Annotated in this window: 53 protein-coding genes, 1 tRNA gene and 1 riboswitch (1 of these 55 cut by a window edge); of the genes, 41 read left to right on the top strand and 13 right to left on the bottom strand. The window is 74.1% G+C overall.

What is annotated here, in order from left to right; genetic code table 11:
• Positions 1–64: 64 nt before the first annotated feature.
• From VM636_RS02870 to VM636_RS02860, 3 genes are all read right to left on the bottom strand, one after another.
• Positions 65–2437, bottom strand: a complete 2373-nt coding sequence (locus VM636_RS02870; RefSeq protein WP_338483118.1) for a Tex family protein — start codon at positions 2435–2437, stop codon at positions 65–67.
• Between the two features lie 236 nt (positions 2438–2673).
• Positions 2674–3543 (bottom strand): hypothetical protein, encoded by an 870-nt coding sequence (locus tag VM636_RS02865; RefSeq protein WP_053912880.1) that lies wholly within the window; start codon positions 3541–3543, stop codon positions 2674–2676.
• Between the two features lie 69 nt (positions 3544–3612).
• Positions 3613–4368 (bottom strand): enoyl-CoA hydratase/isomerase family protein, encoded by a 756-nt coding sequence (locus VM636_RS02860; RefSeq protein ID WP_338483117.1) that lies wholly within the window; start codon positions 4366–4368, stop codon positions 3613–3615.
• A gap of 278 nt (positions 4369–4646) precedes the next feature.
• On the opposite strand from VM636_RS02860, the gene VM636_RS02855 reads away from it, so the two are divergent.
• The gene (locus tag VM636_RS02855) at positions 4647–5171 is read left to right on the top strand and encodes an ATP-binding protein (RefSeq protein ID WP_037859763.1); all 525 of its coding nucleotides are present in this window, start codon (positions 4647–4649) and stop codon (positions 5169–5171) included.
• A gap of 80 nt (positions 5172–5251) precedes the next feature.
• Here the strand turns inward: VM636_RS02855 and idi are convergent, their stop codons facing one another.
• The gene (idi, locus tag VM636_RS02850; protein ID WP_030422963.1) at positions 5252–5845 is read right to left on the bottom strand and encodes an isopentenyl-diphosphate Delta-isomerase; all 594 of its coding nucleotides are present in this window, start codon (positions 5843–5845) and stop codon (positions 5252–5254) included.
• Positions 5846–6213: 368 nt separating this feature from the next.
• A complete protein-coding gene (locus VM636_RS02845) occupies positions 6214–7146 on the bottom strand; it encodes a cation diffusion facilitator family transporter (RefSeq protein WP_030422964.1) in 933 nt (310 codons plus the stop codon).
• Positions 7147–7596: 450 nt separating this feature from the next.
• Between VM636_RS02845 and VM636_RS02840 the strand changes: the two genes are divergently transcribed.
• From VM636_RS02840 to VM636_RS02750, 19 genes are all read left to right on the top strand, one after another.
• A complete protein-coding gene (locus VM636_RS02840) occupies positions 7597–9492 on the top strand; it encodes a DUF5941 domain-containing protein (protein WP_053912878.1) in 1896 nt (631 codons plus the stop codon).
• Positions 9489–10241 (top strand): phosphocholine cytidylyltransferase family protein, encoded by a 753-nt coding sequence (locus tag VM636_RS02835; RefSeq protein WP_030422966.1) that lies wholly within the window; start codon positions 9489–9491, stop codon positions 10239–10241. Before VM636_RS02840 ends, VM636_RS02835 begins: the two co-directional genes overlap by 4 nt.
• Complete coding sequence (locus VM636_RS02830) at positions 10229–11290, top strand: iron-containing alcohol dehydrogenase family protein (protein ID WP_053912877.1); 1062 nt, start codon at positions 10229–10231, stop codon at positions 11288–11290. Before VM636_RS02835 ends, VM636_RS02830 begins: the two co-directional genes overlap by 13 nt.
• Positions 11268–12047, top strand: coding sequence for a CDP-alcohol phosphatidyltransferase family protein (locus tag VM636_RS02825; RefSeq protein WP_107091295.1), 780 nt, complete (start codon positions 11268–11270; stop codon positions 12045–12047). The genes VM636_RS02830 and VM636_RS02825 overlap by 23 nt, the downstream gene beginning before the upstream one ends.
• A gap of 17 nt (positions 12048–12064) precedes the next feature.
• On the top strand, positions 12065–12937 hold the full coding sequence (locus VM636_RS02820) for a glycosyltransferase (RefSeq protein ID WP_030422968.1): 873 nt from the start codon (positions 12065–12067) through the stop codon (positions 12935–12937).
• A 96-nt stretch (positions 12938–13033) separates the two neighbouring features.
• A complete protein-coding gene (locus VM636_RS02815) occupies positions 13034–13963 on the top strand; it encodes an ABC transporter permease (protein ID WP_030422969.1) in 930 nt (309 codons plus the stop codon).
• Entirely contained in the window at positions 13956–14735 is a 780-nt protein-coding gene (locus VM636_RS02810) for an ABC transporter ATP-binding protein (RefSeq protein WP_030422970.1), read from the top strand. The genes VM636_RS02815 and VM636_RS02810 overlap by 8 nt, the downstream gene beginning before the upstream one ends.
• Positions 14736–15094: 359 nt before the next feature.
• A complete protein-coding gene (gene hpnC / locus VM636_RS02805; protein ID WP_030422971.1) occupies positions 15095–15997 on the top strand; it encodes a squalene synthase HpnC in 903 nt (300 codons plus the stop codon).
• On the top strand, positions 15994–16947 hold the full coding sequence (hpnD, locus tag VM636_RS02800) for a presqualene diphosphate synthase HpnD (RefSeq protein ID WP_338483114.1): 954 nt from the start codon (positions 15994–15996) through the stop codon (positions 16945–16947). Before hpnC ends, hpnD begins: the two co-directional genes overlap by 4 nt.
• A gap of 133 nt (positions 16948–17080) precedes the next feature.
• Positions 17081–18517, top strand: a complete 1437-nt coding sequence (gene hpnE, locus VM636_RS02795; RefSeq protein ID WP_030422973.1) for a hydroxysqualene dehydroxylase HpnE — start codon at positions 17081–17083, stop codon at positions 18515–18517.
• A 59-nt stretch (positions 18518–18576) separates the two neighbouring features.
• On the top strand, positions 18577–19644 hold the full coding sequence (locus VM636_RS02790) for a polyprenyl synthetase family protein (RefSeq protein ID WP_037859765.1): 1068 nt from the start codon (positions 18577–18579) through the stop codon (positions 19642–19644).
• Between the two features lie 125 nt (positions 19645–19769).
• Positions 19770–21857, top strand: coding sequence for a squalene--hopene cyclase (shc, locus tag VM636_RS02785; RefSeq protein WP_037859767.1), 2088 nt, complete (start codon positions 19770–19772; stop codon positions 21855–21857).
• Positions 21857–22501, top strand: coding sequence for a hypothetical protein (locus VM636_RS02780; protein ID WP_030422976.1), 645 nt, complete (start codon positions 21857–21859; stop codon positions 22499–22501). Before shc ends, VM636_RS02780 begins: the two co-directional genes overlap by 1 nt.
• Before the next feature lie 6 nt (positions 22502–22507).
• Complete coding sequence (hpnH, locus tag VM636_RS02775) at positions 22508–23530, top strand: adenosyl-hopene transferase HpnH (RefSeq protein ID WP_030422977.1); 1023 nt, start codon at positions 22508–22510, stop codon at positions 23528–23530.
• Between the two features lie 4 nt (positions 23531–23534).
• The gene (ispG, locus tag VM636_RS02770) at positions 23535–24689 is read left to right on the top strand and encodes a flavodoxin-dependent (E)-4-hydroxy-3-methylbut-2-enyl-diphosphate synthase (protein ID WP_338483113.1); all 1155 of its coding nucleotides are present in this window, start codon (positions 23535–23537) and stop codon (positions 24687–24689) included.
• 27 nt (positions 24690–24716) lie between these two features.
• Positions 24717–26633 carry a 1-deoxy-D-xylulose-5-phosphate synthase gene (gene dxs / locus VM636_RS02765; RefSeq protein ID WP_030423140.1) on the top strand — a complete coding sequence of 639 codons (1917 nt, stop codon included), beginning with the start codon at positions 24717–24719 and terminating at the stop codon, positions 26631–26633.
• A complete protein-coding gene (locus tag VM636_RS02760; RefSeq protein ID WP_030423139.1) occupies positions 26634–28019 on the top strand; it encodes an aspartate aminotransferase family protein in 1386 nt (461 codons plus the stop codon).
• Positions 28020–28107: 88 nt separating this feature from the next.
• Positions 28108–28755 carry an XRE family transcriptional regulator gene (locus tag VM636_RS02755; protein ID WP_051821588.1) on the top strand — a complete coding sequence of 216 codons (648 nt, stop codon included), beginning with the start codon at positions 28108–28110 and terminating at the stop codon, positions 28753–28755.
• Positions 28752–28868: a DUF6126 family protein gene (locus VM636_RS02750; protein WP_078856281.1), complete on the top strand. Its 117-nt coding sequence runs from the start codon at positions 28752–28754 to the stop codon at positions 28866–28868. The genes VM636_RS02755 and VM636_RS02750 overlap by 4 nt, the downstream gene beginning before the upstream one ends.
• Positions 28869–28890: 22 nt before the next feature.
• Here VM636_RS02750 and VM636_RS02745 read toward each other — a convergent pair whose 3' ends face one another.
• Complete coding sequence (locus VM636_RS02745) at positions 28891–29688, bottom strand: tyrosine-protein phosphatase (RefSeq protein ID WP_030423137.1); 798 nt, start codon at positions 29686–29688, stop codon at positions 28891–28893.
• Positions 29689–30240: 552 nt separating this feature from the next.
• Positions 30241–30398, top strand: a riboswitch (cyclic di-AMP (ydaO/yuaA leader).
• Positions 30399–30402: 4 nt separating this feature from the next.
• On the opposite strand from VM636_RS02745, the gene VM636_RS02740 reads away from it, so the two are divergent.
• A complete protein-coding gene (locus tag VM636_RS02740; RefSeq protein WP_053912874.1) occupies positions 30403–31356 on the top strand; it encodes a LysM peptidoglycan-binding domain-containing M23 family metallopeptidase in 954 nt (317 codons plus the stop codon).
• A gap of 244 nt (positions 31357–31600) precedes the next feature.
• Positions 31601–32386 carry an SGNH/GDSL hydrolase family protein gene (locus tag VM636_RS02735; protein ID WP_030423135.1) on the top strand — a complete coding sequence of 262 codons (786 nt, stop codon included), beginning with the start codon at positions 31601–31603 and terminating at the stop codon, positions 32384–32386.
• A gap of 111 nt (positions 32387–32497) precedes the next feature.
• On the opposite strand, the gene VM636_RS02730 is transcribed toward VM636_RS02735, so the two are convergent.
• Positions 32498–33076 carry a carboxymuconolactone decarboxylase family protein gene (locus VM636_RS02730; protein WP_053912873.1) on the bottom strand — a complete coding sequence of 193 codons (579 nt, stop codon included), beginning with the start codon at positions 33074–33076 and terminating at the stop codon, positions 32498–32500.
• A 200-nt stretch (positions 33077–33276) separates the two neighbouring features.
• On the opposite strand from VM636_RS02730, the gene VM636_RS02725 reads away from it, so the two are divergent.
• Positions 33277–34464 (top strand): MBL fold metallo-hydrolase, encoded by a 1188-nt coding sequence (locus tag VM636_RS02725; RefSeq protein WP_338483108.1) that lies wholly within the window; start codon positions 33277–33279, stop codon positions 34462–34464.
• 18 nt (positions 34465–34482) lie between these two features.
• Here the strand turns inward: VM636_RS02725 and VM636_RS02720 are convergent, their stop codons facing one another.
• A complete protein-coding gene (locus tag VM636_RS02720) occupies positions 34483–35574 on the bottom strand; it encodes a M20 family metallopeptidase (RefSeq protein WP_030423132.1) in 1092 nt (363 codons plus the stop codon).
• A 15-nt stretch (positions 35575–35589) separates the two neighbouring features.
• A complete protein-coding gene (locus VM636_RS02715) occupies positions 35590–36600 on the bottom strand; it encodes a LacI family DNA-binding transcriptional regulator (protein ID WP_030423131.1) in 1011 nt (336 codons plus the stop codon).
• Positions 36601–36745: 145 nt separating this feature from the next.
• Between VM636_RS02715 and VM636_RS02710 the strand changes: the two genes are divergently transcribed.
• The 13 genes from VM636_RS02710 (at position 36746) to VM636_RS02650 (ending at position 50147) form a co-directional block, all read left to right on the top strand.
• On the top strand, positions 36746–37498 hold the full coding sequence (locus VM636_RS02710) for a glutamine amidotransferase (RefSeq protein WP_338483106.1): 753 nt from the start codon (positions 36746–36748) through the stop codon (positions 37496–37498).
• Between the two features lie 380 nt (positions 37499–37878).
• The gene (locus VM636_RS02705) at positions 37879–38895 is read left to right on the top strand and encodes a DMT family transporter (protein WP_078856279.1); all 1017 of its coding nucleotides are present in this window, start codon (positions 37879–37881) and stop codon (positions 38893–38895) included.
• Positions 38892–39953 (top strand): phosphotriesterase, encoded by a 1062-nt coding sequence (locus tag VM636_RS02700; RefSeq protein ID WP_030423128.1) that lies wholly within the window; start codon positions 38892–38894, stop codon positions 39951–39953. Before VM636_RS02705 ends, VM636_RS02700 begins: the two co-directional genes overlap by 4 nt.
• A gap of 457 nt (positions 39954–40410) precedes the next feature.
• Positions 40411–42435: an ATP-binding protein gene (locus tag VM636_RS02695; protein ID WP_338483104.1), complete on the top strand. Its 2025-nt coding sequence runs from the start codon at positions 40411–40413 to the stop codon at positions 42433–42435.
• A 101-nt stretch (positions 42436–42536) separates the two neighbouring features.
• Positions 42537–42971: a roadblock/LC7 domain-containing protein gene (locus tag VM636_RS02690; RefSeq protein WP_030421111.1), complete on the top strand. Its 435-nt coding sequence runs from the start codon at positions 42537–42539 to the stop codon at positions 42969–42971.
• Positions 42968–43348, top strand: a complete 381-nt coding sequence (locus VM636_RS02685) for a DUF742 domain-containing protein (protein ID WP_030421112.1) — start codon at positions 42968–42970, stop codon at positions 43346–43348. Before VM636_RS02690 ends, VM636_RS02685 begins: the two co-directional genes overlap by 4 nt.
• Positions 43326–43943: an ATP/GTP-binding protein gene (locus tag VM636_RS02680; RefSeq protein ID WP_030421113.1), complete on the top strand. Its 618-nt coding sequence runs from the start codon at positions 43326–43328 to the stop codon at positions 43941–43943. The genes VM636_RS02685 and VM636_RS02680 overlap by 23 nt, the downstream gene beginning before the upstream one ends.
• Before the next feature lie 58 nt (positions 43944–44001).
• Positions 44002–44565 carry a GAF domain-containing protein gene (locus VM636_RS02675; protein ID WP_030421114.1) on the top strand — a complete coding sequence of 188 codons (564 nt, stop codon included), beginning with the start codon at positions 44002–44004 and terminating at the stop codon, positions 44563–44565.
• 294 nt (positions 44566–44859) lie between these two features.
• Complete coding sequence (gene tdh, locus VM636_RS02670) at positions 44860–45888, top strand: L-threonine 3-dehydrogenase (RefSeq protein ID WP_030421115.1); 1029 nt, start codon at positions 44860–44862, stop codon at positions 45886–45888.
• Positions 45889–45941: 53 nt separating this feature from the next.
• A complete protein-coding gene (locus VM636_RS02665; protein WP_030421116.1) occupies positions 45942–47153 on the top strand; it encodes a glycine C-acetyltransferase in 1212 nt (403 codons plus the stop codon).
• Positions 47154–47220: 67 nt separating this feature from the next.
• A complete protein-coding gene (locus VM636_RS02660; RefSeq protein ID WP_030421117.1) occupies positions 47221–48123 on the top strand; it encodes a LysR family transcriptional regulator in 903 nt (300 codons plus the stop codon).
• A 238-nt stretch (positions 48124–48361) separates the two neighbouring features.
• Positions 48362–48721, top strand: a complete 360-nt coding sequence (locus VM636_RS02655; RefSeq protein WP_030421118.1) for an MmcQ/YjbR family DNA-binding protein — start codon at positions 48362–48364, stop codon at positions 48719–48721.
• A 109-nt stretch (positions 48722–48830) separates the two neighbouring features.
• The gene (locus VM636_RS02650) at positions 48831–50147 is read left to right on the top strand and encodes an MFS transporter (RefSeq protein ID WP_053912870.1); all 1317 of its coding nucleotides are present in this window, start codon (positions 48831–48833) and stop codon (positions 50145–50147) included.
• A 10-nt stretch (positions 50148–50157) separates the two neighbouring features.
• Here VM636_RS02650 and VM636_RS02645 read toward each other — a convergent pair whose 3' ends face one another.
• Together VM636_RS02645 and VM636_RS02640 are read right to left on the bottom strand one after the other, a co-directional pair.
• Positions 50158–51063: a transketolase gene (locus VM636_RS02645; RefSeq protein ID WP_338483103.1), complete on the bottom strand. Its 906-nt coding sequence runs from the start codon at positions 51061–51063 to the stop codon at positions 50158–50160.
• 40 nt (positions 51064–51103) lie between these two features.
• The gene (locus VM636_RS02640) at positions 51104–51811 is read right to left on the bottom strand and encodes a transketolase (protein ID WP_030421121.1); all 708 of its coding nucleotides are present in this window, start codon (positions 51809–51811) and stop codon (positions 51104–51106) included.
• Between the two features lie 135 nt (positions 51812–51946).
• Between VM636_RS02640 and VM636_RS02635 the strand changes: the two genes are divergently transcribed.
• A tRNA-Pro gene (locus VM636_RS02635) sits at positions 51947–52020 on the top strand.
• 65 nt (positions 52021–52085) lie between these two features.
• Here VM636_RS02635 and VM636_RS02630 read toward each other — a convergent pair.
• Complete coding sequence (locus tag VM636_RS02630; RefSeq protein WP_338483102.1) at positions 52086–52559, bottom strand: GNAT family N-acetyltransferase; 474 nt, start codon at positions 52557–52559, stop codon at positions 52086–52088.
• Between the two features lie 89 nt (positions 52560–52648).
• Complete coding sequence (locus VM636_RS02625; protein ID WP_030421123.1) at positions 52649–53626, bottom strand: LysR family transcriptional regulator; 978 nt, start codon at positions 53624–53626, stop codon at positions 52649–52651.
• A gap of 416 nt (positions 53627–54042) precedes the next feature.
• Between VM636_RS02625 and VM636_RS02620 the strand changes: the two genes are divergently transcribed.
• The 4 genes from VM636_RS02620 to VM636_RS02605 form a co-directional block, all read left to right on the top strand.
• Positions 54043–54573 carry an ATP-binding protein gene (locus VM636_RS02620; protein ID WP_030421124.1) on the top strand — a complete coding sequence of 177 codons (531 nt, stop codon included), beginning with the start codon at positions 54043–54045 and terminating at the stop codon, positions 54571–54573.
• A 153-nt stretch (positions 54574–54726) separates the two neighbouring features.
• Positions 54727–56157: an aminopeptidase P family protein gene (locus tag VM636_RS02615; RefSeq protein WP_030421125.1), complete on the top strand. Its 1431-nt coding sequence runs from the start codon at positions 54727–54729 to the stop codon at positions 56155–56157.
• A 146-nt stretch (positions 56158–56303) separates the two neighbouring features.
• Positions 56304–56999, top strand: a complete 696-nt coding sequence (locus VM636_RS02610) for a GntR family transcriptional regulator (RefSeq protein WP_030421126.1) — start codon at positions 56304–56306, stop codon at positions 56997–56999.
• 446 nt (positions 57000–57445) lie between these two features.
• A protein-coding gene (locus tag VM636_RS02605) for a collagenase (protein WP_037858535.1) crosses the window boundary here: on the top strand, positions 57446–57671 show its 5' end (the start). The gene runs 2360 nt beyond the window's last position; the window shows 226 of its 2586 coding nt (coding positions 1–226); its start codon is at positions 57446–57448; the stop codon falls past the right edge of the window.

The raw sequence follows: 57671 nt of genomic DNA, 5'->3' as shown, positions 1-57671 counted from the left end.
GATCAGACCGGATCCGGGACCGGTGCCGGACTCCGCGAGCCCGGCGTGATCCGAACGAGAGGCCCTAGGCGAGCCCGGCCCGGCGCAGCGCGTCGGCCATCGCCCCGTTCGCGGGCGGGGCGGACGGGCGCCCGCCCTTGCCGCCGCCGGAGCCGCCCTGCTGCCGGCGCTGGCGCGGCGGCCGGCCGTCCCGCTGCGGCCGGCCCTGGCCCTGCCGCCGGCCCTGCTGCTGGTCCTGCTGCTGGTCCGGCGCGACCGCCTCGTCGTCCAGGCGGAGCGTCAGCGAGATCCGCTTGCGCGGGATGTCGACGTCGAGGACCTTCACCTTCACGATGTCGCCGGGCTTGACCACGTCCCGGGGGTCCTTCACGAAGCTCTTCGACATCGCGGACACGTGCACCAGACCGTCCTGGTGCACCCCGACGTCCACGAACGCGCCGAAGGCCGCCACGTTGGTGACGACGCCCTCCAGCACCATCCCGGACTCCAGGTCGGAGATCTTCTCCACGCCCTCCTTGAAGACGGCCGTCCGGAAGGCGGGCCGCGGGTCGCGCCCCGGCTTCTCCAGTTCCCGCAGGATGTCGGTGACGGTCGGCAGGCCGAAGGTCTCGTCGACGAAGTCGGCGGGCCGCAGCGACCGCAGCGCCGCCGTGTCGCCGATCAGCGCGGCCACCTCCCGCCCGGCGGTCTTCACCATCCGGCGCACCACCGGGTACGCCTCGGGGTGCACGCTGGAGGCGTCCAGCGGATCGCTGCCGCCCCGGATGCGCAGGAAGCCCGCGCACTGCTCGTACGCCTTCGGGCCGAGCCGCGAGACCTTCTTCAGCTCGGTGCGCGAGGTGAACGGCCCGTGGGTGTCGCGGTGGGCGACGATGTTCTCGGCCAGCCCGGAGGAGATGCCGGACACCCGGGCGAGCAGCGGCGCCGACGCGGTGTTGACGTCCACGCCCACGCCGTTCACACAGTCCTCCACCACCGCGTCCAGCGAACGCGACAGCTTCACCTCGGACAGGTCGTGCTGGTACTGGCCGACGCCGATCGACTTCGGGTCGATCTTCACCAGCTCGGCCAGCGGGTCCTGGAGCCGGCGCGCGATGGACACCGCGCCGCGCAGCGACACGTCCAGACCGGGCAGTTCCTGGGAGGCGAAGGCGGAGGCCGAGTACACGGAGGCCCCCGCCTCGGACACCATCACCTTGGTCAGCTTCAGCTCCGGGTGCCGGGCGACGAGGTCCCCGGCGAGCCGGTCGGTCTCGCGGGAGGCGGTGCCGTTGCCGATCGCCACCAGGTCGACGGCGTGCTCCTTCGCCAGCCGGGCCAGCTTGGCGACCGACTCGTCCCAGCGGTTGGCGGGCACGTGCGGGTGGATCACGTCCGTGGCGACGACCTTGCCGGTCGCGTCGACGACGGCGACCTTCACACCGGTACGGAAACCGGGGTCCAGGCCCAGCGTGGCCCGGGTGCCCGCCGGGGCGGCCAGCAGCAGGTCGCGCAGGTTGGCGGCGAAGACGTTCACCGCCTCGTCCTCGGCGGCGGTGCGCAGCCGCAGCCGCAGGTCGATGCCGAGGTGGACCAGGATGCGGGTGCGCCAGGCCCAGCGGACCGTGTCCGTCAGCCACGTGTCGCCCGGCCGGCCCCGGTCGGCGATGCCGAAGCGGCTCGCCACGATCCCCTCGTAGGAGGACGGGCCGTCGGTGGGCTCCTCCGGTTCCAGGACGAGGTCGAGGACGTCCTCCTTCTCGCCGCGCAGCATGGCGAGGACCCGGTGCGAGGGCAGGGCGGTGAACGGCTCGGAGAAGTCGAAGTAGTCGGCGAACTTGGCGCCGGCCTCCTCCTTGCCCTCCTTCACCCTGGCCGTGAGCCGGCCGCGCGTCCACATCCGCTCGCGCAGCTCGCCGATGAGGTCGGCGTCCTCCGAGAACTTCTCGGTGAGGATCGACCGGGCGCCGTCCAGCGCCGCCTGCGCGTCGGCCACGCCCTTGTCCGCGTCGACGAAGGCCGCCGCCGCGGCGAGCGGGTCGGTGCCCGGGGCGCCGAGCAGCCCCTCGGCCAGCGGCGCGAGACCGGCCTCGCGGGCGATCTGCGCCTTGGTACGCCGCTTGGGCTTGAAGGGCAGGTAGATGTCCTCCAGGCGGGCCTTGGTCTCGGCCGCGCGGATACGGCCCTCCAGCTCCTCGGTGAGCTTGCCCTGCTCACGCACCGAGTCGAGGATCGCCGCCCGCCGGTCCTCCAGTTCCCGCAGATAGCGCAACCGCTCCTCGAGGACGCGCAACTGCGCGTCGTCGAGCATCTCGGTCGCCTCCTTGCGGTAGCGGGCGATGAAGGGCACCGTCGAGCCGCCGTCCAGCAGCTCCACGGCGGCCGTCACCTGCCGCTCCCGTACGCCGAGTTCCTCGGCGATCCTGCCTTCGATGGACCCGGGGAGGGGTGTCGTCACGATCCCGTACCGCCTTCTCACTGAGGTTGCGCGGCAATTGTGGCAGGTGGACGGGGCCCTCGCGGACCAGGGCACGGGGCGTGCCGCCCCGGGAGCCCGCCCCGCCGGGCCCCGGGCATCAGGCCGGGGCCCGGCGGACCGGCGGTGTCACCGGGGCGTTCCGGGGCGGCGGGCGCCGGCGGGGCGGTCTCCGGCACGGGCGTGGCGGGCCCCCGTGCCGGAGCCCGCGGCCGGGGTCAGCCCTTGCCGAACAGGTCCGCCGGGTAGGCGCCCGCGGCGACGGCCGCCCGCGCGAAGCCGGTCCCCAGCTCCGTCAGCCGGGCCACGCCCTCGGCGCCGAGGCGCGCGTAGGGGCCCGCGTCCAGCCGGTCGGTCTCCGCCTCGATCTCCGCGCGCAGCGCGGTGCCCCGCTCGGTCAGCTCCCCGGTGTCGTCGAGCAGCCCGCGCTCGCGCAGCCGCAGCGCCGCCGCGTCCCAGTGCTCCCGGGTCCAGCCCCGGGTGGTCAGGAGCCAGTCCGGGTTCATGCCCCGGCCGGTGGCGGTGTGCGTCACCAGCGCCTCGGGCCCGTCCAGCTCCGCCGCGAGCAGCACGGCCACGTGCCCGTCGCCGCGGTGCTCTCGCAGCAGGGTCGTCGCGTGCCAGTACGCCAGGTGCGGGGCGTCGGGCACGGGCAGGTCGGCGTGTGCGGCGTACAGCGGGCGGGCGCCGCGCGAGCAGCCCTCGGTGGCCCGCAGCGCGAGTTCGGCGGCTTCCGCCATCTCGGGCGACGCCAGCGTCTCCTCGCCCAGCTGGCGGCGCAGGGTCGCGTCGACGGCGCGCAGCCGGGCGGCGAGCGCCTGCGCCGGGGAGACGGTCTCCCACAGGGCGGGCAGGTGCCGGGCGACCAGCTCGTGCCGGTAGTTGTAGAAGGCCGCCGTCACCGGACCGGCACCGACCGCTCCGAGCGCGGCGGCACGGGCCGCGAAGTTCACGGCGCGGGGATCGCGCACGCCGAGCGCGGCCATCTCCCGGTCCAGGTCGGGGGAGAAGAAGTGCGTCGAGTGCAGCGTGTTCAGCGCGTTGTGGCAACGGCGCGCGGCACGCGCCTCCGGGGCGGCAGACGTCATGGCGGCGACGTTACCAACCGCTCAGTACGTCCTCCAGGGGTACGGGGTGTTCCCGGCCGCCGGCCCGGGTCACTCGGGGGCGGGCGCGCTCCAGCCGAAGCGCGGGGTCCGGCGCTCCAGGAAGGCGGCGACGCCCTCGGCGGTCTCGCCGCTGTCGCGGGCCTGCCGCGCCCAGTACGCCTCCCGGTCGTCCCGGCCCGCCGCGAACTCCTTCGCCGCGGCCTGAGTGAGCCGCGAGCGGGACACCAGCGTGCGGGCGAACGCGTCCACCCGCGCGGCGAGTTCGCCCGCGGGCAGCACCTCGTCGATCAGGCCGGTGCGCAGCGCCCGCCCGGCGTCGATCAACTCACCCGAGAACAGGAGGTACTTGGCGGTGGCGGGACCCACCAGGGCGACCAGCCGCCGGGTCGCGGACGCCGGGTAGACCACGCCCAGCTTCGCCGGGGTCACGCCGAACAGCGCGCCCTCCTCGGCGAAGCGCAGGTCGCAGGCGGCGGCGAGTTGCGCGCCACCCCCCACGCAGTGCCCCCGGATCGCGGCCAGCGTCGGCCCGGGGAAGGCGGCGAGGGCCTCCTCGGCGCGCACCGCGAGGGCCTGCGCCTCCTCGGCGCCGTCGCGCAGGGTCGTGATGTCGGCCCCGGCGCAGAACGTGGCGCCCTCGCCGGTGAGCACCAGGGCGCGGACGCCGGGGTCCGCCGCCAGCGCGTCGAGCAGGCCGGGCAGCTCCCGCCACATCCGTGTCGTCATGGCGTTGCGCCGGGCCGGATGACTGACGACGACGGTGGCGACCGAGTCGTCGACCCGGTGCCTCAACTGGGGCTCCATGTCCGGGATGGTAGCGAGCGGCGCCGCGGCGGCCCGGCGGAGGGCGGCCACGCGGAGCGGGTGGGCGGGAGGACGGGCCTGCCGAACCCGTACCACCCGGCATGTTCGCCGAGTCCGCGCACTCACGACAGGAACAGTCCTGAAACCGACCGTGTCCTACGACAACGATCAGAATCGCTCGATAAGCGCTGACTTCTGTTCAGTTCTTCGGTCGGGAGGGGCGCGTTGCCAACACTCGGGGTGTGGCGACAATCGAGCGCGAGGGTGGCGACCGGACGATGGACGACGAGGGGCGCGGGACCGGCCCGTGCCCGCACGGCCCCCGGGCCCCGCTCCCCGACCCCGGGCCCGCCCGGCCCCTGCCGTACGAGGGCGTCTGGCGCTTCACCGCCCCGGCCGTCGACGCCTCGGTCCCGCAGGCCCGGCACGCCGTGCGGGACCTGCTGCTGCGCCAGGGCGTGCCGGTCGCCGACGAGGTGGTGCAGGGGCTGCTCCTGATCGTCTCGGAGCTGGTCACCAACGCCGTCCGGCACGCGGCGGTGCTCTCCCCGACGCTCGCGGTGGAGGTCGCCGTCGGCGCCGAGTGGGTCCGCGTCTGCGTCGAGGACAGCCACCCCTACCGGCCGACGGCCCTGGAGACCGACCACGGCCGCACCGGCGGACGCGGGCTGCTCCTGGTGCGGGAGATCACGACGGAGGCGGGCGGGGCGTGCGACGTGGCGCACACGGCGGGCGGCGGCAAGGTGATCTGGGCCGCCCTGCCGCTCACACCGCTCCTGCCCCCGCCCGCCCCCTCACGCTGAGCCGGGACGCTCCGCGTCCGGCCCCCGCGTCCCGGACCGGGCCGTGGGAGCCGGGCGCCCGTCCCGGACCGGGGCGCGTCTCACCAGCCGGCGGACGCTCCCGTCAACTCGCGGATCGCGGGCCGGGCCGCGTCCAGCACGGTCCCGAACCACACCGAGAAGGTGTCCTTCTCCCGCCGCTCGGCCAGCTCGGCCGGGGTGGCGAAGGCGGTCGCGGCCACCTCCTCCGGATCGGGCCGCGGCTCGGCCTGCACCAGGCCGACGAAGAGGTGGTTGTACTCCTGCTCGACCAGCCCGGAGGCGGGGTCCGGGTGGTTGTAGCGCACGGTGCCCGCCTCGGCGATCAGCGTCGGCGAGACCCGCAGCTCCTCGTGGGTGCGCCGGGCCGCCGCGGCGAGGGGGCCCTCGCCCGGGTAGGGGTGGCCGCAGCAGGTGTTGGACCACACACCGGGGGAGTGGTACTTGCCCAGCGCCCGCTGCTGGAGCAGCAGCCGGCCCCGCTCGTCGAAGAGGAACACGGAGAAGGCGCGGTGCAGCCGTCCGGGCGGCTGGTGCGCGGAGAGCTTCTCCGCGCTACCGATCGTCACACCGTTCTCGTCGACCAGTTCCAGCAAAATCGCGTCTGCGGTGCCGTTCGACGAACTGTGCGTCGCGGTGGCAGGAGTGATCGGCATACCCATCCTTCGCTTCGGTCCTCGCGCCCCAAGTGTGCCGCACGCAACCGGCACTCTCGGCACTTCCCGGCGTACCCGCATGTCCCACGCGGTGGCGCGGGTCACGTCCGTCACCGGTCGGGTGCCGAGGAGGGGCTTGAAGGAAGATCGTGCCCGTCGCGCGCCGCCGGGAACCGTCCGGGTCCGACCGGCGGTATCCGGACGCGGCCGGAGGGCGGACGGCGGCGCCGACCGGCGCGTTCCACACCGCGCGCCCCCCGGCGGCGCCTGCACTCCCACCGCCCCGCCCACCCTGGTCCCGGCCCGCCCGTCGCGCCCCGGTCCCGGCCTGCCGGTCCCGCCGCAGGCTCCGCCCGGCCGGGTGCCGCTCAGTGGCAGAGCCGGGCCTCGTGCTGCGCGTGGCCGCTCGGCTCCAGCTGGAAGGTGCAGTGCTCCACGTCGAAGTGGTCGCCCAGGCAGCCCTGCAACTCGTGCAGCATCTTCTCGTGGCCGATCGCGTTCAGGACGTCGCCGCTCACCACCACGTGCGCGGAGAGGACCGGCATCCCCGAGGTGATCGTCCAGGCGTGCAGGTCGTGCACGTCCTCCACGCCGTCCAGCGCCAGGATGTGCGCCCGCACCTCGGCCATGTCCACGCCCTTCGGCGCCGACTCCAGCAGGACGTCCAGCGTCTCGCGCAGCAGTCGCAGCGTGCGCGGCACGATCATCAGGCCGATGACCAGCGAGGCGATCGGGTCGGCCGGCTGCCAGCCGGTGGCGAGGATCACCAGCGCCGAGACGATCACGGCGACGGAGCCCAGCGCGTCGGCGGCGACCTCCAGGAACGCCCCGCGCACGTTGAGGCTCTCCTTCTGCCCCTTCATCAGCAGGGACAGCGAGATCATGTTGGCCACCAGGCCCACCGCGCCGAAGATCACGGTCAGCTCACCCGCGGTCTCGGCGGGCGTGATGAACCGGTCGATCGCCTCGTACAGCACGTACCCGCCGACCCCGAGCAGCAGCAGGCAGTTGGCCAGCGCCGCCAGGATCTCCGCGCGGGCGTAGCCGAAGGTGCGCCGGTCGCTCGGCGGGCGGGCGGCGAAGTGGATGGCGAGCAGCGCCATCCCCAGCCCCAGGGCGTCGGTCGCCATGTGCGCCGCGTCGGCGACCAGCGCCAGCGAGTCCGCGACCATCCCGCCGACGATCTCGACGACCATGACGCTCAGCGTGATGCCCAGCGCCACGCGCAGCCGGCCCCGGTGCGCGGCGGTCACCGTGCCGCCGGCCCCGTGAGTGTGTCCGTGATCGTGCCCAGCCCCCATGAAAGCAGCCTCCCTGTGTGGGTCCGGACCACAGTCAACTACGGGTGGGGGGTATAGGGCAAAACGGGACTGAACACCGTTGTCATTCCCCTGACCTGCGAAAACGTCCTCGCAGCTCAACCGCGTCGTGGCCGACGGCCGGGGCGCGGCCCGCAGGCGTCCGCGGGTGACGCCGTTCCGGCGTGCCTGACACTCCGTGAGGGAGTGGCGACCCCGTGCGATGTCCTCGATGCCCGATCTGCGCGGGCGGTTTGTGGGCCGGGCCCCCGATCCCCGATGATGATCGCGGCGAAGGCGGGCGCACACCGTGTCGACCAGCCGTCGAACGGGTGGTGAACACGCTGTTCCGAGCATCCGATAGCCTCTGCCGACATGTCGCCCGGGTGCCCCCGGCACGGGCGCCCGCCATGCACAGGCCCGGCCCCGCCGGTACCCAGGGAGTGAGTTCGGTTGCCGACCGCCATCCTCACCGGTCAGCCGGTGCCCGGTTCGTCGATCGAGAGCGAACTGCGGTCCCTCGGTTTCGACGTGCGCTCCGCCACCGGCACCGCCGACGCCGAGACCCTGCTCGCCCGGGTGCCCGCCGGTGACCGCGTCGCCGTGGTCGACGCCCGCTTCGTCGGCCACCCGCACGCCCTGCGCCTCGGCCTGACCGACCCCCGCTTCCCGCTCGCCGCGATCCCCGGCGCGGTCACCGCGCGTCCCGAGGCCCGCCAGGACCTCACCCGCGCCATGGCCCGCGAGAACTCGGCCTGCGGCGCGGCCCCGGCCGCCCCCGCCACCCCCGTCACCCCGGCGGCCCCGCCCGCCCCCGCCCCGGCCGGCCACGCCGCCGACGGAGCCGGAACCGGCGCCGAAGGGCTCGCCGACCGCATCGCCACCGCCCTGGACGCCGACGGCGCCGAGGTGTACCGGCCCGACCTCGGCAGCCTCGTCGCCGCTGTCCCCGCCGACCCGCAGGCCCGCAACGAGGCCCGGCAGGCGGTGGCCGGCGTCGACGAAGAGGCCGTCCGCCTCAAGTCGGCGGTGAAGGCCCGCGACGGCTTCTTCACCACCTTCTTCATCAGCCCGTACTCCCGCTACCTCGCCCGCTGGTGCGCCCGCCGGGGGCTGACCCCCAACCAGGTCACCACCGCCTCGCTCGTCACCGCGCTGATAGCGGCGGGCTGCGCGGCCACCGGGACCCGGGGCGGCTTCGCCGCCGCCGGCGTCCTGCTGATCGCCTCCTTCGTCCTCGACTGCACCGACGGGCAGCTCGCCCGCTACTCCCTCCAGTACTCCACCCTCGGCGCCTGGCTGGACGCCACCTTCGACCGCGCCAAGGAGTACGCCTACTACGCGGGCCTCGCCCTCGGCGCGGCCCGCGGCGGCGACGACGTCTGGGCCCTCGCCCTCGGCGCGATGGTCCTGCAGACCTGTCGGCACGTCGTGGACTTCTCCTTCAACGAGGCCAACCACGACGCCACCGGCAACACCAGTCCCACCGCCGCCCTCTCCGGCCGGCTCGACGGCCTCGGCTGGACGGTCTGGGTCCGCCGCATGATCGTCCTGCCCATCGGCGAACGCTGGGCCATGATCGCCGTCCTCACCGCGGTCACCACCCCCCGGACCACCTTCGTCGTGCTGCTTGTCGGCTGCGCCTTCGCGGCCACGTACACCACCGCCGGCCGCGTGCTGCGCTCGCTCACCCGCAAGGCCACCCGCACCGACCGCGCCGCGACCGCGCTGGCCGACCTCGCCGACTCCGGCCCGCTCGCCCAGGCCGTCGCCCGGCCGCTGCGCGAGCGCGCCCGCCGGCTGCCCGGCTTCACCGCCCCCGCCGTCGCGCTGCTCGGCGCCGCCGCCGTGGTCGCCGCCGCCGCGCTCACCGGCTTCGGCGGCCCCTGGCCGCTGCTCGCCGCCCTCGCGTACACGGCGGCCTCCGGACTCGCCGTCGCCCGCCCCCTCAAGGGCTCCCTCGACTGGCTCGTCCCCCCCTTCTTCCGCGCCGCCGAGTACGGCACGGTCCTCGCCCTGGCCGCCCGCGCGGACGTGCCCGGAGCGCTGCCGGCGGCATTCGGGCTGGTCGCGGCGGTCGCCTACCATCACTACGACACGGTCTACCGCATCCGCGGCAACGCGGGTGCGCCCCCGCACTGGCTGGTGCGGGCGATCGGGGGGCACGAGGGCCGCACGCTGCTGATCACCGCGCTCGCCGCGCTGCTCACCGCCTCCCAGTTCACGGACGCGCTCACGGCCCTCGCCGTGGCCGTCGCCCTCGTGGTGCTCGTCGAGAGCATCCGCTTCTGGGTCGCCGCCCACCGCGGCGGCGCACCCGCCGTACACGACGAAGGAGAACCCGCATGATCGGCCTTGTGCTGGCGGCCGGCGCCGGCCGGCGTCTGCGCCCCTACACCGACACCCTGCCCAAGGCACTGGTGCCGGTCGGCCCGGCGGGCGACGAGGAGAGCATCACCGTCCTCGACCTGACCCTGGGCAACTTCGCCGAGGTCGGGCTCACCGAGGCCGGGATCATCGTCGGCTACCGCAAGGAGGCCGTCTACGAGCGCAAGGAGGCCCTGGAGCGCAAGTACGGCCTCAAGCTCACGCTGATCGACAACGACAAGGCCGAGGAGTGGAACAACGCCTACTCCCTGTGGTGCGGCCGTGACGCCCTCAAGGACGGCGTGATCCTCGCCAACGGCGACACCGTGCACCCGGTCTCCGTCGAGAAGACGCTGCTGGCCGCCCGCGGCGACGGCAAGCGGATCATCCTCGCGCTGGACACCGTGAAGTCCCTGGCCGACGAGGAGATGAAGGTCGTCGCCGAGCCCGGCAAGGGCGTCCGCCGGATCACCAAGCTGATGGACCCGGCCGAGGCGACCGGCGAGTACATCGGCGTCACCCTCATCGAGGGCGAGGCCGCCGCCGACCTGGCCGACGCGCTGAAGACCACCTTCGAGCGCGACCCGCAGCTCTACTACGAGGACGGCTACCAGGAGCTGGTCGACCGCGGCTTCACCATCGACGTGGCCCCCATCGGCGACGTCAAGTGGGTCGAGATCGACAACCACGACGACCTCGCCAAGGGCAGGGAGATCGCGTGCCTGTACTGACCCGGCTCATCCCCTCGCCGGTCGTCGTCGACATCCGCGCGGGTGCCATCGACGACCTCGGCTGCGTCCTCGCCGACGAGCGGATCTCCCACTCGGGCAAGCTCGCGGTCGCCGTCAGCGGCGGTTCCGGGGCCCGGCTGCGCGAGCGGGTCGCCCCGTCCCTGCCCGGCGCCGACTGGTTCGAGGTCGGCGGCGGCACCCTGGACGACGCGATCCGGCTGGCCGGCGACATGAAGCGCGGTCACTACGACGCGGTCGTCGGCCTCGGCGGCGGCAAGATCATCGACTGCGCCAAGTTCGCCGCCGCCCGGGTCGGGCTGCCGCTGGTCGCCGTGCCGACCAACCTGGCGCACGACGGGCTCTGCTCGCCGGTCGCCACCCTGGACAACGACGCCGGCCGCGGCTCCTACGGCGTGCCCAACCCGATCGCGGTCGTCATCGACCTGGACGTCATCCGCCAGGCCCCGGTGCGCTACGTCCGGGCCGGTATCGGCGACGCCGTCTCCAACATCTCCGCCATCGCGGACTGGGAGCTGGCCAACCGGGTCAAGGGCGAGCGCATCGACGGCCTCGCCGCCGCGATGGCCCGCCAGGCCGGCGAGGCGGTGCTCCGCCACCCCGGCGGCGTCGAGGACAACGACTTCCTCCAGGTGCTCGCCGAGGGCCTCGTGCTCACCGGCATCGCCATGTCGGTCTCCGGCGACTCCCGGCCCGCCTCCGGCGCCTGCCACGAGATCAACCACGCCTTCGACCTGCTCTTCCCGCAGCGCGCGGCGGCCCACGGCGAACAGTGCGGACTGGGCGCGGCCTTCGCGATGTACCTGCGCGGGGCCCACGAGGAGTCGGCGGCGATGGCCTCCGTGCTGCGCCGCCACGGGCTCCCGGTACTGCCGCAGGACATCGGCTTCAGCACGGAGGAGTTCGTCCGGGCCGTCGAGTTCGCCCCGCAGACCCGGCCGGGCCGCTACACGATCCTCGAACACCTCGACCTCAAGACCGACCAGATCAAGGACCTGTACGCGGACTATGTCAAGGCCATCGGTAGCTGAACTACGCCCGGTCGTCCACCCCCCGGGGATCAAGGACCGGCGCAGCGGTGAGCACTGGGCGGGACGCCTCTACATGCGCGAGGTCTCGCTGCGGATCGACCGCTACCTCGTGAACACCCGGGTCACGCCCAACCAGCTCACGTACCTGATGACCGTCTGCGGCGTGCTGGCGTGCCCGGCGCTGCTGGTGCCGGGCATCCCGGGCGCCGTGCTCGGCGTCGTCGCCGTCCAGCTCTACCTGCTGCTGGACTGCGTCGACGGCGAGGTCGCGCGCTGGAAGAAGCAGTACTCGCTCGGCGGTGTCTACCTGGACCGGGTCGGTGCCTACCTGACCGACGCCGCAGTCCTGGTCGGCCTCGGCCTGCGCGCCGCCGACCTCTGGGGCGGCGGACGGATCGACTGGCTGTGGGCCTTCCTCGGGACCCTGGCGGCGCTCGGCGCGATCCTGATCAAGGCGGAGACGGACCTGGTCGGCGTCGCCCGGCACCAGGCGGGGCTCGCCCCGGTGCAGGAGGCCGCCTCCGTGCCGCGGTCCTCCGGGATGGCGCTGGCCCGCAAGGCCGCCGCCGCGCTCCGCTTCCACCGGCTGATCCTCGGCATCGAGGCGTCCCTGCTGATCCTGCTCCTGGCGATCGTGGACGCCGGCCGCGGCGACCTGTTCTTCACCCGCCTCGGCACCGCCGTCCTCGCCGGCATCGCCCTGGTGCAGACCCTGCTCCACCTGGTGTCCGTGCTGGCGTCGAGCAGGCTGCGGTGACCGGCGTGGCGGAGTCGCTGACGGTCGGCGCGGTGATCATCACCATGGGCAACCGCCCCGAGGAGCTGCGCGCCCTGCTCGACTCGGTCGCCCGGCAGGACGGCGGCGCCGTCGAGGTCGTCGTGGTCGGCAACGGCTCGCCCGTCCCGGAGGTGCCGGACGGCGTGCGCACCGTCGAGCTGCCCGAGAACCTGGGCATCCCCGGCGGGCGCAACGTCGGCATCGAGGCGTTCGGTCCCGGCGGCACCGACGTCGACATCCTGCTCTTCCTCGACGACGACGGCCTGCTCGCCCGCACCGACACGGCCGAGCTGTGCCGCCGGGCGTTCGCCGAGGACCCCGCGCTCGGGATCATCAGCTTCCGCATCGCCGACCCGGACACCGGCGAGACCCAGCGACGGCACGTGCCGCGGCTGCGCGCCTCCGACCCGATGCGCTCCTCGCGGGTGACCACGTTCCTCGGCGGCGCCAACGCGGTGCGCACCCGGGTCCTCGCGGAGGTCGGCGGCCTGCCGGAGGCCTTCTTCTACGCGCACGAGGAGACCGACCTGGCCTGGCGGGCCCTCGACGCCGGCTGGATGATCGACTACCGGTCGGACATGGTGCTGTACCACCCGACGACGGCGCCCTCGCGGCACGCGGTGTACCACCGCATGGTGGCCCGCAACCGGGTGTGGCTGGCCCGCCGCAACCTGCCCCTGCCGCTGATCCCGGTCTACCTCGGGGTGTGGCTGCTGCTGACGCTGGTGCGGCGTCCCTCCCGCCCCGCCCTCAAGGCGTGGTTCGGCGGCTTCCGTGAGGGCTGGACGGCTCCCTGCGGTCCCCGCCGGCCGATGAGGTGGCGTACGGTGTGGCGCCTGACCCGGCTGGGCCGGCCCCCCGTGATCTGACAAGCTCGTATCCGAGGGCATCCGGGCCCGTGCCGGGCCCCCGGCTCCCGCCGTGCCCCTCACGGCCCGCATCGACGAAGACGAGAGTTTCCACTAGTGAGTGAGACAACACACGACGGCACGGTCGCGGTGACCACGCCCGTGTCGCCCGACGAGGGCCTCACGGCGGCACGGCTCGCCGCCACGTACGGACTGTCCGTGAGCGGAGCCAGGCCGTCCCTCGTCGGGTACGTCCGTCAGCTCTGGGGCCGGCGGCACTTCATCCTCGCCTTCAGCCAGGCGAAGCTGACCGCGCAGTACAGCCAGGCCAAGCTGGGCCAGCTCTGGCAGGTGGCCACCCCGCTGCTGAACGCGCTCGTCTACTACCTCATCTTCGGCCTGATCCTCAAGGCGGACCGGGGCATGGGCCGGAGCGTCTACATCCCGTTCCTGGTGACCGGCATCTTCGTCTTCACCTTCACCCAGTCCTCCGCCATGGCGGGCGTGCGGGCCATCTCCGGCAACCTCGGGCTGGTGCGCGCCCTGCACTTCCCGCGCGCCTCGCTGCCGATCTCCTTCTCCCTCCAGCAGCTCCAGCAACTGCTGTTCTCGATGATCGTGCTGTTCGCGGTGGCCCTCGCCTTCGGCAGCTACCCCTCGCCGTCCTGGCTGCTGATCATCCCGGTCCTGGCGCTGCAGTTCCTCTTCAACACCGGCCTCGCGCTGATCGTGGCGCGGATGGGCGCGAAGACGCCGGACCTGGCGCAGCTCATGCCGTTCATCATGCGGACCTGGATGTACGCGTCCGGCGTGATGTTCTCCATCCCGATCATGCTGGAGGACCGGCCGGGCTGGATCTCCGACGTGCTCCAGTGGAACCCGGCGGCGGTCTACATGGACCTGATGCGCTTCGCGCTGATCGACGGCTACGGCGCCGCCAACCTGCCGCCGCACGTCTGGGCGCTGGCGCTCGGCTGGGCCGTGCTCGTCGCCGTGGGCGGCTTCGTGTACTTCTGGAAGGCTGAGGAGAGGTACGGCCGTGGCTGAGCAGCAGCAGGGGGAGCGGGTGCCGACGGTCATCGCGGACGACGTGCACATCGTCTACCGCGTCAACGGCGCCAAGACCGGCAAGGGCAGCGCGACCGCCGCGCTCAGCCGCATCCTGCGGCGGGGCGAGGAGCGGGGCGTGCGCAAGGTGCACGCCGTGCGGGGTGTGTCCTTCGTCGCCTACCGGGGCGAGGCGATCGGCCTGATCGGCTCCAACGGGTCCGGCAAGTCGACGCTGCTGCGGGCCATCGCCGGCCTGTTGCCGGCCGAGAAGGGCAGGGTCTACACCGACGGCCAGCCCTCGCTGCTCGGCGTCAACGCGGCGCTGATGAACGACCTCACCGGCGAGCGCAACGTCATCCTCGGCGGACTCGCCATGGGCATGTCCCGCGAGCAGATCAAGGAGCGCTACCAGGGCATCGTCGACTTCTCGGGCATCAACGAGAAGGGCGACTTCATCACGCTGCCGATGCGCACCTACTCCTCCGGCATGGCGGCCCGGCTGCGCTTCTCCATCGCCGCGGCCAAGGACCACGACGTCCTCATGATCGACGAGGCGCTGGCCACCGGCGACCGCAAGTTCCAGACGCGCTCGGAGCGGCGCATCCGCGAACTGCGCGAGGAAGCGGGCACGGTCTTCCTGGTCAGCCACAACAACAAGTCCATCCGCGACACCTGCAACCGCGTCCTGTGGCTGGAGCGCGGTGAACTGCGCATGGACGGCCCCACGGACGAGGTGCTCAAGGAGTACGAGAAGTTCACCGGCAAGTAGCGTGCCGGCCCCAGGGCCCCGCCGGCCAGGCGCCGGCGGGGCCGCGCGTCTGCAAAGGAAGCGTCAACTCCTCGCGTACCGGGGAATCTTGGGGCCGAACGGTGTGTTGTGGTGGGGTGCGACGCACCCCGGCGGCCCGCCACGGGCCGCACACCGTAAGCTGGACCGGTCCCCAAACGCGGCACATGGGGCGATAACGCCCGTACCCCCGACCGGGCCCGCTGTGCGGGCAATCGGGCGGCGTGTCCGAAATAGTGTGTATTGGGTAGGCAGTGTAGAACGGGAGATGTGACGGCAATGGCTACGGAAACTCCCCACCTCCGCGAAGCGTGCGCCGTCCCCGCCCCGGGCAGTCGGCGATGACGGCGACCAGGGCGGCACGGGCCGTCGATCCGGAGCGTGGCACCCTCGACAAGGCCGCGGGAGAGAACTTCCCCGTGGCCCCCTTCTTCCTGCCCCGCGACTGGCGCACCGACCTGATGGCCGTCTACGGCTTCGCCCGCCTCGTCGACGACATCGGCGACGGCGACCTCGCCCCCGGCGGCGCCGACGCCCGCCTCCTGGGTGTCGCCCCCGACCGCGCCGACGACCGCCTCGCCCTGCTCGACGCCTTCGAGGCCGATCTGCGCCGCGTGTTCGACGCCACCCCGCACCACCCCCTGCTGCGCCGTCTCCAGCCCACCGTGCGCCGCCGCGCGCTCACCCCCGAACCCTTCCTCGGCCTGATCGCCGCCAACCGCCAGGACCAGCTCGTCAAGCGCTACGAGACCTACGACGACCTGCTCGCCTACTGCGAGCTGTCCGCCAACCCGGTCGGCCGCCTGGTCCTCGCCGTCACCGGCACCTCGAGCCCCGAACGGGTCCGCCGCTCCGACGCCGTCTGCACCGCCCTGCAGATCGTCGAACACCTCCAGGACGTCGCCGAGGACCTGGGGCGCGACCGCGTCTACCTCCCCGCGGAGGACATGAAGCGCTTCCACGTCCAGGAGGACGACCTCGCCGCCCCCACCGCCAACGCCTCGGTGCGCGCCCTGATCGCCTTCGAGGCCCGGCGTGCGAGCGACCTGCTGGACGAGGGCACCGCCCTGGTGGCCGGCGTCCGGGGCCGGCTGCGCCTGCTGCTGGCCGGCTTCGTGGCCGGCGGGCGCGCGGCCGTCCGGGCGATCACCGCCGCCGACCACGACGTGCTTCCCGGCCCGCCCAAGCCCGGCAAGGTCCAGTTGCTGCGCGAGGCGGGCGTGATCCTGCGAGGAGAGGGGTGATCCGGACCGTGGAGTCGTCAGCACCCGCCACCGCGCCGGTACTCGCCGCCTACGGCTACTGCGAGACCGTCACCGGCCAGCAGGCCAGGAACTTCGCCTACGGCATCAGACTGCTGCCGACGCCGAAGCGCCGGGCCATGTCGGCCCTGTACGCGTTCTCGCGACGCGTCGACGACATCGGCGACGGCACCCTCGCCGACCACGTCAAGGTCGCCCGGCTGGAGGACACCCGGACGCTGCTCGCCCGCGTCCGCGAGGGCCACGTCGAGGAGGACGACACCGATCCGGTGGCCGTCGCCCTCGCCGACGCCGCCCGGCGGTTCCCCATCCCGCTCGGCGGCCTCGACGAACTCATCGACGGCGTGCAGATGGACGTCCGCGGCGAGACCTACGAGACCTGGGACGACCTCAAGGCGTACTGCCGCTGCGTGGCCGGCGCCATCGGCCGCCTCTCCCTCGGCGTGTTCGGCACCGCCCCCGGCGCCCCCGGAGCCGAACGCGCCCCCGAGTACGCCGACACGCTGGGGCTCGCCCTCCAGCTCACCAACATCCTGCGCGACGTGCGCGAGGACGCCGAGGGCGGACGCACCTACCTGCCCTCCGACGACCTCGCCAAGTTCGGCTGCTCGGCCGGTTTCGGCGGCGGCCCCACACCACCGGCCGGCTCCGACTTCGCGGGCCTCGTGCACTTCGAAGTGCGTCGGGCCCGCGCTCTTTTCGCCGAGGGCTACCGGCTGCTGCCCCTGCTCGACCGGCGCAGCGGCGCCTGCGTCGCCGCCATGGCCGGCATCTACCGGCGCCTGCTGGACCGCATCGATCGCGACCCGTACGCCGTGCTGCGCGGCCGGGTCTCCCTGCCCGGCCGGGAGAAGGCGTACGTCGCGGTGCGCGGACTGTCCGGACTCGACACCCGCCACGTCGCCCGCCGCACCGTCAGGAGGCGGCCTTGACACCCCCCGTGCCCCGCACCACCACCCGGGTGCCACGGCGGGCAACCCCCGGGTGGCGGACCGCGTCCCAGACTGAGACGGTCGTCCGTACTGCGTTCAAGGACCACGGCCACGGCACACGGGAGGGTGCACGATGACCCACGGCAACGGCACGCAGGACGACGGCCCGCGCACGGACACCGCCGGCGTCCGCCCCGGCCGGCGCGCCGTCGTGGTCGGCGGGGGGCTCGCCGGCGTCACCGCCGCGCTCGCGCTCGCCGACGCGGGGGTGCGCGTCACGCTGCTGGAGAGCCGCCCCCGCCTGGGCGGCCTCGCCTGCTCCTTCCGGCGCGGCGACCTCACCGTCGACAACGGCCAGCACGTCTACCTGCGCTGCTGCACCGCCTACCGCTGGTTCCTCGACCGGATCGGCGGCGCCCACCTCGCCCCCGTGCAGGACCGGCTCGACGTGCCCGTCGTCGACCTGGACCGCCCCGAGGGACGCCGGCTCGGCCGGCTGCGGCGCGACGCCCTGCCCGTCCCGCTCCACCTCGGCCGCAGCCTCGCCACCTACCCGCACCTCTCGCTCGCCGAGCGTGCCGCCGTCGGCCGGGCCGCGCTCGCCCTCCAGCGGCTCGACCTCGCCGATCCGGCCCTGGACACCCAGGACTTCGCCACCTGGTTGACCGCGCACGGTCAGTCCGCGCGCACCGTCGAGGCCCTCTGGGACCTGGTCGGCGTCGCCACCCTCAACGCCGTGGCCGCCGACGCCTCCCTGGCGCTCGCCGCGATGGTCTTCAAGACCGGGCTGCTCTCCGACGCCGGCGCCGCCGACATCGGCTGGGCCCGTGTCCCGCTGGGCGAACTCCACGACCGGCTCGCCCGCCAGGCGCTCACCGCGGCCGGCGTGCGCACCGAGGTCCGCGCCCGCGTCGGCTCCGTCCGCGCCGAACCCGGCGGCGGCTGGAGCGTCCACGTCCCCGGCGAGGTCCTGGCCGCGGACGCCGTCGTCCTCGCCGTACCCCAGCGCGAGGCGCACGCACTGCTGCCCGACGGCGCCCTCGACCGGCCCGAGAGGCTGCTGGAGATCGGCACCGCCCCCATCCTCAACGTCCACGTGATCTACGACCGGGCCGTGCTCGACGCCCCCTTCCTCACCGCCCTCGGCACCCCCCTGCAATGGGTGTTCGACCGCACCCAGGCCGCCGGGGTCAAGGAAGGCCAGTACCTCGCCGTCTCGCAGTCGACGGCGCAGGACGAGATCGACACGCCCGTGGCCGCCCTGCGCGAGCGCTACCTGCCCGAGCTGGAGCGGCTGCTGCCCCGTGCCCGGGGCGCCGGGGTGCTGGACTTCTTCGTGACCAGGGAGCGCGCGGCGACCTTCGTGCCCGCCCCCGGCGTCGGACGGCTCAGGCCCGGCGCCCGCACCAAGGCACCCGGCCTGTACCTGGCCGGAGCGTGGACCGCCACCGGGTGGCCCGCGACCATGGAGAGTGCGGTCCGTAGCGGCGTCGGCGCGGCGGGAGCCGCCCTCGACGCCCTCGGCCGGTCCCGCGGCCTCCTCCCCGACTTCTTCGAGGAGGCGGCATGAGGACCGACCCGCGGGGGAGCGAGACCCGCACTCCCGGTACCGCAACTGGAGGAGAGACTGTGCCCACTGTGCCCCCGGCCTCGAAGGCTGCCGACGCGGTGGACGTGACCGCGCTCCTGGAGCGCGGCCGGACCCTGGCCACGCCGGTCCTGCGGGCGGCCGTCGACCGACTGGCACCTCCCATGGACACCGTCGCCGCCTACCACTTCGGCTGGATCGACGCCCAGGGCAACCCCGCCGAGGGCGACGGCGGCAAGGCCGTCAGGCCCGCGCTCGCGGTGCTCTCCGCCGAGGTCACCGGAGCCGCCCCCGAGGTCGGCGTCCCCGGCGCGGTCGCCGTCGAACTGGTGCACAACTTCTCCCTGCTGCACGACGACCTGATGGACGGCGACGAACAGCGCCGGCACCGCGACACCGTCTGGAAGGTGCACGGCCCGGCCCAGGCCATCCTCGTCGGCGACGCCCTCTTCGCCCTCGCCAACGAGGTCCTGCTGGAACTCGGCACCGTCGACGCCGGCCGCGCCACCCGCCGCCTCACCGCCGCCACCCGCGCCCTGATCGACGGTCAGGCACAGGACATCTCCTACGAGCACCGCGACCGGGTCAGCGTCGCCGAGTGCCTGGAGATGGAGGGCAACAAGACCGGCGCCCTGCTCGCCTCCGCCAGCTCCATCGGCGCGGTGCTGGGCGGCGCCGACGAGCGCACGGCCGACACGCTGGAGACGTACGGCCACCACCTCGGCCTGGCCTTCCAGGCCGTCGACGACCTTCTCGGCATCTGGGGCGACCCGGAGTCCACCGGCAAGCAGACCTGGAGCGACCTGCGCCAGCGCAAGAAGTCGCTCCCGGTCGTCGCGGCGCTCGCGGCGGGCGGGCCCGCCTCCGAGCGGCTCGGCGAGATCCTCGCCGCCGACGCCAAGAGCAGCGACTTCGAGAACTTCTCCGAGGAGGAGTTCGCGGCCCGCGCCGCCCTCATCGAGGAAGCGGGAGGCCGCGAGTGGACCGCCGAGGAGGCACGCCGGCAGCACACCATCGCCATCGAAGCCCTCGACACCGTGGACATGCCCGACCGGGTGCGGGACCGGTTCACGGCGCTCGCGGACTTCGTCGTCGTACGAAAGAGATGATCATTATCGGCCGAATAGCCCTCGCTTAGTCGCCGGCCGGTGCCTCCCCAGGGACGGCACCGGCCGACGGCGGACCCGTACAGCAGACGCACTGCACCGCTTGCACACTGCACGAAGGGGAAGCCATGACAGCGACGACCGACGGAAGCACCGGGGCCGCCCTGCCGCCCCGCGCAACCGCGGCCAGCGAAGACGCCCTCACCATCCCCGCCGCGGCGGCCGGGGTACCCGAAGCCGCCGCCCGCGCCACCCGGCGCGCCACCGACTTCCTGCTCTCCCGGCAGGATGCCGAGGGATGGTGGAAGGGCGATCTGGAGACCAACGTCACCATGGACGCCGAGGACCTCCTCCTGCGCCGGTTCCTCGGCATCTCGGACGAGAAGACCACGCGGGCCGCCGCCCTGTTCATCCGCGGCGAGCAACGCGCGGACGGCACCTGGGCCACCTTCCACGGCGGCCCCGGCGAACTGTCCACCACCATCGAGGCGTACGTCGCCCTGCGCCTGGCCGGCGACGCGCCCGAGGCACCCCACATGGCCAAGGCCGCCGCCTGGGTCCGCGCCCAGGGCGGCATCGCCGCCTCCCGGGTCTTCACCCGGATCTGGCTGGCCCTGTTCGGCTGGTGGAAGTGGGAGGACCTGCCCGAACTCCCGCCGGAACTGATCTACTTCCCGAGCTGGGTGCCGCTGAACATCTACGACTTCGGCTGCTGGGCCCGGCAGACCATCGTGCCGCTCACCATCGTCTCGGCGAAGCGCCCGGTCCGCCCGGCGCCCTTCCCGCTCGACGAACTGCACGCCGACCCGGACCAGCCCCGGCCGCCCCGGCCGCTCGCCCCCGCGATGAGCTGGGACGGCGTCTTCCAGCGGCTCGACAAGGCCCTGCACGCCTACCGCCGGGTCGCCCCGCGCCCGCTGCGCCGGGCCGCGATGAACACCGCCGCCCGCTGGATCATCGAGCGGCAGGAGAACGACGGCTGCTGGGGCGGCATCCAGCCACCCGCCGTCTACTCCGTCATCGCGCTCCACCTGCTCGGCTACGACCTCGAACACCCCGTGATGCGCGCGGGCCTGGAGTCGCTGGACCGCTTCGCCGTCTGGCGCGCGGACGGCTCCCGGATGATCGAGGCGTGCCAGTCCCCGGTGTGGGACACCTGTCTGGCCACCATCGCCCTCGCCGACGCCGGGGTGCCCCCGGACCACCCGCAGCTCGTCAAGGCCGCGGACTGGATGCTCGGCGAACAGATCGTGCGTCCCGGCGACTGGTCGGTGCGCAGACCCGGACTGCCGCCCGGCGGCTGGGCGTTCGAGTTCCACAACGACAACTACCCCGACATCGACGACACCGCCGAGGTGGTCCTCGCGCTGCGCCGGGTCGCGCACCACGACCCGGAGCGCGTGGAACGGGCCGTCGGACGCGGGGTGCGCTGGAACCTCGGCATGCAGTCGAAGAACGGCGCCTGGGGCGCCTTCGACGTCGACAACACCAGCACCCTGCCCAACCGGCTGCCCTTCTGCGACTTCGGCGAGGTCGTCGACCCGCCGTCCGCGGACGTCACCGGGCACGTCGTCGAGATGCTCGCCGTCGAGGGCCTCGCCCAGGACCCGCGCACCCGGCGCGGCGTCCGGTGGCTGCTGGACGAACAGGAGCCGGACGGCTCCTGGTTCGGCCGCTGGGGCGTCAACTACCTCTACGGCACCGGTTCCGTCGTCCCCGCGCTGACCGCGGCCGGACTGCCCGCCTCGCACCCGGCGATCCGGCGCGCGGTGCGCTGGCTGGAGTCCGTGCAGAACGAGGACGGCGGCTGGGGCGAGGACCTGCGCTCCTACCGGTACGTCAGGGAGTGGGGCGGACGGGGCGCCTCGACCGCCTCGCAGACGGCGTGGGCGCTGATGGCCCTGCTGGCCGCGGGCGAGCGGGAGTCCCGCGCGGTCGAGCGGGGCGTCGCCTGGCTCGCCGCCACCCAGCGGGAGGACGGCTCCTGGGACGAGCCGTACTTCACCGGCACCGGCTTCCCCTGGGACTTCTCCATCAACTACCACCTGTACCGGCAGGTGTTCCCGCTCACCGCGCTAGGCCGCTACGTCCACGGCGACCCCTTCGCCGGGACGCCGCCGGCCGGACGGCCCCGCACGGCGGAGAGCGCCGACGGCACCTCGTCTTCCGGGCCGGCCCGCACCGGGCAGCCCCTCGCCGAGGTCAAGGGGGGCTGATGGCCCCCCAGCCCGCCCCGGCGCCGCTGCTGATCGCCTGCGCGCTCGGCATCGAGCACCTCGCCCTGCGCGCCGGCGACCGCGGCGGCGCCGGCGGGCCCGTCACCGTGCTGCGCACCGGCATGGGACCCCGGGCCGCCGAACGCTCCGTCTCCCGGGTCCTGGCCGACCCGGCCCTGGACGGGGCCGCCGTGCTCGCCACGGGCTTCTGCGCCGGACTGGCCCCCGGCATGCACCCCGGCGACCTCGTCGTCGCCGAGGAGACCCGGGACCCGCGCGGCACGGTCGGCTGCGTCGGCACCGAACGCCTCGTCGCGGAACTGGTGCGGGCCGTGCCCGGCCGCACCGTCCACACCGGGCCGCTCACCGGCTCCGACCACGTGGTCCGCGGCATGGAGCGCGCCGACCTCCTCGCCACCGGAGCCATCGCCGCCGACATGGAGTCGGCGGCCACCCTGCTGTGCGCGGTCCGCGCGGGCGGCGACCGCCCGGTTGCCGCCGTCCGGGTGGTCGTCGACGCCCCGGAACACGAACTGGTCCGGATCGGCACCCTGCGCGGTGGAATATCGGCGTTCCGAGTCCTCCGATCCGTTCTCCCCGCTTTCTTCGAATGGCACCGATCCCTGCTGCTCCCCAGGAGGTGAGCCCAGATGGCCATGCCGCTGCGCCAGTCCGTCAAGGTCGCTACGTATCTGGCCGAACAAAAGCTCCGCAGGCGGGACAAGTTCCCGCTCATCGTCGAGCTGGAGCCGCTGTACGCCTGCAACCTGAAGTGCGAGGGATGCGGGAAGATCCAGCACCCGGCGGGCGTGCTCAAACAGCGCATGCCGGTCGCCCAGGCCGTCGGCGCGGTCCTGGAGTCCGGGGCCCCGATGGTCTCCATCGCCGGCGGCGAGCCCCTGATGCACCCCCAGATCGACGAGATCGTCCGTCAGCTCGTGGCCAAGCGCAAGTACGTCTTCCTCTGCACCAACGCCCTGCTGATGCGCAAGAAGATGGACAAGTTCACCCCCTCCCCGTACTTCGCCTTCGCGGTGCACATCGACGGGCTGCGCGAGCGGCACGACGAGTCCGTGGCGAAGGAGGGCGTGTTCGACGAGGCGGTGGAGGCGATCAAGGAGGCCAAGCGGCGCGGTTTCCGGGTCACCACCAACTCGACCTTCTTCAACACCGACACGCCCCAGACCATCGTCGAGGTCCTCGACTACCTCAACGACGACCTCCGGGTCGACGAGATGATGATCTCGCCCGCGTACGCCTACGAGAAGGCCCCCGACCAGGAGCACTTCCTCGGCGTGGAGCAGACCCGCGAACTGTTCAAGAAGGCGTTCGCCGGCGGCAACCGGCGCCGCTGGCGGCTCAACCACTCCCCGCTCTTCCTGGACTTCCTGGAGGGCAAGGTCGACTTCCCCTGCACGGCCTGGGCGATCCCCAACTACTCGCTCTTCGGCTGGCAGCGGCCCTGCTACCTGATGAGCGACGGGTACGTGCCGACGTACCGCGAACTGGTCGAGGACACCGACTGGGACAAGTACGGCCGCGGCAAGGACCCGCGCTGCGCCAACTGCATGGCGCACTGCGGCTACGAGCCCACCGCCGTCCTCGCCACCATGGGCTCGCTCAAGGAGTCCCTGCGCGCGCTGCGCGAGACCGTGTCGGGGAACCGGGAGTGACGGCGTGACCACCACGGACCTGGGCCTCCCCGAGGTACCGGCCCGGCCCTCGGCCGCGCGGCGCGTGTCGCGGCGGATCGAGGTCGGGCCGGTGGCCGTCGGGGGCGGCGCCCCGGTGTCGGTGCAGTCGATGACGACGACGCGGACGTCGGACATCGGTGCGACGTTGCAGCAGATCGCGGAGTTGACGGCGTCGGGGTGCCAGATCGTGCGGGTGGCGTGCCCGACGCAGGACGACGCGGACGCGTTGTCGGTGATCGCGCGGAAGTCGCAGATCCCGGTGATCGCGGACATCCACTTCCAGCCGAAGTACGTGTTCGCCGCGATCGAGGCGGGCTGCGCGGCGGTGCGGGTGAACCCGGGGAACATCAAGAAGTTCGACGACCAGGTGCGGGAGATCTCCAAGGCGGCGCGGGACCACGGCACGCCGATCCGGATCGGCGTGAACGCGGGCTCGCTGGACCGGCGGCTGATGCGGAAGTACGGGAAGGCGACGCCGGAGGCGCTGGTGGAGTCGGCGCTGTGGGAGGCGTCGCTGTTCGAGGAGCACGACTTCCGCGACATCAAGATCTCGGTGAAGCACAACGACCCGGTCGTGATGGTCGAGGCGTACCGGCAGCTCGCCGGGCAGTGCGACTACCCGCTGCACCTGGGGGTCACGGAGGCGGGTCCGGCGTTCCAGGGCACGATCAAGTCCGCGGTGGCCTTCGGCGCGCTGCTCTCGCGCGGCATCGGGGACACGATCCGGGTGTCGCTGTCGGCGCCGCCGGTGGAGGAGATCAAGGTCGGTATCCAGATCCTGGAGTCGCTGAACCTGCGGCAGCGGGGGCTGGAGATCGTGTCGTGTCCGTCGTGCGGGCGGGCGCAGGTGGACGTGTACAAGCTGGCGGAGGAGGTCACCGCCGGTCTGACGGGGATGGACGTGCCGCTGCGGGTCGCGGTGATGGGCTGTGTCGTCAACGGTCCGGGCGAGGCCCGCGAGGCCGACCTGGGGGTGGCCTCGGGCAACGGCAAGGGGCAGATCTTCGTGAAGGGCGAGGTCATCAAGACCGTCCCCGAATCGAAGATCGTGGAGACCCTGATCGAAGAGGCCCTGAAGATCGCCGAAGAGATGGGGCAGCACGGCGTGCCGGGGGAGCCGGCCGTCACCGTGAGCTGAACACCGCGGACCGAAGGGGGCCCGAACGTGACGATTCTGGAGACCATCAAGGGACCACACGACCTGAGGGGGCTGTCCGGACCGGACCTCGCCCGGCTCCCGGGCGAGATACGGGAGTTCCTGGTGAACGCGGTCGCCCGGACCGGCGGGCACCTCGGACCCAACCTGGGCGTGGTGGAGCTGACGCTCGCCCTGCACCGCGTGTTCGACTCGCCCACCGACCGCATCGTGTGGGACACGGGCCACCAGTCCTACGTGCACAAGCTGCTGACCGGGCGTCAGGACTTCTCCAAGCTGCGCGGCAAGGGCGGCCTGTCCGGCTACCCCTCCCGAGAGGAGTCCGAGCACGACATCGTCGAGAACAGCCACGCCTCGACCGCCCTCGGCTGGGCCGACGGTCTCGCCAAGGCCCGCCGGGTGCGCGGCGAGGACGGCCACGTCGTCGCGGTCATCGGCGACGGCGCCCTCACCGGCGGCATGGCCTGGGAGGCGCTGAACAACATCGCCGCCGCCAAGGACCGGCCGCTGATCATCGTCGTCAACGACAACGAGCGCTCCTACGCGCCCACCATCGGCGGCCTCGCCCACCACCTCGCCGCCCTGCGCACGACCGACGGCTACGAACGGATGCTGGCCTGGGGCAAGGACGTCCTCCAGCGCACCCCGGTGGTCGGCAGCACCGTCTACGACGCCCTGCACGGCGCCAAGAAGGGCTTCAAGGACGCCTTCGCCCCCCAGGGGCTCTTCGAGGACCTGGGGCTGAAGTACCTCGGCCCCGTCGACGGACACGACCTCGGCGCCGTCGAGTCCGCGCTGCGGCGCGCGAAACGCTTCGGCGGGCCCGTCCTGGTCCACTGCCTCACGGAGAAGGGCCGCGGCTACGCACCCGCCCTCGACCACGAGGAGGACCACTTCCACAGCGTCGGCGTGATGGACCCGCTCACCTGCGCCCCGCTCGCCCCCGCCGCCGCGCCCTCCTGGACCTCGGTCTTCGGTGACGAGATGGTCCGCATCGGCGAGGAGCGCGAGGACGTCGTCGCCCTCACCGCCGCCATGCTCCACCCGGTGGGCCTCGGCCGCTTCGCCGACCGCTTCCCCGACCGCGTCTGGGACGTCGGCATCGCCGAGCAGCACGCCGCCGTCTGCGCCGCCGGCCTCGCCACCGGCGGACTCCACCCCGTCGTCGCCGTCTACGCCACCTTCCTCAACCGCGCCTTCGACCAGCTCCTGATGGACGTCGCCCTCCACCGGTGCGGCGTCACCTTCGTCCTGGACCGGGCCGGCGTCACCGGCACCGACGGCGCCTCCCACAACGGCATGTGGGACATGTCCATCCTCCAGGTCGTCCCCGGCCTGCGCATCGCCGCCCCGCGCGACGCGGGCCAACTGCGGGCCCAGCTCCGCGAGGCGGTCGCCGTCGACGACGCGCCGACAATGTTGCGCTTCCCCAAGGAGTCGGTGGGGCCGGAGGTGCCCGCCGTCGGCCGGGTGGGCGGGATGGACGTCCTGCACGCGGCCGACGTCCCCGAGGTCCTCCTCGTCTGCGTCGGCGTGATGGCGCCCGTCTGCCTCCGGGCGGCGGACCTGCTCGCGGCGCGCGGCATCGGCTGTACGGTCGTCGACCCCCGCTGGGTCAAACCCGTCGACCCCGCCCTGCCGCCGCTCGCCGCCCGGCACCGGCTGGTGGCCGTCGTCGAGGACAACAGCCGCGCCGGCGGGGTCGGCTCCGCGGTGTCCCTGGCCCTCGGCGACGCCGAAGTCGACGTGCCGGTACGGCGGTTCGGCATCCCCGAGCAGTTCCTCGCGCACGCCAAGCGCGCCGAGGTGCTCGCGGACGTCGGCCTGACGCCCGTGGAGATCGCCGGCCGGATCGGCGCGAGCCTGGCCACCGCGGACCGTCCCGGCAACGGCCCGGCCGCCCCGTCAGCCCAAGGAGAGAACTGAATGACCAAGGAGTTCGATCTCGGCGCCCTCCTCGCCGAGCGCGGAGCGGAGCGCTACGAGCTGCACGACCGCCACCTCAACCACCAGCTCCCGCGCATGCTGCGCACCATCGGCTTCGACAAGGTCTACGAGCGGGCCGAGGGCGCCCACTTCTGGGACGCGGACGGCAACGACTACCTCGACATGCTCGCCGGGTTCGGTGTGATGGGCCTCGGACGCCACCACCCCGTCGTCCGCAAGGCGCTGCACGACGTGCTCGACGCCTCGCTTCCCGACCTGACCCGCTTCGACTGCGCGCCGCTGCCCGGACTGCTGGCCGAACGGCTGCTCGCCGCCAGCCCGCACCTGGACCGGGTCTTCTTCGGCAACAGCGGGACGGAGGCGGTGGAGACCGCGCTGAAGTTCGCCCGCCGCGCGACCGGCCGGCCGAGGGTCCTGTACTGCTCGCACGCCTTCCACGGGCTGACCACCGGCTCGCTCTCCGTCAACGGCGAGGCCGGCTTCCGCGACGGCTTCGGCCCGCTGCTGTCCGACACGGCCGTCCCGCTCGGCGACCTCGACGCGCTCGCCCGCGAGCTGCGCCGGGGCGATGTCGCCGCGCTGATCGTGGAGCCGGTCCAGGGCAAGGGCGTGCACGAGGCGCCGCCCGGCTACCTGCGCGGGGCGCAGGAACTGCTGCGGCGGCACAAGGCACTGCTCATCGCCGACGAGGTGCAGACCGGCCTCGGCCGCACCGGGAAGTTCTACGCCTACCAGCACGAGGAGGGCGTGGAACCCGACCTGGTCTGCGTGGCCAAGGCGCTCTCCGGCGGCTATGTGCCGGTGGGCGCCACACTGGGCCGGGACTGGATCTTCCGGAAGGTGTACTCGTCGCTGGACCGGGTGCTGGTGCACTCGGCGAGCTTCGGGTCCAACGCCCAGGCCATGGCGGCCGGCCTCGCCGTGCTCGCGGTGATGGAGGACGAGGAGGTCGTCGCCAACGCCGCCGCCGTCGGCGAACGGCTGGCCTCCCGGCTCCGGGCGCTGGTGGACCGGTACGAACTGCTGGCCGACGTGCGCGGCCGGGGGCTGATGATCGGCATCGAGTTCGGCCGGCCCCGCTCGCTGCGGCTGCGCAGCCGCTGGACCATGCTCCAGGCCGCCCGCAAGGGCCTCTTCGCGCAGATGGTCGTGGTCCCGCTGCTCCAGCGGCACCGCATCCTGACCCAGGTGTCCGGTGATCACCTCGAAGTGATCAAATTGATCCCGCCGCTGATCATCGACACCGCGGACGCGGACCGCTTCGTCGACGCCTTCACCGAGGTGATGGAGGACGCGCACGAGGGCGGCGGGCTGATGTGGGACTTCGGCAGGACGCTGGTCAAGCAGGCGGTGGCCAACCGGTAGGCCGGACCACACCGGGGCCGAGGGAGCCGTGGCTTGCCTGTGAGGCAAGAAAATTGCCTCGCGGGCAAGTTTCCGGCTGAATGGAGGCATGACCTCCCCCGACACCGATCCGCCGGAGGGACCGCCGGGCGCGGTCCCCTCCGTGGTGGCGCCGCGACTGCGCGCGCTGCGCCGCCGGGCGGCCCTCACGCTGGAGGCCGCGGCCCGGGCCGCCGGACTGTCGCCCGCCCACCTCTCCCGGCTGGAGACCGGGCAGCGCCAGCCTTCGCTGCCGATGCTGCTGTCCCTCGCCCGCGTTTATGGTACGACCGTCTCGGACGTGCTCGGCGAGACGACCGCGGAACGCCAGGCGGTGGTACGCGCCGGGGACCACGAGCCGACGGTCGCCGGGGGCTGGACGTACTGGCAGGCCGGCGGGCCCGGCCGGGGGATGCAGGCGCTGCGCGTCCGGGTGCCGCACGGCACTCAGGGCGACATCGTCCGGGTGCACCCCGGTGAGGAGTGGCTCTACGTCCTGCGCGGACGGCTGCGGCTGCGGCTGGGGGAGGCCGTGCACCGGCTGGGGCCGGGCGACAGCGCGCACTTCGACTCGCTGACCCCGCACCGGATCGCGGCCGAGGACGGCGACGGGGTGGACATCCTCTTCGTCCACACCCTCTTGCAGAGCCCGACGGCCGCGCTGTGCCTGGGGCCCGCCACCACGCTGACACACCACACCATGGGAGAGACGTCATGAGCATGCAGGAGAGGTTCCCGCGCGCCCTGTGGGTCCGGCTCGTCATCTACATCGCCGTCGGGCACGTCTTCGGCGGGTTCCTCTACCTGCTGTTCGAGGTGGGCGGCAAGTAGCCGTCCGCGCGGGGCGGGTGGCTCACTCCAGCATCCGCTCCCGCAGCCGCTCCCGGGTCCGCGGTGCGAGCCGCAGTCCCTTCTCCAGGTACGTGTCGACGTCGCCCCAGGTCTCCTCGACGGTCTCGAACGCCGCCGACAGGTACTCGGCGCGGGCGTCGAAGAGCGGGCTGAGCAGTTCCATCACCTCGGCGGAGTAGGCCGAGGCGGAGTCGCCGTTGCGGTGCACCTTGTAACGGCGGTGGGTGGCGTTGGACTTCAGGTAGTCGTCGAGGACCGCCTCGCGCTCGACGCCGACGGCCAGCAGCGTGACCGCCACGGACAGGCCCGCCCGGTCCTTGCCCGCCGCGCAGTGCATCAGCGCGGGCACGCTGTCCTCCGCGAGCGCGTGCAGCACCCGGGAGTGCTCCGCCGTCCGCTCCCGGACCATCGACCGGTAGGAGGCGACCATCCGGCCGGCCGCCTTGCCGTCGTCGAGGACGGAGCGGAGCTGGTCCAGGTTCCCGTCGCGCACCATCGTCCAGAACTCGGCGCCGTCGGCCGGGTCGCTCAGCGGCAGGTTCACGTTGCGCACGCCCGGCAGCGCGACGTCCGGGCCCTCCAGCCGCTGGTCGGCCGCGTTGCGGAAGTCGAAGACCGTGTGCAGGCCCAGCGAGGCGAGGAAGGCGGTGTCCTCGTCGGTCGCGTGCGCGAGGTGTCCGCTGCGGAACAGCACGCCGTGACGCACCCGCCGTCCGTCCACCGTCGGCAGTCCGCCCACGTCACGGAAGTTGCGCACGCCTGCCAGCTCGGGTTCGGTCGACGGCACCTGCTGCGTCACGAGGGCTCCTCCCACTCCCGCCCGCCGGCGCTGCTCGACGGCGGGCACGAGTCGACGATACGACATGCCCCGACCGCGAGGGCGAGTTGTCCACAGGGCACGAAGAGCATGCCGCGCGTGCCCCGGCGGTCCCGGCGCCGCGCCCGGCGCGCGCCTCCCGTCCCGGATGCGCCGGGGGAGCCCGCGGCCGCTCGGGAGGTACCGGGTGACGCGGAGAGTTCGCCCGACCTGTAGGTGAGTTGGGTGGATTGTCCTGATTGGCGCCTTGCTCCCTACTCGCCCTGGAGTAAAAGGCGCCGGAGCGGGGCCGCGTGAGCAGGCTCATATCCGTGACGGTGCGTTGCCCAGCATGTTCACGTAATCCGCCTGTGCCGGCCGGGGTTTGAGGGGTCCTCTCCTTCCGGTTCCCACGCAGGGTGACCGCTGCTACCCGTATTGGATCATCCGAAACGCCCGTTCGGGGAACCGCTCGCTTGTTCCCCCGCGTCCCCGTCCCTTACGTTCACCACCGATCCGGACGGACGCCTAATCCTGCCGCCGACCGGAGTCCGCACACACCCACCACCCGTACCCGGCAGGAGCGGGGGACCCACAGGTATCACCGCCTGTTCCGGTTCCCGGAACGGCTAGGGGTCAAGTCGCGCCACGGCGCGGCCGGGCATCTCCAGCCCGCACCCGACAGCTCACCTCGCAGGCGCCGGAGAGGAATTCGTCATGCCCGCCAAGGGTAAGCACCGTCGTACCAAGGCCCAGCGCCTCACCCGCACCCTCGCCTTCGCCGGCACCGGCGGCGCCGCGCTCGCGCTGCCGCTGATGGGTGCCGCCGGCGCCCACGCCGCCCCCGCGCACTCCGTCGCGGAGCAGTCCGTGCGCTCCGTGCCGGCCGCCGCCAAGCCGGCCGGCGAGAAGGACTCCGCCTCCCGCACCTACACGGTGAAGCGGGGCGACCACCTCTCGAAGATCGCCGTCGAGCAGCACGTCAGCGGCGGCTGGAAGAAGCTCTACGCCGACAACCGCGAGGCCGTCGGCTCCGACCCGTCGCTGATCCACCCCGGCCTGAAGCTCACGCTCACCGGCAAGCCCGCGGCCACGCAGTCGCCGGCCTCCTCCTCCGAGGGGTCCGCCGCCGCGAAGCCGGCCGCGCCGAAGCCCGCCGCGAAGCCGGCCGCGCCGAAGCCGGCCGCCAAGCCCGCCGCGCCGAAGCCGGCCGCCCCGTCGACGACCACCACCTCGACCACGGCCCAGTCCACCGGCACCACCGGCGGCTACGTCTCGCCCGTGCCCGGCGGCACGGTCGGCACCCCGTACCACCAGAGCGGCAGCATGTGGTCCAGCGGCTACCACACCGGCACCGACTTCGTCGTGCCCACCGGCACCTCGCTGAAGGCCGTCGGCTCCGGCACCGTGGTCTCCGCCGGCTGGGGCGGCGCGTACGGCAACCAGGTCGTCATCAAGCTCGCCGACGGCCACTACGCCCAGTACGCCCACCTGTCCGCGCTCTCCGTCTCCGCCGGCCAGAGCGTCACCGCCGGCCAGCAGGTCGGCCTGTCCGGTGCCACCGGCAACGTGACCGGCCCGCACCTGCACTTCGAGATCCGCACCACCCCGGACTACGGCTCGGACATCGACCCGATCGCCTACCTGCGCTCGCACGGCGTCTCCCTCTGACCCTCGCGCGCCGCACCGCCGGAGGCCGGACCCCGCACCCCGGGGCCCGGCCTCCGGGCGTTCCCGCGCCGGACAGCGGGCGCCGCGCCACCGCGTGACACCCGGTCGCCTATTCCGGCCGGCCGGTTCGCGCGGCGTGGTCTTTCTCACCGGCCGTCAACCCCTTCCTACGGTCGCGTAGGTCACAATCCACCGTGAATCATGGGCCGGTGTGGCAGACGATTCGAAGAGTGACAGCAGAGCAGTGATCGGGTCGTACGTGGCGGTGGGGGACAGCTTCACCGAGGGCGTCGGCGACCCCGGCCCCGACGGGGCGTTCGTCGGCTGGGCGGACCGGGTCGCCGTCCTGCTCGCGGACCGCCGACCCGAGGGCGACTTCACCTACACCAACCTGGCCGTACGCGGCAGACTGCTCGACCAGATAGCCGGGGAACAGGTCCCCCGGGCCGTGGAACTCGCCCCGGACCTGGTCTCCATCTGCGCGGGCGGCAACGACATCATCCGTCCCGGCACCGACCCCGACGAGGTCGCCGAACGCTTCGAGCGGGCGGTGGCCGACCTCGCGGCGGCGGCCGGCACCGTCCTGGTGGCGACCGGCTTCGACACCCGCGGCGTCCCCCTCCTCAAGCACCTGCGCGGCAAGATCGCCACCTACAACGGGCACGTGCGGGCCATCGCCGACCGGTACGGCTGCCCGGTGCTCGACCTGTGGTCGCTGCGCGGCGTCCAGGACCGCCGGGCCTGGGACGCCGACCGGCTGCACCTCTCGCCCGAGGGGCACACCCGGGTGGCGCTCCGCGCGGGCCAGGCGCTCGGCCTGCCGGTGCCGGCCGACCCCGACCAGCCCTGGCCGCCGCTGCCGCCGCGCGGCACCCTGGAGGTCCGGCGCGACGACGTGCACTGGGCACGGGAGTACCTGGTGCCGTGGATCGGCCGACGGCTGCGCGGGGAGTCCTCCGGGGACCATGTCACGGCCAAGGGGACGCTGTCGCCGGACGCCATCAAGACGCGGATCGCCTCGGTGGCGTGAGACCTCGCCCGCTGCCCGTGGGCGGGCCCCGGCGGGCGACGCCCGCCCACGCACGGGCAAGCGGGCCCCGGGCCGGGGTCCTCGTCGGCCCCGGCCCCGCGCCCGCGCCGCTCACGCGTCGCCGGTGCGGGCGGTGGGCGGCGCGTCCGCCAGGTCGCAGGAGTCGCGGAACCCCTGGCTGGTCAGCCCGAGCGCGGAGTTGAGGCGGGAGCGCAGGTTCTCCACGGCGACGATCGCCGTCAGCTCGACGAAGGCCGGCTCGCCCAGCCGGTCCCGCAGCCGGGCGGCGAGGTCGTCGCCGACGGCCGGCGGGGTCACCGTCATCGCCTCGGCGTACTCCAGCACATCGCGTTCGAGCGGCGAGTACAGCTCGCTCTCCCGCCACACCGGCACCGCCTGGAGCCGGGCGCGGTCCACACCGTGGGCGACGCTCTGCCAGTAGCCGAAGTCCATGCACCACGAGCAGCCGATCGCGCCCGCCGCGGCCAGCTCCGCGAGCGCCTTCAGCCCGGGGTCGAGCCGGTTCCAGCGGGCCACCGACCGCTCGAAGCGCAGATCGCCCCGGAGCACCCGGGGATTGTGCGCGAGCGCCCTGCCGGGGTCGAGGACCTTTCCGTACGTACGCCGGGAGTACCACTCCATCGCCCGGAAGAGGAGCGTCCGGGGCGGGGTGAGGGATACGCGGGCCATGGGGATCACCCTCCAGTGCGTCGCTCGTGCCGCGTGCCGTCCGGGACACCGCCCGGGGCGTCCCGCCGGTACGACGAGACGGACCGGGACGGATGTGACATCCGCTCCCGCCGGGCCGGGTCCGTGCCCGGCCGTCCTTACGAAACGATCACCTCGCCGTACCCATAATGAAAGTCTGACCTACTTTCCCTGGAGGTGCCGTGGCCGGCTTCCGTCCCCCGCTTTCCGGACTCGACGCCCTGCGGCCGGCGTCCTTCGGAGCAGACCCCGACGGTGAGCGCATGGCCCGTATCCGCAGATCACCGCATTACCGCGACGGCGTCTTCCTGAACCCCGGCGGCCCCGCCCGCACCCGCCCCTCCGGATCGGCGCGGGACGTCGCGAAGGTCTTCCTCGGCCGGGAGTCCCGGCTCGCCCGCGCGCCCCGGGGCACCGTCCCGGTGCACGCCACCACCGTCGCCGACCTGGCCCGGCCGCCCGCCGGCGGACTCCGGCTGACCTGGATGGGGCACTCCAGCGTGCTCGCCGAGATCGACGGACACCGGGTGCTGTTCGACCCGGTGTGGGGCGAACGCTGCTCCCCGTTCCCCTTCGCCGGGCCCCGGCGGCTGCACCCGGTCCCGCTGCCGCTGGCCGCCCTCGGCCCCGTCGACGTCGTCGTCATCTCCCACGACCACTACGACCACCTGGACCTGCCCACCATCAGGGAGCTGGCCCGCACCGACACCCTCTTCGCGGTGCCGCTCGGCGTCGGCGCCCACCTCGAACACTGGGGGGTCCGGGCCGACCGGCTGCGCGAACTGGACTGGCACGAGTCGGCCCGGGTCGGCGACCTCACCCTCACCGCGACCCCGGCCCGCCACTTCTGCGGACGCGGACTGCGCAACACCCAGCACACCCTGTGGGCCTCCTGGGTCGTCGCCGGGCCGGACCACCGCGTCCACCACAGCGGCGACACCGGTTACTTCGACGGCTTCCGGGAGATCGGCGCCGCGCACGGCCCCTTCGACGCCACCATGATCCAGATCGGGGCCTACGCGCCGTTCTGGCCCGACATCCACATGACGCCCGAGGAGGGCGTCCGCGCCCACCTCGACCTCCAGGGCGGGGGCCCGGCGGGCGTCCTGCTCCCCATCCACTGGGGCACCTTCAACCTCGCCCCGCACCCGTGGGCGGAGCCCGGCGCGTGGACGCGCGCCGCCGCGGAGGCGGTCGGCCAGCGCGTCGCCCTCCCGGTGCCGGGCCTGCCCTTCGAGCCCGGCGGCGAGGTGCCCTCCGACCCCTGGTGGACCGGCCTGGAGCGCCTGCCCCACCGCGACTGGCCCGTCCCCCGCCGCACCCCGGGGCCGGCCGCCGCCCCCGGCCTGGACCTGGTCGGCGGGGACTGACCGGCGCCGGGACGTCCGTCAGGCCCGGCGGGTGTCCCAGGCGGCCAGCAGGCGCAGGAGCGCCTCGGCCGCCTCGGTGATGGCCGGGACCGGGCAGGTCTCGTCGGTGACGTGGGCCTGGTCGGGGTCGCCGGGGCCGTAGACCAGCACGGCCGGTGAGCCGAGCGCGCCGCTGAGCACCGAGGCGTCGGTGAAGTACGTCGCGTACGCGGGGTCCGGCCCGCCCTCGCCGGGGCGCAGTGCCTCGGCGAGCGCGCGGACCAGGCCGTCCCCGGCGTCGGTGGCGACGCTCGGCAGGTCCAGTACCGGTTCGACGAGGACGCCGGGTCCGGCCAGGCGCCGCACGGCCGCCACGGCCCGGCCGGAGTCGAAGCCCGGCACGGTGCGGACGTCGAGCATCAGCTCGGCGTGGTCGGGGACCAGGTTGGGCTGGACGCCGGCGTGGAAGGTGCCGACGTTGACGGTGGCCGCGCCGTGGGTGTCGCTGACCGGCCAGCCGTCGTGGCCGTGCAGGCGCACGGCGGCGCCGGCCAGTTCGGCGAGGGCGTTCACGCCCAGCTCGGGGCGGGAGCCGTGGGCGCTGCGGCCCCGGGCGGTCAGGCGCAGCCACAGGGCGCCCTTGTGGCCGAGGACGATCCGGTTCGCGGTGGGCTCGGCGACCAGCAGGACCGGGCTGGGCGCCAGGTCGTCGAGGCCGGCCGCGCCCTCGCAGCCGGTCTCCTCGCCGAAGGTGAGCACCACTTGCAGGTCGGCGCCGGGGCGGCGGGCGGCGTGCTCGGTGGCGGCGGCGACGATCGCGGCGAGGCCGGACTTCATGTCGCTGCTGCCGCGCCCGCGCAGCCGGCCCTCGTGGAGGTCGCCGCAGAGCGGGTCGAAGGACCAGCCGGAGGCGTCCGCGGGGACCGTGTCGAGGTGGCCGGTGAGGGTGAGGGGCGTGCCGGTGCCCGTCCGGGCGACCAGGTTGGCCCGGCCCGGCCGGTCCTCCCGGACGGTGACCGTGAAACCCGCCTCGCGCAGGAGCGGGGCGAGGAGGTCGGCGGCGGGTCTCTCGGCGCCGGCCCGGGTGTCCGTGCGGACGAGCTGCTGCGCGAGGGCTACGGGGTCGAGCACGCGGGGCGTCTCCTGTCAGGCGTGCGGCGGTATGGCGGAGCCCCGGATGACGAGGTGCAGGGGAAGGACCTTCTCCACCCGCGGGGCGTCGGGGGCGTCGATGCGGGCCTGGACGACCTCCAGCGCGGTGCGCGCCAGTTCCGCGACGGGCTGCTGGACGGTGGTCAGCTTGGGCCGCAGCCACTCGCCGACGCGGATGCCGTCGCAGCCGACCACGGACAGGTCCTCGGGGATGCGCAGGCCGTGCAGCTCAGCGCCCGCGAGCATGCCGACGGCGACGATGTCGGAACCGGCGAAGACCGCGGTCGGCCGCCGCTCGGCCCGGGTGAGGTAGGGGAAGATGCTGGCGCCGAAGTGCTCGGTGTACGGGCCGTGCAGGACCAGGTCCTCGTCGACGGCGAGCCCGGCGTGGTGCATGGCGTCGCGGTAGCCGCGGTGGCGGTCGCGGGTGGTGGACAGCTCCGGCGGCCCGGCGACGTGCGCGATGTGCCGGTGGCCGAGCTGGGCGAGGTAGGACGTGGCCTGGTAGGCACCGCTGTAGTTGTCCACCGAGATCGCGTCCGCCTGGGAGGTCCCCGCGATCTCCTCGTCCAGGACGACCACCGGCAGCCCGTCCTCGATCGCCTCGATCAGCCGCGGGTTGCTGCGGTGGATGCCGACGTAGATCATGCCGTCGATCGCGTCGGAGCCGGCCACCAGATCGCTCAGGCTCCGCTCGCGCCGGGCCTGCTGGCCCGTGACGCCGACGACGAGTTCCACGTCGCTGGCGGCCGCCGCGTCGGCGACGGCCTCGGCCAGCTCCGCGAAGAACGGGTTGAGCAGGTCGGGGACGACCAGCGCGATGATCGGGTTCCGGGTGGGGCGGCCGGCCGCCCGGACCGCGGACGGGACCACGTACGCCAGCTCGCGCACCGCGGAGTCGATCCGCGCGGCGGTCTCGGGGTTCACCTTCAACTGGCCGCGCAGATACCGCGAGGCCGTCGAGACCGACACTTGCGCACGTTGCGCAACGTTCGTCAACGTCACCGGCTTTCCCCTCTCCCGCTCGCGGCCCTCAGTGTAACGAGAAAATTTCCGCCCTCGAACCGTTGACGTGAGCGAAATGTGAACCTAGCGTTTGCGCAACAACAAGCACAACGTTGCGCAAAGTGCGCCAGCTAGGAGCCCCCACATGGCACGCGTTCTCATCGCAGGCGAGTCGTGGATCAACGCCTCGACCGACTTCAAGGGCTACGACGCCTTCCCGCACGCCCAGCTCGAAGTGGGGGCGACCCCCCTGATCGAGGCGCTGGAGGCCGAGGGCCACGAGGTCACCCACCTGCCCTCGCACGCCGTGGCCACCGACTTCCCGGAGACCCTGGAGAAGCTCGGCGCGTACGACGTCGTGGTCCTCTCGGACATCGGCGCCAACTCCCTGCTGCTCCACCCGCAGGTCTTCGCCCAGGGCCGCCCGTTCCCGAACCGGATCAAGCTCCTGGCCGAGTGGGTCCGCCAGGGCGGCGGCCTCGCCATGGCCGGCGGCTACCTCAGCTTCCAGGGCTTCCAGGCCAAGGCCGATTATCACGGCACCGCCGTCGAGGCCGTCCTGCCCGTCGACATCCTCCCCTACGACGACCGCGAGGAGTGCCCCGAAGGCGTCAGCGGCGAACTGACCGGCGAGGCCCACGAGGTCACCGCCGGGCTCGAGGCCCGCTGGCCGGCGCTCCTCGGCTACCAGCGCCTCACCGCCAAGCCCGACGCCACCGTCCTCGCCACCGTCGAGTCCCGCCCGCTGCTCGCCGTGCGGACGGAGGGGGCCGGCCGCACCCTGGCCTTCGCCTCGGACATCTCGCCGCACTGGGCCCCCGCCGAGTTCGTCGAGTGGAAGGGCTACCGCCGCCTGTTCCACCAGGCCGTCACCTGGCTCGCCGGTTCCGCGGCCTAGACGACCCGGCCGCCGCACCGGCGCCCGCCCCGGGCGCCGGCCGGCCCCGGCCGGCGCGGCACCGGCCCCGGGAGCGGCGACGCGTTTCCCCGCCCGGCCCGTAGCCTTGCCGCGGGAGGCAGGACCGTCGTCACCCCCGGCAGCGGCCCACGCGTCGTCGCCGCACCGGACACCCGCGCATCCGCGCACCCGGCGTCCGCGGTCCGGGCCGCGGCGCCCGGCACCGCCCCGAGCGGAGCCACCCCCGCCGCGACCGCCCACCGGACGGCGCGGGGCACCGCCGCCCCGGCGGCCGGCCGCGACGCGCAGCACGCGTCGCCCCTTCGATCGCACACCCCGCGGACCCACCGCGGCACACACAGAGAGATGGCGGACCTACGATGACGTATGTTCCTCCCCCCGCCCCGCCCGCCGTGCGGGCCGAGCCACAGGCGGCCGGCCGCTCCGTCCGTCCCGCGACCACCGCCCTCCTGGTCGTCGCCACCGTCCTGGCCGGCACGCTCAGCCCCCTCCAGGCGACCGTCAACGGCGCCCTCGGCAAGACCGTCGACGACGGCAACGCCGCGGCGGTGATCTCCTTCGGGACCGGCCTGATCCTCATGGCCGTCATCGTCTTCGCCCGGCCCACCACCCGGCGCCAGGCCCTCGGCATCCCCGAGCAGATCCGCTCCGGCCGCCTGGGCTGGTGGAACTGGCTGGCCGGCCTCTGCGGCGGCGCCGTCGTCCTCTCCGAGGGCATCACCGTCGGCGCGCTCGGCGTCGCCGTCTTCCAGATCTCCCTGGTCTCCGGTCTGATCATCTCCGGCGTGATCTGCGACCGCCTCGGCGTCACCTCCGGCGTCAAGCAGCCGCTCTCGCCGCCCCGCCTGCTGGGCGCCCTGCTCGCCATCGCCGCCACCGCGCTCGCCATCGCCCCCACCTTCCACGTGCCGGGCACGGTCGCGCTCGCCCTGCTGCCCTTCATCGCGGGGCTGCTCGCCGGCTGGCAGCCCGCCGGCAACGCCGCCGTCGCCGACTCCACCGGCTCCATGCTGGTCTCGATCGGCTTCAACTTCCTCGTCGGCTTCACCGTCCTGCTCGCCGGGCTCCTCGTCCGGATGGCGCTGGGCGGCGCCCACTTCGCCCTCCCCGGCACCTGGTGGATGTACACCGGCGGTGCGCTCGGCCTGCTCTCCATCGGCCTCATGGCACTGCTCGTCCGCGGCCTCGGCCTGCTGCTCCTCGGCCTCTCCTCGGTCGCCGGCCAGCTCCTGGGCTCGCTCATCCTGGACAGCGTCAGCACCTCCGTCGGCCAGACCGTCCACGTGGTGACCGTGATCGGCACGGTGCTCGCCATCGTCGCCGCGGGCATCGCCATGATCCCCTCCCGCGCCACGCCCGCCGCGAGCCGGTCGTGACCGGCCCCACGCCCCAGGTCCAGACCGTCACCGGCCCGGTCCCCGCCGACCGGCTCGGCCTGGTCCTGCCGCACGAGCACCTCTTCAACGACCTCTCCGGCGTGCTGGACGCCCCCAGCCACGACTTCAGCCGCTTCCTGGCGGACCGGCCGGTCAGCGCGTCGGACGCCTGGGCGCTGCGCCACGACCCGTACTGCTGTCCCGACAACCTCGCCGCCAAGCCGGTCGAGGACGTGCTCGGCGAGGTCGAGGCGTTCCGGGCGGCCGGCGGCGGCACCATCGTCGACGCCACCTCCAGCGCCGTGATCGGCCGCGACCCGGCCCGGCTGCGCGAGGCGGCCCTGCGCAGCGGCGTCCACGTCGTCATGGGCTGCGGCGCCTACCTGGAGAAGTTCGAGGGCGACCGCATCGCGGCCACCGCGGTCGACGCCCAGGCGCGGGCCATCGACGACGAGCTGGCCCACGGCGTCACCGAGGAGCGCGTCCGGCCCGGTCTGATCGGCGAGATCGGCGTCTCCCCGTACTTCACCGCCGGGGAGCGGCTCTCGCTGCGCGCCTCCGCCCTCGCCCAGCTCAACCACCCGCGGGTGCCGCTCATGATCCACCTGCCCGGGTGGCAGCGCCGGGGCCACGACGTCCTGGACATCGTCCTCGACGAGGTGGGCGTGGCCCCGGACCGGGTGGTCCTCGCGCACATGGACCCCTCCGGCGAGGACACCGCCTACCAGGACTCCCTCGCCGCCCGCGGGGTGTGGCTGGAGTTCGACATGATCGGCATGGACGTCACCTTCCCGTACGAGGGGGCCGCACCGCGGGCCGAGCGCACCGCCGACGCGGTCGCCGGACTCGTCTCCCGCGGGCACGGCGGACAGCTCCTGCTCAGCCACGACCTGTTCCTGAAGCAGATGTGGACCCGCCACGGCGGCAACGGGCTCACCTTCGTCCCGACGGTCTTCGGCACGCTGCTCACCGCCCGCGGCGTCGACCCCGACCGGGTCCGCGCCCTGACCCACGACAACCCCGTACGGATGCTCACGGGGGCGGGACCGCGCGGCTGAGCCCCGCCTCCCCGTCCGACGGGCGGCACCCCGGCCGGTTCCTCCGGCACGGGTGCCGCCCGTCGGCGCGTCCGGGGCGCGGTGCCGGCGGCCGTCCTTCCCCGCCTGCCCCCACCCGTCGTTCTCGACGCCGACCGTGATCACCGACAGTGACAGATTTTGATCACGTCAGACCGCTCTCCAGCCCTTCCGGAGCGAATGCTTCGCCCGGTTATCGGTCTGTCGTACGACGCCTCATACCAGAGCGGGACCCCTACCGGGGGACTTTGCCCACAGCGCACCGAACCGGTTCATCATCCGACTACTGTGAGTGTCCGTCGGGCGACGCAGGGCCGGGTCCGCCGGTCCCGTCCGACACCGCGACGACGCCTGCCCACCGGGGGCGTCGCGGGCCCGCGTGGCGTCCGGCACACCCCGCGCGAGCGCCCAGGCCCGACGGACCAGGACGAGGACACCGATGTCGCACCTCCGCGCCCCGGCCGCGCGTGCGGACCGCCGTGAGGGCGGACGGCACGGCCGGCCCGCCGCCCGCACCGCGCCCGCGCTGCCCGAGACCCACATACGGCCCCACCTGCTGCGCATGGCCGTCCTGCCGCCCGTCGCGGTCGCCCTCGGCGCCTGCGCGGCCGTCCTGTTCACCGTCCGCTCCACCGGCGCCCGGACCACCCTCGTCCTGTGGGGCGTGCTCTGCGGCGCCGTCTGCGTCGCCGTGGCCGCCGTCGTCATCGCCGCCGTCGCCGCCGACCGCATCGCCCGCACCGTCCAGGAACGGGTCGGCGCCCTGCGCGACGGCACCGCCCGCCGCGAGGAGGAACTGCGCTCGCTCGTCGAGGCGCTGCGCCGCGGCGACGCCCCGCCCCGGCGCAAGAGCCGCGGCGGCCCGCCGCACGACGCCGACGAGTTCGAACTGCTCGCCGCCGACCTCTCCCGGGCCCACGAGGGCGCCGTCACCGCCGTCGTCGAGGCCGCCCGCCTCTCCAGCCGGACCGGCAGCGAACAGAAGCTGGAGGTCTTCGTCAACCTCGCCCGGCGCCTGCAGTCCCTGGTGCACCGCGAGATCTCCCTCCTCGACGAGCTGGAGAACGAGATCGAGGACCCCGACCTGCTCAAGGGCCTCTTCCACGTCGACCACCTCGCCACCCGCATCCGCCGCCACTCCGAGAACCTGGCCGTGCTCGGCGGCGCCGTCTCCCGGCGGCAGTGGAGCAACCCCGTCGACATGACCGAGGTGCTGCGCTCGGCCATCGCCGAGGTCGAGCAGTACTCCCGGGTCCGCCTGGTGCCGCCCGTCGACGGCGCCCTGCGCGGCCACGCCGTCGCCGACGTCATCCACCTGCTCGCCGAACTCGTCGAGAACGCCACCCTGTTCTCCGCCCCGCACACCCAGGTCCTGCTGCGCGCGACCACCGTCACCTCCGGCCTCGCCGTCGAGGTCGAGGACCGCGGCCTCGGCATGCCGGCCGGCGAACAGACCCGCATGAACGACCTGCTGGCCGACCCCGACCAGGTCAACGTCGCCCGCCTGCTCGCCGACGGCCGCATCGGCCTCTACGTCGTCTCCCAACTGGCCCGGCGCCACGGCATCTCGGTCCGCCTCCAGAGCAACATCTACGGCGGCGTCCAGGCCGTCCTGGTCCTCCCGCGCGAACTGCTCGGACCGGCCCCCGCCCTCCCCGCCGCCGGCACCGCGGACCCGGCCGGCGACCCGGCCGTCCACCCCGGGGCCTTCCCGGAGGCGCCCGCCCCGGCCCCCGGCCCCGCCGTCCCGGGGGCCGCCGGCCCCGACGACACCGGCCCCGTACCCCTTCCCCTGCGCCGGGAGCGACGGGACCGGGCCACCCCGGCCGCCGCCGTCCCCGGCATCCGCCCCGCCGACCGGGGCGTGCTCGCCGAGTACGCGGCCACGCCGCCCACACCCCGGCAGGCCGCGGTCCGCACCACCCCGGACAAGCCCGACCTGCCCCGCCGCCGCGCCCAGGAACACCTCGTCCCGCAACTGCGCGGCGGCCCCGCCCCGCGCCAGGAGGCGGAGGCCGGGGAGCACGCGGTCCACGACCCGGGGCTGATGGCCGCCTTCCAGCGCGGTATCGACCTCGCCGCGGCGGCCCCGCTCGCCGGCCCGGACACCCGCCCCGGCGGCCCCGCCGCGGCCGACGGCGCCGACCGGGATGCCCGGAGCCCGGCCCCGGCCGACGCGGCGGCCACGGTCCTCGGCGCCGACGCCCCCGCCCCGGACCCCGCCGCGCCCCACGGCGCCGTCGCCCTGGAGTCCACCGCACCGGCGGACGGCCTCGGCGCCGACGCCCCCGACCCGGAGTCCATCGCGTCCCACGGCGCCGTCGCCCCGGAGCCCATCGCGCCCCGCGGCGCCCCCGTGCCCCAGGACGCCTCCGCCCTCACCGCCTTCACCGAGGGGAACGGCCGCTCCGCGCCCCGCCCCCGCCTCCCCGCCCGGCGCGACGGGAGCCCGCCCGCAGGATGACCACCCCCACCGCCCGCGCCCCCACCGCCCGCACCCCCGCCCCCGGCGCCCCCAGCCCCAGCGCCCCCGCAGACCTTCGCACCTCAAGGAGTCGATCCACCATGGCGAGCGACGCGCCGACCGGCCCCACATCCGACCTGGACTGGCTGATGAGCGGCCTCGTACAGCGCGTACCGCACACCACCAGCGCGGTACTCCTGTCCTGCGACGGACTGGTCAAGTCCGTCCACGGCCTGGACGCGGACAGCGCCGACCACATGGCCGCCCTGGCCTCCGGCCTCTACTCCCTCGGCCGCAGCGCCGGCGTCCGCTTCGGCGACGGTGGGGACGTCCGCCAGGTCGTCGTCGAACTCGACTCGGCCCTCCTCTTCGTGACCACCGCCGGATCCGGCACCTGCCTGGCCGTCATGGCCGGCCGCGAGGCCGACGCCGCCGTGCTCGGCTACGAGATGGCGATGCTCGTCAAGAGCGTCCGCCCCTACCTGGTCACCGCACCCCGCCGCACGGCAGCCGCACCCCCGGCGATGAGGTCTTGAGGGCGGCGGCGGCCGGCGACGGCCCCTGGCTCGACGAGGCCGCCGGCCGGCTGGTGCGCCCCTTCACCGTCAGCAACGGCCGCACCCGGCCCACCGTGACCCTCGACCTGATGTCCCAGGTGATGGCCACCGGAGTCACCCCCTTCGGCTACCTCGGCCCCGAGCACACCCACGCCCTCGACCTGTGCCGGGCCCCCGTCCCGGTCGCCGAACTCGCCGCCCACCTGCGGCTGCCTGTGGCGGTCACCAAGGTGCTGCTCGCCGACCTCGTCGACTGCGGGGCGCTGACCACCAAGCCCCCCGCCGCGTTCCACCACCACCCCACGGACCGGGCCCTTCTGGAGGCAGTGCTCGATGGACTACGACGCCAGCTCTGACCACGGCGACCGCGCCGACCCGTTCCCCACCGCCGTCAAGATCCTCGTGGCGGGCGGATTCGGAGTGGGCAAGACGACCTTCGTCGGCGCGGTCAGCGAGATCGCGCCGCTCAGCACGGAGGAGTTGCTCACCACCGCCGGCGCCGCCACCGACAGCCTCGACGGCATCGAGAACAAGGCCGAGACCACCGTCGCCATGGACTTCGGCCGCATCACCCTCGACGAGGAACACGTCCTCTACCTCTTCGGCACCCCCGGCCAGGAACGTTTCTGGTTCATGTGGGACGAGTTGTGCGAGGGCGCCCTCGGCGCGGTCGTCCTCGCCGACACCCGGCGACTGGAGGAGTCCTTCGCCGCCGTCGACTTCTTCGAGGAACGCGGACTCGGATTCGTCCTCGCCGTCAACGAGTTCGACGGCTCCCACCGCTACGACCCCGAGGAGGTCCGCGCCGCCCTCGACCTCCACCCCGACATCCCCGTCGTCCGCTGCGACGCCCGCATCTCCAGCTCCGGCGTCCAGACCCTGCTCACCCTCGTACGCCACCTGCTCACCCACACCCCGGCCCCCGTGAAGGGGCCCGGCGCCCACCGGTGACACCCCCCACCCGTCAGGAGCCGCCCATGATCCCCGACCCCAGCGACGGAGCCCGCCGATGAGCTACGACCCGCCGCGCCCGGCTGGACGGCTGCTGCTCACCCCCGAGGACCCGGACGGGCCCGCCCGGATGGGGCGGCTGCGCCTGCTCGGCCTCGCGGACCGCCCCGACCCGGCCCTCGACACCTTCGCCGGCGGACTCGCCGCACTCGCCGAGGCACCGTACGCGGCGGTCAACTTCCTCGTGGAGAACGGACAGTTCCTCGCCGGACTGCACGCGCCCGACCCGCCCGGCGGGGGCACCGGCGCGGCCTTCGGCCGCTTCCTCCCCCGCGACCACGGCTTCTGCCCCCACGTCGTGGTCCGGCGCAAGGCCCTCGTCCTGGAGGACGTGCGCGACTACCCGCGCTTCGCCGGCAACCCCGTCGTCGACGGCTTCGGCGTCCGCTCCTACCTCGGGGCCCCGCTCATCGACGGCACCGGCACCGTCCTGGGCACCGTCGCCGCCTGCGACGTCCGACCCCGCACCTGGGGGACCGCCGGACTGGAGGCCATCAAGGCCGCGGCGGCCGACCTCGTCCGGCGCATCGAACGCAGCGCGGAGGACGGCCTGCCCCTGTGAACGGGTGACGGCCCGGACCGGGGCGCCCCCGCGTCCGGGGACACGGCCGGTGCGGGCCGGTGCCCGCGGTACCCGCAGTGCGGGCGGGGGCGGGGGCGTGGCCGGCGGTGCGCGTGGTGCGGGGGCGGGGGAGCGGGTCCCGGTGTGAAGGAAAGCTGCGGTCGCGGTTAAGAAAAGCTCGATGGACCCGGGCCCGGCCCGTACGGCAGATTGCTGTCCGATCCCCTCGCCGCCCCGGACCCGGGCCGTTTCGTCATGCCCGGCGCCCGGACCTCACCCTCAGGAGCCGTTGCGTTGAAGGCGCTGGTCAAGGAGAAGGCCGAGCCCGGCCTGTGGCTCGCGGACGTGCCCGAGCCCGCCGTCGGGCCCGGCGACGTCCTCATCAAGGTGCTGCGGACCGGCATCTGCGGCACCGACCTGCACATCCACGCCTGGGACGGCTGGGCCCGGCAGGCCATCCGCACCCCGCTCGTCCTCGGGCACGAGTTCGTCGGCGAGGTCGTCGACACCGGCCGCGACGTCACCGACATCACGCCCGGCGACCGGGTCAGCGGCGAGGGCCACCTCGTCTGCGGCCGGTGCCGCAACTGCCTCGCCGGACGCCGCCACCTGTGCCGGGCCACCGTGGGCCTCGGCGTCGGACGCGACGGCGCCTTCGCCGAGTACGTCGCCCTGCCCGCCGCCAACGTCTGGGTGCACCGAGTCCCCGTCGACCTCGACGTCGCCGCCATCTTCGACCCGTTCGGCAACGCCGTGCACACCGCCCTCTCCTTCCCGCTGGTCGGCGAGGACGTCCTCGTCACCGGCGCCGGACCCATCGGGCTCATGGCCGCCGCCGTGGCCCGGCACGCCGGCGCCCGGCACGTCGTCATCACCGACGTCAGCGAGGAACGCCTCCGGCTCGCCCGCGAGATCGGCGTCAGCCTCGCCCTCGACGTCACCCGCTCCACCATCGCCGACGGACAGCGTGAACTCGGCCTGCGCGAGGGCTTCGACATCGGCCTGGAGATGTCCGGTCGCCCCGAGGCCCTGCGCGACATGATCGGCAACATGACGCACGGCGGCCGGATCGCCATGCTCGGCCTGCCCGCCGAGGAGTTCCCCGTCGACTGGGCCCGCATCGTCACCTCCATGATCACCATCAAGGGCATCTACGGACGCGAGATGTTCGAGACCTGGTACGCCATGTCCGTACTGCTGGAGGGCGGCCTCGACCTCGCCCCCGTGATCACCGGCCGGTACGCGCACCACGAGTTCGAGGCCGCCTTCGCCGACGCCGCGAGCGGCAGGGGCGGCAAGGTCATCCTCGACTGGACCGCCTGAGCCGTACGGACGCCCTCCCGGCCGCCCGCCTTCCCCTTCCCCCAGGAGCTGTCATGTTCGACTCCGTGCGCGACGACCTGCGCGCCACCCTCGACGAGATCCGCGCCGCCGGACTGCACAAGCCCGAGCGGGTCATCGGCACCCCGCAGTCCGCGACCGTCGAGGTCACCGCCGGCGGCCGTCCCGGCGAGGTGCTCAACTTCTGCGCCAACAACTACCTCGGTCTGGCCGACCACCCCGAGGTCCTCGCCGCCGCCCACACCGCGCTCGACCGCTGGGGCTACGGCATGGCCTCCGTGCGCTTCATCTGCGGTACCCAGGAGGTGCACAAGGAACTGGAGGCCCGGCTGTCGGCCTTCCTCGGCCAGGAGGACACGATCCTCTACTCCTCCTGCTTCGACGCCAACGGGGGTGTCTTCGAAACCCTCCTGGGCCCCGAGGACGCCGTCATCTCCGACGCCCTCAACCACGCCTCCATCATCGACGGCATCCGCCTCTCCAAGGCCCGCCGCCTGCGCTACGCCAACCGTGACCTGGCCGAGCTGGAGGAACGCCTCAAGGAGTCGGCCGACGCCCGGCGCCGCCTCATCGTCACCGACGGCGTCTTCTCCATGGACGGCTACGTGGCGCCGCTCGCCCAGATCTGCGACCTGGCCGACCGCTACGGCGCCATGGTCATGGTCGACGACTCGCACGCCGTCGGCTTCGTCGGCCCCGGCGGACGCGGCACCCCCGAGCTGCACGGCGTCATGGACCGCGTCGACATCCTCACCGGCACCCTCGGCAAGGCCCTCGGCGGGGCCTCCGGCGGCTACGTCGCCGCCCGCGCCGAGATCGTCGCCCTGCTGCGCCAGCGCTCGCGCCCCTACCTGTTCTCCAACACCCTCGCCCCGGTGATCGCCGCGGCCTCGCTGAAGGTCCTCGACCTGCTGGAGTCCGCCGACGACCTGCGCGTACGGCTCGCGGAGAACACCGGCCGGTTCCGCCGCCGGATGACCGAGGAGGGCTTCGACATCCTCCCCGGCGACCACCCCATCGCGCCCGTGATGACCGGCGACGCCTCGGTGGCGGGCCGCATGGCGGAACTCCTGCTGGAACGCGGCGTGTACGTGATCGGGTTCTCCTACCCGGTCGTGCCGCAGGGCGAGGCCCGCATCCGCGTCCAGCTCTCCGCCGCCCACTGCGCGGCGGACGTGGACCGCGCCGTCGACGCCTTCGTCGCCGCCCGCGCGGAACTCGACGCGGAGCGCGCGCCCACGGCGTGAGCCGCGCGCCCCCGTGACCGGGGTACCGGGCGCGGGGGCACATCCCGGGGCCTGAGACAATCGGACGGTGATCGAAGCGCGGCGGCTGCACATCCTCCGTGCGGTGGCGGACCACCGCACGGTGACGGCGGCCGCCGCCGCGCTCTACCTCACCCCCTCGGCGGTCTCCCAGCAGCTCAGCGCCCTGGAGCAGGAGACCGGCCACCGCCTGGTCGAGCGCGGCGCCAAGGGCGTCCGGCTGACGCCCGCCGGGGAGATCCTCCTCGCCCACACCCACGCCGTCCTCGCCCAACTCGAGCGGGCCGAGGCCGAACTCGCCGCCTACGGCTCCGGCGCGGCCGGCACGGTCACGGTCGCCTCCTTCGCCACCGGCATCGCCTTCGTCGTCGCGCCCGCGCTGGCCCGCCTCGCCGAATCGGCGCCCGGCATCCGCGTCCGGGTCCGCGACGCCGAGGGCGACGCCAGCCTCCCGATGGTCCTGGACCGGCAGGTCGACGTCGCCGTCGCCGTCGAGTACCGGGGTGCGCCGCCCGCCGACGACCCCCGGCTGACCCACGTGGCGCTCTACGCCGAACCGTTCGACGCGGTCGTCCCCGTCACCCACCGGCTGGCCGACGCCGGGCGGGTGCCGCTCGCCGAACTGGCCAAGGACCCGTGGATCGGCCCCTACCCCGGCAACCCCTGCCACGACGTGGTGGTGCTGGCCTGCGAGAGCGCCGGGTTCCAGCCCCGCCTGGAACACTCCTCCGACGACTTCCGCGCCGTGGTCTCCCTCGCCGCCGCCGACGCCGGGGTGGCCCTCGTACCTCGCTCGGCGCTGCGCGGCATGGACCTGGCCGGGGTGGTGGTCCGCCCGGTCGAGGGGACCGCCCCCACCCGCCGCGTCTTCGCCGCCGTCCGCCGCGGGGCGGAGGGGCATCCGCTGATCCGGCCCGTCCTGGACGCGCTGGAGTCGACGGCCGACCGCTGAACGCCACCGGCCGACGGACCCCGCACACCGGCGCACCCCCGCTCGTCGTGCCCCGCCTCACCGCGCCCGCGCCCCGGGTGCGCCGCAGGCCCCGCTCGTCGTACGGCGCCTCGCCGCTGCCGTAAGCCCCGGGTGCGCGCCGCGTGCGCCGCGCGTCACGCCACGCCTCCCCCCGGCGCCCGGCGGTCGCGCCCGTGGTCCGCCGCTGTTGTCAGTGGGGGCGGATAGCGTGCGGGCCATGCCCGATGCCGACGCCGTACGCCGTATCGCCCTGTCCCTGCCCGAGACGACGGAGAAGACCGCCTGGAGCATGCCCACCTTCCGCGTCGCGGGCAAGATGTTCGCCACCCTGCCCGAGGACGAGACGTCCATCGCGGTGCGCTGCCCCAAGGAGGAACGGGACGAACTCGTCCTCGCCGAGCCGGAGAAGTTCTGGATCGCCGGGCACGAGGCCGGCTTCGCGTGGGTACGGGTGCGGCTCGCCGCCCTCGACGGCGAGGACGAACTGCGCGACATCCTCGCCGACTCCTGGCGGCAGGCCGCCCCGCCCCGGCTGCTGGAGACCCACCCCCGCCTGGGCCTGCCCGCCGACGAGTAGAAACCCCCTTCGGCGAGCGCCGGAGACCGTGGCATGATCCCAGGGCGCGCGAGGACGCCGGGCGGCCCGCGCGAGGGCGCCGGGGAGCGACGGGGAGGCGGGGCAGACGGTGAGCGGGACCTCGGAGGTGGGGCGGGGGCGGCGTGAACACCCCGTCTGGTCACGGGACTTCGGCCTCTTCTTCGCGGCCCGCGCGATCGCCCGGCTCGGCGACACCATGCTGCCCGTGGCGCTCGCCGCCGGCCTGCTCCAGCACGGGTACGGGGCCGGCGCCGTCGGCCTCGCCATGGCCGCGACGGCCGCCGCCTTCGCCGGACTGGTGGTCTTCGGCGGCGTCATTGCCGACCGGTTCAGCACCCGCCGGCTGATGATCGGCGCCGATCTGGTGCGGCTCGGCACCCAGGCCCTGGCGGCGGGGCTGTTCTTCTCCGGCCACGTGGTGCTGTGGGAGATCTGCGCCATCGGCTTCGTCAACGGCGTCGCCGGCGCCGTCTTCCAGCCCGGCGTGGCCAGCACCGTGACCCGCCTCGCCTCCGACGTGCAGGGCGCCAACGGCGCCATCCGGGTCGCCGAGTCCGCCGCCCAGCTCGCCGGTCCCGCCACCGCCGGGCTCCTGGTCGGCTTCGCCTCGCCCGGCGGCGTCTTCGCCGCCCACGCCGCCACGTACGGGGTCAGCGCCCTGTGCCTGCTCCTGCTCCGCCTCCCCGGGCCCCCGCTCGCGCCCCAGGGCGGCACGGTGGGGCTCGGCCCGCGCACGAGGGAGTTCCGCGCCGATCTCGTCGAAGGGTGGCGGGAGTTCACCGCGCGCCCGTGGCTGTGGGGGGTGATCGCGGTCTGGGGCGTCTACATGATCGCGGTCTGGGGGCCGACCGTCCCCCTGGTGGCCACCGAGGTGGTGCAGCAGCACGGCCCGCGCGCCTACGGCCTGGTCAACTCCGCGCTGGGCGCGGGCACCGTCGTCGGCGGGCTCGTCGCCCTGCGGCTGCGCCCGCGCCGGATGCTGCGCGCCGGGGCCGTGGCCCTGTTCGGCTTCGCCGCCTTCCCGGCGAGCGTCGGTGCCGGGCTCGGCGTACCGGCCATGGCCGCCGGGGCCGCCGTCGCCGGGGCCGGAATGTCCTTCTGGGGCGTGATGTGGGCGACCAGCGTGCAGACCCAGGTACCGCCCGACGTGCTGAACCGCATCCACGCCTACGACGTCGCCGGGTCCCTGGCGATGATGCCGGTCGGCCAGGCCCTCGCCGGCCCCGCCGCGTCCTTCCTCGGCACCGGCGAGGTCCTGCTGGTCTCCGGCGCGATGAGCCTCGTCGTCTGCACCAGCCTGCTCCTGATCCCGGCGGTGCGCGGACTGGTGCGGGCCGACGCGCCCCCGTCCGCGCCGGCCCGCACGGCGGCACCCGGCCGGGCTGCCCCGGCCGAGAAGCACTGACCCGGGCCGCTCAGCGCCCCGGGCCGAGGAAGGCGCCGATGCGCCGCCGCAGCGATCCGGCGTCCAGCCCGTGGGCGGCGACGTGTTCCTCCGCCCGCCCGTAGCGCCGCAGCTCGCGGCGGCCCACGCCGAGCCCGAGCACCCGGTGCGGCACGTGCGACAGGGCGTCGTTCACCACCGCCGTCGAGGTGCCCGCGAGGTACGGCTCCACCAGGACGACGTCGGTTCCGGCCGCTCCGGTGGCCCGCTCCAGCGCGGCCGTGTCGAAGGGCCGTACGGTCGTCGCGTACAGGACGCTCACGTCGAGGCCGGCGGTGGCCGCCAGCACCTCGTCGAGGACCGGTCCGACGGCGAGGACGACGCCCGAGCGGCCCTCGCGCAGGGTGAGGAAGCGCTGCCCGTCGACGGGGTGCCCGGCGGAGTTCGACTGCACCGACAGCCGGACGTACACCTTGTCGTCGCCGGCGGCGACCGCGTGCCGCAGCAGCGTCTCGGCCTCGTCGGGGTGGCCCGGCACGTGCACGGTCCAGCCGTCGAGGGTGTCCAGCAGCGCCACGTCGCCGGGGGCCATGTGGGTGAAGCCGCCGGCCGGCCAGTCGAAGGAGGCGGCGGCGCTGACCAGGACGGCGCCCACGTCCTGGTGGCCGAGGTCCAGCTTGAGCTGTTCGAAGGGCCGCTCGACGAGGAAGCTGGCGAACGTGTGCACGACGGGCCGCATCCCGGTCAGGGCCAGCCCGGCGCCGGCCCCGACGAGCAGTTGCTCCCGGATGCCGACGTTGACGACCCGGTCGGGGTGGCGGCGCCCGGCGTCCGCGAAGGCGTCGGCGCCGATCTCGGCGAGGACGACGGCGACGCGGGGGTCCTCGTCCAGCAGCCGGGTGACGACCGGTCCGAGGCGGTCACGCATGGTGTCCATGAGAATCCTTCCTGGGGCGGGGCGGCCCGCCCGCGGCACATCAGACGGCGTTCGGCTCCACCCGCGCCACCACGGCGTGCGGGCGTCCGGGGTGCGGGGCGGTGAAGGCGGCGTACAGCGCCTCGTGGTCCCGCCCGTCGACGGTGACCACGGACCAGCCCGCGGCCTGGAACCGGGCGGCGAGCCCGCCGGGCCGGGCGTGGCGGGCGGAGGCGTTGTCGACGACGACGGTGTGCAGCCCCTCCAGCCCGGCGGGCCCGGCGAAGGCGATCGCCTCGTGGTTGCTGCCCTCGTCCAGTTCGGCGTCCCCCACCAGCACCCACACGCGGGCGTCGCCGTACCCCTGGGCCCGTAGTCCCAGCGCGGACCCGACGGCGATCGGCAGCCCGTGGCCGAGGGAGCCGCTGCCGATCTCCACCCCGGGCACCAGCGTGCGGTCGGGGTGGTGGCCGAGCGGCGAGTCGTAGGAGCCGAAGCCCGGCAGCCACTCCTCGGGCACGAACCCCTTGGCGGCCAGCACGGCGTAGTACGCCATCGGGCCGTGCCCCTTGGACAGCAGGAACCGGTCCCGCCCGGGATCGTCCCGTCGCCCCGGCGTCACCCTCAGCACCCGGTCGTACAGCACCCACAGCACGTCCAGCGTGGACGTCGCCGCGGGGCCGTGCTTCTCGTCGCCCGTCATCAGGGACATCAGCGCGGGCAGGTCGGCGTACCCGTACGTCCGCCCGCGTTCCTCGGTGGTCGTCATGGTGACGATCGTGCAACCTCGACCGAAGTCGAGGTCAAGCGCCACACGCGGGAAAGCGGTGCGCGACCACCTGCCCGAGTGCGGTATGGTTTTCCTGCACGTAAGGCCAGGGGAAACCCCAGGTCACACGGGCAACGGGACGTGGCGCAGCTTGGTAGCGCACTTGACTGGGGGTCAAGGGGTCGCAGGTTCAAATCCTGTCGTCCCGACGGGAAGGCTCCGGTGAGACGGAAGATCTCACCGGAGCTTCGTCGTTTCCGCCCCGCGCGGGCGCCTACCGGGCGTCCGGGACCCAGCGCAGGGTCATGTCGGGCAGGTTCTCCATGTTGCGCGCGCCGTCGCCGGTGTCGACGACGGTGAAACCGTGGTGCTCGTAGAACGCGCGGGCGTCGGTGTTCCGCTGGAAGACGTGCAGGACGATCCCGTCGGGGCTGTGCCGCCTGACCTCGTCGAGCAGGAGCGTGCCGACGCCCTGCCGCCGGACGTCCGGGCGCAGGTAGAGGTGGTCGAGGAGGTCCCCGTCGAGCGCCGCGTATCCGGTGATCTCCGGGCCGCGTACCGCGACCCAGACGCGGCACCGCCGGAGCACGACGTCCCGGACCCACCGTGTCACCTCCTCGGGACCGCGCCTCTGCGGAGGCAGGTAGGGCATGGCCACTGCCCGGGAGGCCAGGTGAATACGCGCGATCACCGCCGCGTCCGCCGCGTCCGCGCTCCGGATCCGCACTCCGCCGTCCTCACTACTCATACGCGGAACCTACTGCGCGGACGGCGGCCCGCTCCAGCGGACACCCGGCGTACGGGACGGGCCCGCGGTGTGCGCGGGCCCGGGGGCGGTCAGCTCGGGCCCAGGGGGTCCGGGAGGCGGGCGCCCGTGTAGGCGCGGGCCAGCCAGCGCTGGAGGTGCGGGGCCTGGGCGAGCAGGTTGCGGTAGACGCGGACGGCGTGGTGGTGCAGGGCCTCGGCGACCGGCGCCTCGACGGCCTCGCGGCGCCAGACGAGCAGGTGGCGCTGCCACAGGGGATCGCCTGCCAGCGGTTTGACCAGCACCCCCTCGATGGGGGACACCGTGGGCTGGACGGCGGTCACCCCGAGGCCCTGCGCGATCATCGACTGCAACTGGTCGAGCACGTGGAACTCGTGCGTGTCCGCCGGCGTGAACCCGGCGGCCCGGCATGCGTCGTAGAAGGCGCCGGGCCACCCCACCCCGTCGTCCGGGGAGACGAACCAGGTGTCCTCGGACAGCTCCTCCAGCGGCACGTCGACCCGGTGCGCCAGCGGGTGCCCGGCGTAGAGGGCCACGAAGACCGGGACGGTGTTGATGGCGCGCTGGGCCAGGGCGGGGGAGTAGCGCACCGGCAGCCCGGGGTAGTCGACGCCCAGCGCCGCGTCGATCTCGCCGGACTCCAGCATCCTGAGCAGCTCACCGGTGGCGTACACGCTGCACACGGAGACGGTGAGGTCCGGGCGGGCCGCGCGGAGGGCGTTGAGCAGCGCGGGCACCACCGGGGTGTTGGTGGCGCCGAGCCGCAGCCTCCCGGCCTCGGCCGTCGCCCCGCCCGTGCGGCGCCGGCCGAGGGCGTCGGCGCGCAGCAGGATCTCCCGGGCCTCGCTCACCACCTCCGCGCCGTAGGCGGTCAGCTCCACGCCCCTGCTGCTGCGCAGGAAGAGCCCCTCGCCGAGCAGCCGCTCGATGCGCCGCAACTGGGTGCTCAGCGCGGGCTGCGTGTAGCCGAGCGCGGACGCCGCCCGGCCGACGCTCCCGGAGTCCGCGATCGCGCACAGCACGCGCAGGTGCCGCAACTCCAGTTCCATCGGTACACCTCGTCGTGGCAGGCGGTGGAGGGCTTCGGGAGGCAGGGGCCCCGCCGGGCGGTGACGGGGGTCCATTATGCGGGTGCGGCCGGGACCTGCGGCCCGCGGTGACGGCCCCGGTTTCCCGGCCCCGGTTTCCTGGCCCCCGCTTCCCGGCCCGGTGGTCCGACGGGGTGCCCGCCCCGCCGTGGGGCGTGCCGGGCTGCGGGGCGTGCCGGATCGTGCGGCGGGCCGGGCCGTGGCGCGTGCCCGGTCGTGGTGGCCCGCCCGGCCGCACGTCCCGACGTTATGACCGGGCCCCTCCCTCTCCTATGGCCCCGCCCGTTGTCCCGGGGGGCCGGCCGTGGAAATCTCCACAGCGCGCCCTGTCCGCCCGCGGCGGACGCCGAAGCGCCTCACCTGCGAGGAGAGACACCATGCCGCACCCCCGGGTCGCCTTCACCGTCGAAGCGACCGCGGCCGCCGTTCACCGTGCCCGGCACCGTGTCTCCGCGGTGGTGCGGGCATGCGGCGGACCGCCCGACGACGAACTGTTCTTCCGCCTGGAACTGGTCACGTCGGAACTGCTCACCAACGCCCTCCTGCACGCGGGCGGCCCGCTGACCGTCGAGGTGACGCCGGCGGAGGACCACGTCGTCGTCGGCGTCCGCGACACCAGCCCCGTCGTGCCCGGCCCCTCCCCGGCGGAGACCGACGGCGAGCACGGCCGGGGCCTGGCCCTCGTGGAGGCACTCTCCCTCTTCCAGGGCGCGGAGCGCACCACCGACGGCAAACGCTGCTGGGCGGTCCTCCCCCGGACCCTCACGACCACCCCGGCCGAGGGGTTACCTCCCGGCGCGGGGAGCCACGACACCCCGGCGGACTCGGCCCGCTGGTCGGTGACCCCCGCCGGACAGCGGCTGCTGGCCGCCCTCCTCCCGGCGACGGCCCCGGCCGAACCCCGCTGAGCGCGGCCCGTGCGCCCCGCCGCGCCGTCCCCGACGACACGACCCGCCACGGCCACCGCCCCACCCCGGCGGCGGTCGGCCGTACCCCGCGCCCCCACGGGGGCGCGCCCACCACGACGCACGGTGACAGCACCGACGGAAGGGCAGGACCGCATGCGCGACGACACGGACCAGGACCACGGTGAGGTGCCGGCCGAGCCGGCCGGCCCCTTCGACGGCGGCTGGGCCAGGACGGACCTGAGGCCGCCCCTCGCCCTCGGGGCGGCGTACGCGGCGAAGCGGCGCGCGGCGCTCTCCGAACGCTTCCCCGGCGAACGGATCGTCGTCCCCTCGGGCGGGCTCAAGGTCAGGAGCAACGACTTCGACTACACCTTCCGGCCGCACTCCGCCTTCGTCCACCTCACCGCCGAGCAGGGCACGCGCGCGGTCCCCGACAGCGTCCTCGTGTTCGAACCCACCGGCGGCGGACACGAGGTCACCCTCTTCACCCGGCCGCGGTCGCCGCGCGACGGGGGGCCCGACGGCACCGAGTTCCACCGGGACCGGCAGCACGGCGAGTTCTGGGTCGGCCGCCGCCGGACCCTCGCCGAGACCGCGGCGGAACTCGGCGTGGAGACCGCCCCGCGCGACGCCCTGGAAGGCGCCCTGCGCGGGAACGTCCCCTCCCGCGTCCTGCGCGGCCAGGACGCGCACGTCGACGCGCTGATCCCGGCCGCTCGCGAGGCCGACGCCGAACTGGCCGGGTTCCTCTCGGAGTCGCGCCTGGTCAAGGACGACTGGGAGGTCGGGCAGTTGCGCGTGGCCGTGGACTGCACGGTCGCCGGCTTCCACGACGTCGTCGGCGAACTGCGCCACGCCACCCGCCTCGCCCGCGGCGAACGGTGGATCGAGGGCACCTTCAACCGGCGTGCCCGGCTGGGCGGTCACGGGCTCGGCTTCGAGACCATCGCGGCGGCCGGGGCACACGCCTGCGTCCTGCACTGGCAGCGCAACGACGGCCCGGTGCGCGACGGGGACCTGCTCCTGCTGGACGCGGGCGTGGAGGCCGACTCCTTCTACACCGGGGACATCACCCGGACCCTGCCGGTCAGCGGACGCTTCACCGACGTCCAACGCCGGGTCTACGACCTGGTGTTCGCCGCCCAGTCGGCCGGTATCGCCGCGCTGCGGCCCGGCGCGCGGTACGGCGCCTTCCACGACGCCGCGATGCGCGTCCTCGCCGAAGGGCTCGACGCCTGGGGGCTGCGGCCGTACGGCAGCACCCCTTCGACCTCCCCGTCCGAGCTGTACCGCAGGTACACCGTCTGCGGGACGGGTCACATGCTCGGGCTGGACTGCCACGACTGCTCCGCCGCGCGCGACGAGACGTACCTGGGCGGCGTACTGGAGGCCGGTCACGTCCTCACCGTCGAGCCCGGTCTGTACTTCCAGCCCGACGACCTGACCGTGCCCGAGGAACTGCGCGGTATCGGCGTCCGCATCGAGGACGACTTCCTGATCACCGCCGACGGAGCCGAGTGCCTGTCCTCGGACCTGCCGCGCGGCGCCGACGAGGTGGAGGAGTGGATGGCGTCGCTGCGCTGATCCCGACGACGTGACCGGGCCGCCCCACGGCGGGCGGCCCGGCCGCACCGCACCGGCAGCGGTTCCGGCGGCAGGGGCCGGGCCGACGGCGAAACGTGACATTGTATGGTGGGAGGTGACTGGGCTGGGCAGACGGAGGAGCGGGGATGTCGCATCTCGAACCGCGGATGATCTCCGTCCAGACCCATCTGCGCGACCAGGTCGCCAACGCGCTCCGCGCGGCGCTCATCGCGGGCGAACTCCGCCCGGGAGCCATCTACTCCGCCCCGGCCCTGGCGTCGGAACTCGGCGTCTCCGCCACCCCCGTCCGCGAGGCCATGCTGGACCTCGTCCGGGAGGGACTGGTCGAGGCGGTGCGCAACAAGGGCTTCCGGGTCACGGAGATGACCGAGCAGGACCTCGACGAGTTCACCGAGATCCGCACCATGCTCGAAGTCCCGGTCGTGGGGCGGGTCACGGCGACCGCGACCGCCGAGCAACTGGAGGCGCTGCGCGCGCCGGCGCGGCAGATCGTGGCGGCGGCGCGGGCGCACGACGTGCTCGCGTACGTGGAGGCGGACCACCGGTTCCACCTGGAACTGCTGGCGCTGGCGGGCAACCGGCACCTGGTGACGGTGGTGTCCGACCTGCGCAAGCGGTCGCGGCTCTTCGGCCTGGCCGGCCTGAACGAGGCGGGGCGGCTGGTCGCCTCCGCCGAGGAGCACGTCGAGTTGCTGGATCTGATGGTGGCCGGCCGGGTGCGGGAGGCGGAGGAGTGCATGCGCCGTCACCTCGCCCACGTCCGCACCCTGTGGGCCGACGGCCGGGCGCGCGCCGAGGACCCGGAGCCGGCCGGCCGGTAGCGCGACCGGCCCGGTCCACGGGCCGGCCGCCTCGTCCGGCGCGTACGCGATGACGGGCTGAAGTCCCGCCGGTGTCCCCTCGCCCGCCGCGCCGTACGGCGGTGCCGGCCGGGAGGGTGCGCCGGGACGGCACCGCTCCTTCCCCCGCACCACCCGTGAAACTCCCGGCGCCCCGCCCTGCCGAATCCCCGTGTGACCTGGACATTTCCTGCTGATGACCCGTCAGTGCCAGGCAATCTGCGAGGAATTGGCAACCCCGGCTTCATCCGGATGTCTTCCCTGAGCCATGTCACCTGTGCAATGGTACATGGCACAGGTCGTGGGCATGCCAAGCATGGCATCGGCTCGTGCTCCCGTCGGTCGACGGCACGGGCCCTCCCCGCTCCACGGCCCCCTCCACCCCCATAGACCGCGCGTCGCGTGGTCCCACCCCTCATGGAGGCACAGTGAGAACGACACTTCTGCGGCGAGGTCTGGGCGCGGTGCTACCGCTGGCCCTGACCCTCGCCCTCGGCACCGGACTGCTGGGGCAGCCGGCCGGCGCCGCCCCCGGACCCGCCCCGGCCCCCACCGCCGGGGGCGAGCGGCACGACGGACCCCCGCCCGTCGCCGGGTCCGCCACCGCCGAGAGCGAGCACGTCGGCACCGGCCGCCACAAGGTGTCCCAGCTCC

The sequence above is a fragment of the Streptomyces sp. SCSIO 75703 genome, assembly GCF_036607905.1.
Lineage (GTDB): Bacteria > Actinomycetota > Actinomycetes > Streptomycetales > Streptomycetaceae > Streptomyces.
The sequence above is the reverse complement of the archived record's forward strand: the minus strand, read 5'-3'. Positions and strand labels throughout refer to the sequence as shown.

What these genes read in the sequence shown, in the direction of transcription:
- VM636_RS02865 (WP_053912880.1), bottom strand. Translation starts at nt 3,543, where the DNA reads ATGACGTCTGCCGCCCCGGAGGCGCGTGCCGCGCGCCGTTGCCACAAC.
- VM636_RS02860 (WP_338483117.1), bottom strand. Translation starts at nt 4,368, where the DNA reads ATGGAGCCCCAGTTGAGGCACCGGGTCGACGACTCGGTCGCCACCGTC.
- VM636_RS02855 (WP_037859763.1), top strand. Translation starts at nt 4,647, where the DNA reads ATGGACGACGAGGGGCGCGGGACCGGCCCGTGCCCGCACGGCCCCCGG.
- idi (WP_030422963.1), bottom strand. Translation starts at nt 5,845, where the DNA reads ATGCCGATCACTCCTGCCACCGCGACGCACAGTTCGTCGAACGGCACC.
- VM636_RS02845 (WP_030422964.1), bottom strand. Translation starts at nt 7,146, where the DNA reads ATGGGGGCTGGGCACGATCACGGACACACTCACGGGGCCGGCGGCACG.
- VM636_RS02835 (WP_030422966.1), top strand. Translation starts at nt 9,489, where the DNA reads ATGATCGGCCTTGTGCTGGCGGCCGGCGCCGGCCGGCGTCTGCGCCCC.
- VM636_RS02825 (WP_107091295.1), top strand. Translation starts at nt 11,268, where the DNA reads ATGTCAAGGCCATCGGTAGCTGAACTACGCCCGGTCGTCCACCCCCCG.
- hpnC (WP_030422971.1), top strand. Translation starts at nt 15,095, where the DNA reads ATGACGGCGACCAGGGCGGCACGGGCCGTCGATCCGGAGCGTGGCACC.
- hpnE (WP_030422973.1), top strand. Translation starts at nt 17,081, where the DNA reads ATGACCCACGGCAACGGCACGCAGGACGACGGCCCGCGCACGGACACC.
- shc (WP_037859767.1), top strand. Translation starts at nt 19,770, where the DNA reads ATGACAGCGACGACCGACGGAAGCACCGGGGCCGCCCTGCCGCCCCGC.
- VM636_RS02780 (WP_030422976.1), top strand. Translation starts at nt 21,857, where the DNA reads ATGGCCCCCCAGCCCGCCCCGGCGCCGCTGCTGATCGCCTGCGCGCTC.
- hpnH (WP_030422977.1), top strand. Translation starts at nt 22,508, where the DNA reads ATGGCCATGCCGCTGCGCCAGTCCGTCAAGGTCGCTACGTATCTGGCC.
- VM636_RS02760 (WP_030423139.1), top strand. Translation starts at nt 26,634, where the DNA reads ATGACCAAGGAGTTCGATCTCGGCGCCCTCCTCGCCGAGCGCGGAGCG.
- VM636_RS02755 (WP_051821588.1), top strand. Translation starts at nt 28,108, where the DNA reads ATGACCTCCCCCGACACCGATCCGCCGGAGGGACCGCCGGGCGCGGTC.
- VM636_RS02750 (WP_078856281.1), top strand. Translation starts at nt 28,752, where the DNA reads ATGAGCATGCAGGAGAGGTTCCCGCGCGCCCTGTGGGTCCGGCTCGTC.
- VM636_RS02740 (WP_053912874.1), top strand. Translation starts at nt 30,403, where the DNA reads ATGCCCGCCAAGGGTAAGCACCGTCGTACCAAGGCCCAGCGCCTCACC.
- VM636_RS02730 (WP_053912873.1), bottom strand. Translation starts at nt 33,076, where the DNA reads ATGGCCCGCGTATCCCTCACCCCGCCCCGGACGCTCCTCTTCCGGGCG.
- VM636_RS02710 (WP_338483106.1), top strand. Translation starts at nt 36,746, where the DNA reads ATGGCACGCGTTCTCATCGCAGGCGAGTCGTGGATCAACGCCTCGACC.
- VM636_RS02705 (WP_078856279.1), top strand. Translation starts at nt 37,879, where the DNA reads ATGACGTATGTTCCTCCCCCCGCCCCGCCCGCCGTGCGGGCCGAGCCA.
- VM636_RS02695 (WP_338483104.1), top strand. Translation starts at nt 40,411, where the DNA reads ATGTCGCACCTCCGCGCCCCGGCCGCGCGTGCGGACCGCCGTGAGGGC.
- VM636_RS02690 (WP_030421111.1), top strand. Translation starts at nt 42,537, where the DNA reads ATGGCGAGCGACGCGCCGACCGGCCCCACATCCGACCTGGACTGGCTG.
- VM636_RS02680 (WP_030421113.1), top strand. Translation starts at nt 43,326, where the DNA reads ATGGACTACGACGCCAGCTCTGACCACGGCGACCGCGCCGACCCGTTC.
- VM636_RS02675 (WP_030421114.1), top strand. Translation starts at nt 44,002, where the DNA reads ATGAGCTACGACCCGCCGCGCCCGGCTGGACGGCTGCTGCTCACCCCC.
- VM636_RS02665 (WP_030421116.1), top strand. Translation starts at nt 45,942, where the DNA reads ATGTTCGACTCCGTGCGCGACGACCTGCGCGCCACCCTCGACGAGATC.
- VM636_RS02655 (WP_030421118.1), top strand. Translation starts at nt 48,362, where the DNA reads ATGCCCGATGCCGACGCCGTACGCCGTATCGCCCTGTCCCTGCCCGAG.
- VM636_RS02645 (WP_338483103.1), bottom strand. Translation starts at nt 51,063, where the DNA reads ATGGACACCATGCGTGACCGCCTCGGACCGGTCGTCACCCGGCTGCTG.
- VM636_RS02640 (WP_030421121.1), bottom strand. Translation starts at nt 51,811, where the DNA reads ATGACGACCACCGAGGAACGCGGGCGGACGTACGGGTACGCCGACCTG.
- VM636_RS02630 (WP_338483102.1), bottom strand. Translation starts at nt 52,559, where the DNA reads ATGAGTAGTGAGGACGGCGGAGTGCGGATCCGGAGCGCGGACGCGGCG.
- VM636_RS02625 (WP_030421123.1), bottom strand. Translation starts at nt 53,626, where the DNA reads ATGGAACTGGAGTTGCGGCACCTGCGCGTGCTGTGCGCGATCGCGGAC.
- VM636_RS02620 (WP_030421124.1), top strand. Translation starts at nt 54,043, where the DNA reads ATGCCGCACCCCCGGGTCGCCTTCACCGTCGAAGCGACCGCGGCCGCC.
- VM636_RS02615 (WP_030421125.1), top strand. Translation starts at nt 54,727, where the DNA reads ATGCGCGACGACACGGACCAGGACCACGGTGAGGTGCCGGCCGAGCCG.
- VM636_RS02610 (WP_030421126.1), top strand. Translation starts at nt 56,304, where the DNA reads ATGTCGCATCTCGAACCGCGGATGATCTCCGTCCAGACCCATCTGCGC.